41 protein-coding genes (2 of these 41 only partly in view) are annotated in these 57671 nt (G+C 63.4%); 30 read left to right on the top strand and 11 right to left on the bottom strand.

The annotated features are described in order from the left end of the window. From LBW87_RS10465 to LBW87_RS10390, 16 genes are all read left to right on the top strand, one after another. Positions 1-180, top strand: partial view of an energy transducer TonB gene (locus tag LBW87_RS10465; protein ID WP_225201381.1) — the final stretch only. It extends 546 nt beyond the left edge of the window; only the last 180 of its 726 coding nucleotides appear in the window; its start codon lies off the left edge, out of view; the stop codon is at positions 178-180. Beyond that, positions 181-690 (top strand): RNA polymerase sigma factor, encoded by a 510-nt coding sequence (locus tag LBW87_RS10460; RefSeq protein ID WP_225201380.1) that lies wholly within the window; start codon positions 181-183, stop codon positions 688-690. It abuts the gene before it with no gap. Positions 691-803: 113 nt separating this feature from the next. Continuing rightward, positions 804-1796, top strand: a complete 993-nt coding sequence (locus LBW87_RS10455; protein ID WP_225201379.1) for a FecR family protein — start codon at positions 804-806, stop codon at positions 1794-1796. Positions 1797-2033: 237 nt separating this feature from the next. Continuing rightward, positions 2034-13442, top strand: a complete 11409-nt coding sequence (locus tag LBW87_RS10450) for a filamentous hemagglutinin family protein (RefSeq protein WP_225201378.1) — start codon at positions 2034-2036, stop codon at positions 13440-13442. Between the two features lie 159 nt (positions 13443-13601). Continuing rightward, positions 13602-14234 (top strand): RNA polymerase sigma factor, encoded by a 633-nt coding sequence (locus LBW87_RS10445; RefSeq protein ID WP_225201377.1) that lies wholly within the window; start codon positions 13602-13604, stop codon positions 14232-14234. 129 nt (positions 14235-14363) lie between these two features. Further along, positions 14364-14867, top strand: coding sequence for a dihydroneopterin triphosphate diphosphatase (nudB, locus tag LBW87_RS10440; protein WP_225201376.1), 504 nt, complete (start codon positions 14364-14366; stop codon positions 14865-14867). A gap of 50 nt (positions 14868-14917) precedes the next feature. Continuing rightward, positions 14918-15709, top strand: a complete 792-nt coding sequence (locus LBW87_RS10435) for an endonuclease/exonuclease/phosphatase family protein (RefSeq protein WP_225201375.1) — start codon at positions 14918-14920, stop codon at positions 15707-15709. Between the two features lie 61 nt (positions 15710-15770). Beyond that, complete coding sequence (clsB, locus tag LBW87_RS10430; RefSeq protein WP_225201374.1) at positions 15771-16934, top strand: cardiolipin synthase ClsB; 1164 nt, start codon at positions 15771-15773, stop codon at positions 16932-16934. Between the two features lie 120 nt (positions 16935-17054). Continuing rightward, the gene (locus tag LBW87_RS10425) at positions 17055-18230 is read left to right on the top strand and encodes an acetyl-CoA C-acetyltransferase (protein WP_225201373.1); all 1176 of its coding nucleotides are present in this window, start codon (positions 17055-17057) and stop codon (positions 18228-18230) included. A 67-nt stretch (positions 18231-18297) separates the two neighbouring features. Continuing rightward, on the top strand, positions 18298-18675 hold the full coding sequence (locus LBW87_RS10420; RefSeq protein ID WP_225201372.1) for an RNA-binding S4 domain-containing protein: 378 nt from the start codon (positions 18298-18300) through the stop codon (positions 18673-18675). Between the two features lie 68 nt (positions 18676-18743). Further along, the gene (locus LBW87_RS10415; protein ID WP_225201371.1) at positions 18744-19175 is read left to right on the top strand and encodes a hypothetical protein; all 432 of its coding nucleotides are present in this window, start codon (positions 18744-18746) and stop codon (positions 19173-19175) included. 192 nt (positions 19176-19367) lie between these two features. After that, positions 19368-20066 (top strand): TetR/AcrR family transcriptional regulator, encoded by a 699-nt coding sequence (locus LBW87_RS10410; RefSeq protein ID WP_225201370.1) that lies wholly within the window; start codon positions 19368-19370, stop codon positions 20064-20066. A gap of 23 nt (positions 20067-20089) precedes the next feature. Continuing rightward, positions 20090-21880, top strand: a complete 1791-nt coding sequence (locus LBW87_RS10405; RefSeq protein WP_225201369.1) for an acyl-CoA dehydrogenase C-terminal domain-containing protein — start codon at positions 20090-20092, stop codon at positions 21878-21880. A gap of 107 nt (positions 21881-21987) precedes the next feature. Then, positions 21988-24375, top strand: coding sequence for a 3-hydroxyacyl-CoA dehydrogenase/enoyl-CoA hydratase family protein (locus LBW87_RS10400; protein ID WP_225201368.1), 2388 nt, complete (start codon positions 21988-21990; stop codon positions 24373-24375). 170 nt (positions 24376-24545) lie between these two features. Next, a complete protein-coding gene (locus LBW87_RS10395; protein ID WP_225201367.1) occupies positions 24546-25742 on the top strand; it encodes an acetyl-CoA C-acyltransferase in 1197 nt (398 codons plus the stop codon). 90 nt (positions 25743-25832) lie between these two features. Continuing rightward, complete coding sequence (locus LBW87_RS10390) at positions 25833-26597, top strand: enoyl-CoA hydratase (RefSeq protein ID WP_225201366.1); 765 nt, start codon at positions 25833-25835, stop codon at positions 26595-26597. A 35-nt stretch (positions 26598-26632) separates the two neighbouring features. On the opposite strand, the gene LBW87_RS10385 is transcribed toward LBW87_RS10390, so the two are convergent. The 5 genes from LBW87_RS10385 to LBW87_RS10365 form a co-directional block, all read right to left on the bottom strand. After that, positions 26633-26974, bottom strand: coding sequence for a hypothetical protein (locus LBW87_RS10385; protein WP_225201365.1), 342 nt, complete (start codon positions 26972-26974; stop codon positions 26633-26635). Between the two features lie 6 nt (positions 26975-26980). Beyond that, positions 26981-28135, bottom strand: coding sequence for a JmjC domain-containing protein (locus LBW87_RS10380; protein WP_225201364.1), 1155 nt, complete (start codon positions 28133-28135; stop codon positions 26981-26983). 18 nt (positions 28136-28153) lie between these two features. Further along, on the bottom strand, positions 28154-28378 hold the full coding sequence (locus tag LBW87_RS10375) for a hypothetical protein (protein ID WP_225201363.1): 225 nt from the start codon (positions 28376-28378) through the stop codon (positions 28154-28156). Between the two features lie 323 nt (positions 28379-28701). After that, complete coding sequence (locus LBW87_RS10370; RefSeq protein ID WP_225201362.1) at positions 28702-29703, bottom strand: hypothetical protein; 1002 nt, start codon at positions 29701-29703, stop codon at positions 28702-28704. A gap of 192 nt (positions 29704-29895) precedes the next feature. Next, positions 29896-30663: an alpha/beta fold hydrolase gene (locus LBW87_RS10365; protein WP_413927638.1), complete on the bottom strand. Its 768-nt coding sequence runs from the start codon at positions 30661-30663 to the stop codon at positions 29896-29898. 164 nt (positions 30664-30827) lie between these two features. On the opposite strand from LBW87_RS10365, the gene LBW87_RS10360 reads away from it, so the two are divergent. Next, positions 30828-32270 (top strand): HD domain-containing phosphohydrolase, encoded by a 1443-nt coding sequence (locus LBW87_RS10360; RefSeq protein WP_225201360.1) that lies wholly within the window; start codon positions 30828-30830, stop codon positions 32268-32270. Between the two features lie 81 nt (positions 32271-32351). On the opposite strand, the gene LBW87_RS10355 is transcribed toward LBW87_RS10360, so the two are convergent. Then, positions 32352-33392, bottom strand: a complete 1041-nt coding sequence (locus LBW87_RS10355; protein WP_225201359.1) for a GGDEF domain-containing protein — start codon at positions 33390-33392, stop codon at positions 32352-32354. A gap of 611 nt (positions 33393-34003) precedes the next feature. Between LBW87_RS10355 and LBW87_RS10350 the strand changes: the two genes are divergently transcribed. Next, positions 34004-34396, top strand: a complete 393-nt coding sequence (locus LBW87_RS10350) for a hypothetical protein (RefSeq protein ID WP_225201358.1) — start codon at positions 34004-34006, stop codon at positions 34394-34396. 46 nt (positions 34397-34442) lie between these two features. Here the strand turns inward: LBW87_RS10350 and LBW87_RS10345 are convergent, their stop codons facing one another. From LBW87_RS10345 to LBW87_RS10335, 3 genes are all read right to left on the bottom strand, one after another. Further along, the gene (locus LBW87_RS10345; RefSeq protein ID WP_225201357.1) at positions 34443-34811 is read right to left on the bottom strand and encodes a 5-carboxymethyl-2-hydroxymuconate Delta-isomerase; all 369 of its coding nucleotides are present in this window, start codon (positions 34809-34811) and stop codon (positions 34443-34445) included. Between the two features lie 37 nt (positions 34812-34848). Continuing rightward, positions 34849-35841, bottom strand: coding sequence for a threo-3-hydroxy-L-aspartate ammonia-lyase (locus LBW87_RS10340; RefSeq protein WP_225201356.1), 993 nt, complete (start codon positions 35839-35841; stop codon positions 34849-34851). 95 nt (positions 35842-35936) lie between these two features. Next, positions 35937-36833: a LysR family transcriptional regulator gene (locus tag LBW87_RS10335; RefSeq protein ID WP_225201355.1), complete on the bottom strand. Its 897-nt coding sequence runs from the start codon at positions 36831-36833 to the stop codon at positions 35937-35939. A 150-nt stretch (positions 36834-36983) separates the two neighbouring features. Between LBW87_RS10335 and LBW87_RS10330 the strand changes: the two genes are divergently transcribed. From LBW87_RS10330 to LBW87_RS10310, 5 genes are all read left to right on the top strand, one after another. Continuing rightward, positions 36984-37730, top strand: a complete 747-nt coding sequence (locus LBW87_RS10330; RefSeq protein ID WP_225201354.1) for an SDR family oxidoreductase — start codon at positions 36984-36986, stop codon at positions 37728-37730. Between the two features lie 206 nt (positions 37731-37936). Then, complete coding sequence (locus LBW87_RS10325; protein ID WP_225201353.1) at positions 37937-39190, top strand: Hsp70 family protein; 1254 nt, start codon at positions 37937-37939, stop codon at positions 39188-39190. A gap of 82 nt (positions 39191-39272) precedes the next feature. Further along, a complete protein-coding gene (locus LBW87_RS10320; protein WP_225201352.1) occupies positions 39273-40118 on the top strand; it encodes a MurR/RpiR family transcriptional regulator in 846 nt (281 codons plus the stop codon). Between the two features lie 256 nt (positions 40119-40374). Further along, entirely contained in the window at positions 40375-41793 is a 1419-nt protein-coding gene (locus LBW87_RS10315) for an MFS transporter (RefSeq protein WP_225201351.1), read from the top strand. Between the two features lie 75 nt (positions 41794-41868). Continuing rightward, complete coding sequence (locus LBW87_RS10310; protein WP_225201350.1) at positions 41869-42522, top strand: aspartate/glutamate racemase family protein; 654 nt, start codon at positions 41869-41871, stop codon at positions 42520-42522. 16 nt (positions 42523-42538) lie between these two features. On the opposite strand, the gene LBW87_RS10305 is transcribed toward LBW87_RS10310, so the two are convergent. Continuing rightward, on the bottom strand, positions 42539-43381 hold the full coding sequence (locus LBW87_RS10305; RefSeq protein WP_225201349.1) for an aldo/keto reductase: 843 nt from the start codon (positions 43379-43381) through the stop codon (positions 42539-42541). Between the two features lie 136 nt (positions 43382-43517). Between LBW87_RS10305 and LBW87_RS10300 the strand changes: the two genes are divergently transcribed. The 4 genes from LBW87_RS10300 (at position 43518) to LBW87_RS10285 (ending at position 52529) form a co-directional block, all read left to right on the top strand. Continuing rightward, on the top strand, positions 43518-45791 hold the full coding sequence (locus LBW87_RS10300) for a CHASE2 domain-containing protein (RefSeq protein ID WP_225201424.1): 2274 nt from the start codon (positions 43518-43520) through the stop codon (positions 45789-45791). Between the two features lie 459 nt (positions 45792-46250). Further along, on the top strand, positions 46251-47885 hold the full coding sequence (locus tag LBW87_RS10295; protein ID WP_225201423.1) for a ShlB/FhaC/HecB family hemolysin secretion/activation protein: 1635 nt from the start codon (positions 46251-46253) through the stop codon (positions 47883-47885). A 1-nt stretch (position 47886) separates the two neighbouring features. After that, a complete protein-coding gene (locus tag LBW87_RS10290) occupies positions 47887-51714 on the top strand; it encodes a beta strand repeat-containing protein (protein WP_225201348.1) in 3828 nt (1275 codons plus the stop codon). A gap of 8 nt (positions 51715-51722) precedes the next feature. Beyond that, positions 51723-52529: a FecR domain-containing protein gene (locus LBW87_RS10285; protein WP_225201347.1), complete on the top strand. Its 807-nt coding sequence runs from the start codon at positions 51723-51725 to the stop codon at positions 52527-52529. Between the two features lie 28 nt (positions 52530-52557). Here the strand turns inward: LBW87_RS10285 and LBW87_RS10280 are convergent, their stop codons facing one another. Beyond that, positions 52558-53331 carry an MBL fold metallo-hydrolase gene (locus tag LBW87_RS10280; protein WP_225201346.1) on the bottom strand — a complete coding sequence of 258 codons (774 nt, stop codon included), beginning with the start codon at positions 53329-53331 and terminating at the stop codon, positions 52558-52560. A gap of 428 nt (positions 53332-53759) precedes the next feature. On the opposite strand from LBW87_RS10280, the gene LBW87_RS10275 reads away from it, so the two are divergent. The 3 genes from LBW87_RS10275 to LBW87_RS10265 form a co-directional block, all read left to right on the top strand. Then, on the top strand, positions 53760-55385 hold the full coding sequence (locus LBW87_RS10275; protein WP_225201422.1) for an HD family phosphohydrolase: 1626 nt from the start codon (positions 53760-53762) through the stop codon (positions 55383-55385). Between the two features lie 110 nt (positions 55386-55495). After that, positions 55496-57079, top strand: a complete 1584-nt coding sequence (locus tag LBW87_RS10270; protein WP_225201345.1) for a hypothetical protein — start codon at positions 55496-55498, stop codon at positions 57077-57079. Positions 57080-57151: 72 nt separating this feature from the next. Continuing rightward, positions 57152-57671, top strand: partial view of a SulP family inorganic anion transporter gene (locus LBW87_RS10265; protein ID WP_225201344.1) — the 5' portion only. Its footprint extends 965 nt past the window's final position; only the first 520 of its 1485 coding nucleotides appear in the window; the start codon lies at positions 57152-57154; its stop codon lies beyond the right edge, outside the window.

Below are 57671 nucleotides of genomic sequence, written 5' to 3'. Positions count from 1 at the left end.
CACAAGGTGCGCCTGCTCGGCTCCACTGGCGACCCCCGGCGCGACATCTCCGTGATGAAAACCCTGCGCACAGTACAGGTGGGTCCGCCGCCTGCGGACATGTTGCGCCAGCCGCTGACCATGTTGATCGCGCCCGGTGCCCAGTCCGGCCTTGCGCGTTGCCACGCAGGAGCCAGCTAGATGCCGGACGACGTCCAACCTGCATTGCTTACTCATCTGGCCAAGCGCTACGCCCATCTCAAGCGCAGCCTGGTGCGCGTGCTCGGCAACGACGACCTGGCAGGCGATGCGTTGCATGACACCTATCTGCGGCTGCAGCGCCAGGAAGAGCGCGAAGCGATCCTCAGTCCGACCGCTTATCTGCTGCGCATGGCGGTCAATATTGCGGTGGACATGCAACGCAGGCAAGGTCGCACCCTGTCGTCGGACGAGGTCGACCTGTTGGTCGAGCTGGCCGACCCGGCACCGGGCCCGGCCCAGGTCGCAGAAGACCGCTCTGAACTGGATGCCCTGCGCCGCGCCATGGAGCGACTGCCGCAGCGTCGCCGGCAGATCATGTTGCTGGTACGCTGGGAGGGTTTGCCGCAGGCCGAAGTGGCCGAGCGCCTGGGGGTATCGGTGCGCACGGTCGAGAATGAGCTCAAGCGCGGGCACGATTTCTGCGCGCGCAGTTTGAAAAGACAAAAATAGTTGAGGGATTTGGTGCTGCCATTCGTCTTATCTTGTGAAGAATCGATTTCAACATTACTTGCGGGCAGTGGCTGGTACCTGTCTGGCGGCACCATGGCCGATTGTCTGACGCCATGAGAACGCCGGCCGATCCACGCCCCATCTCGGATGAAGCGCTTCAGGAAGAAGCCCGCGCATGGGTGCGCCTGCTCGACACCGGCGAAGTCAAGCCGTGGGACGCCCAGGGCTTCCAGCGCTGGCTGCTCACCAGCCCCGAGCACAAGGCTGCATTCAGTGAAGCCAGGCGACTGTGGCGTGTCATGAAGCCGGCGGCGGGCGAGTTGCTGCGCACCGATCCGCGGATAGCGGCGGCCCACTCGCGCACGCTGCACGGCGCGCCATTGTCGCGACGGGCTTTCCTGGGCGTGGCGGCGACAGCCGCTGCCGTGGCAGCTGTTGCGGTGGTGTATCCACCGCTGGGGCTGTGGCCGTCAGCGGCAGAAATACAGGCCGATTACCGTACCGCCCCAGGGCAACAGCAACAGATCGCGCAGGCCGGTCGCGCCCAGGTCACGCTCAATACGCGCACCAGCGTGCGAGAGCAAAGGGCTGACGGCGAAGTCGTCGGCCTCGAATTGATCGCTGGCCAGACGGCAATCGACCTGGCCGGGTCGGGGCCGCTGTTCAGCGTGGTCGCCGGTGCCGGGCGCAGCGTGGCCGAGCGCGGCCGCTTTGACGTGAAGTATGTCAATGGCCGGGTCTGCGTGACATGTCTCGAAGGTAGCGTACGGGTGGTACATCGTGCCGGCGAGCGCCAGTTGCAAGCCCGGCAGCAGGCTGTCTACGATGCCGATTCGCTCAGCGGCGTGGCCACCGTCGACGCGCTCGATGTCGCAGCCTGGCGAAAGGGCGAGCTGGTGTTCAGAAATGCCAGGCTTGCCGATGTCATCGACGAGATCAACCGCTACCGCGCCGGCCGTGTGGTGCTGGCCAGGGACGCCGTGCGCGACCGGCCGGTGAGCGGCCGTTTCCAGATCGCGCAGCTCGATACTGCGTTGTGGCAGCTTGAACATGCCTACCAGCTGGAAGCCAGGGCGTTGCCGGGAGGCGTGCTGATCCTGAGTTGAAGCGATGGCGGCGCGTACCCGTGCCGGAGTTGATGAGCGCGCGCTGCAAGCGTCGGCATCGACCCCAAAAAAATAGTTGAGGGATTCAAGAGTCCCGGTTCGTCTTATCTCATCGAGTTTTCTTCATCGCTGTGGCAACACGCCGGCGAAAGGAAAATCCATGAGCGTGGCTGTCCGGCGCGAGGCGGATAGCCGATCTGAATTGGCATTGACTCAACTATTGGGCTGGGACTTCACATGGGCATACGCGGACACGCAGCAGCCAGGCTGCACAAGAGCGCGCAAGAAAACCGGGCAGTGCAGCAGGGGCGTTTTCGCATGGCGCCCATTGCGCGGGCGATCACCTTCCTGATTGCTGCCGAAGGAGTCTCTGGCGTCGCCTACGCACAGCGGGCCTTCAGTCCCGCATGGTTCTCGGCCAAGGGGGCGGTACAGGCAACGGCGGCGGCGACCGGCAGATTGCCCAACGGGACTCTGGTATCGACACTGGGCAACACCGATGCGCAGCAACGCGCCAGTGAGCAGGCCCAGCGCTCCATCAATAACCTCAACTTTGCAGCGCGCACCATTGCCGCACAGGCCGCCGCGCAGGCAGCGGCACGCCAGGCGGCGCTGGCCGGTGGCTCCGGCGTGCCCGACGGCCTGGCCGAAGGCGGTATGAAGGTCGATACCAACAGCCTTACCGCAGGGTGGATCGGCGCGCAGAAGCCGACACAAGGCACGGTCGATGGCCGGACCCAGGTGGCCATCGAGCAGACTGCCGAAAAGGCCATCCTGAACTGGGAGAGCTTCAACGTCGGCAAGAACACGACGGTGCAATTCAACCAGAGAGGCGGCGCCCAGGCTGACGGCAGCAATGGCTGGATTGCGCTGAACCGCATCAACGATCCGAGCGGCCGGCCCAGCCAGATCGCCGGGCAGATCAAGGCCGACGGATCGGTCTACCTGATCAACAAGAACGGCATCATCTTCAACGGCAGCAGCCAGGTGAATACACGCTCGCTGGTCGCTTCCAGCCTGGCGCTGTCAGACAAGCAGTTCAACCTCGGCATCAACAACGCACAAAAGATCAGCAACCAGGGCAACGACTTCCCGATTCCGCAGTTCGGCTTGTTTACCTCGGAAAAGCCCAATATCTACGGCGCTTCCGGTTTCCAGGCCGGCGTCGGCGGTGCGCCTGACCGCATGGGTGGCGTGGACCGTTTTGACCCCGGCGCGGCGCCCGGTGAGGTGACGGTCGAAGGTGGCGCACGGTTGATGGCCGAGAGCGGTGGCAAGGTCATGCTGTTCGCTCCCAAGGTACGCAATGCGGGGCATATCTCGGCGCCCGATGGCCAGGTCATCCTCGCCGCCGGTGAAAACGTCTACCTGAAGTCACCCGCAAACCAGGACGCCAACGCGGTCCGCGGGCTCGATGTGGCCGTCTCGGCCGTGCCGGGATGGGCCTTCACTGGTGGGCAGGTGATCGGCGCGCTCGGCCTGTCACCGGTGTATGCCGACATCCAGTTTGTGACAAGCCTGCGTGACGTGGTCATGCCTGAAATGGCGGCACGCGCCAAGGCGGTGGGCTATGAAGTCGTCAACACCGGCACCGTGCAGTCCGACCGCGGCAACGTCACGCTGCAGGCGCAGAACATCCGGCAGTCCGGGGTACTGGGCGCGACCACCGCGCTGAACAACCGCAACGGGTCGATCCTGGTGCGCGCCTGGGGGCAGGGCACCCACATGTACGCCGATGGGGTCGACGACCTGGTCAGCTGGACCGCCGGCACGCTGACGCTGGGCACGGGCAGTCTGGTGCAGGTGCTGCCCGACGCCGGTGACCGCAGCGAGATCGAGGCCTCGGCACTGGCCACGCGCTATCAGCCCGGCCAGGTGAGTCTCTACGGGCAGTTGATCGAGGTGCAGGGCAAGGCCGGCGTGCTGGTGCCGGCCGGGACCATCAATGTCGAGTCGTCGGTCAATCCCGTGTTCAAGCAGTTCCCCTGGTACAAGCCCGGGAGCCTGGGCGATGCCAGCCGCATCTATCTCGACAGCGAAGCTTTCCTGAGCGTGGCCGGCCTGCAGGATATGCAGGTCGACATGGCCCGCAACTTCATCGAGGCTGACCTGCGCATCAACGAGCTGCGCGATTCGCCGCTGCTGCTCGACTCCTGGTTGCGGGGCAAGAAGGTCATTGTCGACCGTCGCGCCAGCGGCACGTTCGTCGGTGGCCCGATGGCCGGTGTGCAATGGGTGACCGGCGCCGATGGCAAGACCACCATTCCCGGCGCCTGGGTCGGCACGCCACTGGCCGACGTGTCCGGCTGGGTTGGCGTGGGCAAGACCGACCTGAGCGAACTGTCTGCCACCGCCGGCAGCATCAACCTGCGTGCGGGCGGCGCGGTGATCACCCGTGCCGGATCGGTACTTGATGTCTCCGGTGGCTCGGTGCGGTATAGCGACGGCACCAACACCGCGACCAAGCTCATGGGCGCCGATGGTCGCATCTACACCATGGACCAGGCCACGCCCTACATGACCTACACCGGCATCGCTGGGGAATTCAGCAACGTGCATGCGCGCTGGGGCGTGACAGAAACCTGGCGCTCGCCGCTGATTGGCGCGAACCAGAAGGAAGCTGGCTACACCGAAGGGCGCAAGGCCGGCGACCTGAAGATCTATGCGGGCGACGCATTGGTGCTCGAAGGCGACATGCTCGGCGGCACGGTGGCCGGCAACCGTCCGCAGCAAAAGTCGGTGAGCAACAACGGGGGGCGCGTCGAGCTGGGTGAAAACACGCCTGACGGCCGGCCGTGGTCGCCCGGCACGATCATCGTCAGCCACGACCCCAAGCGGCTGGGCGCCGATTTCACGGCGACCACGAAGCTTGCCGAAGAGTTTTACATGCCGGTGCTGCCGGGCCAATCCGTTTCGCGCAAGCTGACCTACCTGTCGGACGACATGCTGAGCAATTCGGGCATGGGCACCATCGTTCTCAACAATATTCGCGGTGACTTCGAGCTTGCCGCCGGTGCCAACCTGCAACTGGCGCCGGGCGCATCGCTGTTCGTCGCCGGCACCGAAGGCTCGACCAACGACATCCGCATCAATGGCCAGATTCGCATTGCAGGCGGGGCCATCAGCTTGTCGTCGTCCAACGGCGCACTCAAGGTCAGCCGCGATGGCGGTCTCGACGTCAGCGGCCAGTGGATCAATGCCTGGCGCGATGGGGTCACCAGCGGCGGCTGGGCGATCAACGGCGGCGCCATTACGGTGAACGTGGCGAAGATATCGGCCCATCCGGATGCCGTGTTCGATGTGTCGGGCGGGGGGCGCGTGGACATCGGCAAAGACGCCCGGCCATCGCTGCGCGTGGGTGACGCCGGCTCGGTCACGCTGGTGGGCGTCACTCCCGAGCTGGACCTGGCAGCGCTGAACTTGCGGGCCTGGTCTGCAGGCGCTGCCGGTAGCCTGGCGCTCGATGTGTTCTCGTCGGTACAGATCGGCGGCAGCGCAGCGCCAGACCCGGTCACCGGCAAGCCTGTCGTCACGCTGCTGCCGCCGACGCTGTATGGTGAACGTGGCTTTGGTCGGGTCTCGGTCTCGGTGCGTGGCAACGGCGACATCGTCGTGCCGGCAGGCATCGAGGTGTCGCAGCAGGCATCGAGCCTGGTGCTTGACGAGCTTGACTGGCGCTCCCTGGCCAGCGGTGTGAGCCTGGCTTCTACCGCTCCCTTGGGCATGCTGTCTCCCGAGCAACGGGCCACGCGCAAACCGGCCCAGCTTTCGCTCGGCACGGCCAACGGCATGATTTCGGTTGGTGCCGGCGCCGTGGTGCATACCGACACCGGTGGCACCTTGTTGATCAACGCCGGTGGTAATCTTGGCGCAGTCGATATTGCAGGGCGGCTCGATGCAGCGGCCGGACGCATTGCGCTGTCCGGGGGCAAGGTCACCTTGCAGGCCGGCGGCGAACTGCTCTCGCGTGGCGTGCCACTGATCTACACCGACGAGCGCGGCCGCCAGGCCGGCAAAGTGCTCGATGGTGGCACGGTCGACATCCAGGCGGGTGAAGTGCTGCTGGCCAAGGGCGGGCTGATCGATGTATCCGGTGCCACGGGTGAAATCGATGGCGTGCCCGATTCGGTGCTGTTTGGTCGGCGCGCGTCGCCGACGTTGCCCAAGATCACGCTCGACAGTAACGGTGGGCTGATCCAGATCAAGGGGAAGGGGCTGGTCGAGAGCACCATGGTAGGCCATGCAGGAGGTCCGGGTGGCGTCGGTGGGCGCATTGCGCTGAACATGTTCGCGCCTTCCGCCCAGGGTGGCACGGTATTGGATCAAATCAAGCAGATGTTGAGCGATCCGGATTGCTATGGCCTGCCCGGCGACGGTGTCTGCGGCGATTGGAGCCAGGGGTTGGATTATGACTGGGCGCCGGGGCTTCGGGACTTCGGCTATGTGGTCAACGGCCCGATGATCATTTCGTCGTCGTTGATTGCAGCCCTGATCGATACAAAGGAGCTGGTGATATCGGACCGGTTGGCCGCGCCGGGTCCGCCCGCGCCGCTCGACCCGGCGCAATTCGGACTCTCGCAGGAAGCGATGGACCTGTTCCGCGACGCGCTATTCGGTGGCAACGATTTGCTGCGTGATGGCATGCAAAAGCCTGGTCAGGCCTATACGCTCACGGTACGTCCGGCGTCGTTTGCCAAGGGCGGCTTTGCCGACCTGTCGCTGCTCAATTCGTCACTGGGTCCGATTCGCCTCGACAGCGCGCGTATTGCCATGGAGCGCTCCATTTCGCTGCAGGGCAAGATCGTCGGGCATGCCGACAGTTCGTCGTCGCTGAGCGCACCGCACATCAACCTGATCGCCATGCAGGGTACGGCACCGGCGTCGCTGGCAGCCGAGGTCTCCGACGCCCGGGGCGAATTGACGCTGGCCGGCCAGTTGATCGACATTTCTTCCGGCAGTGAACCGGGCGTGTCGCCCGAAGGCAGTGTGCGTATTACCGGCTTCGGCCGCACGGTGCTTGAAGCCGGCGAAATCCGCATGGGCGGTGCGCTACCCGAGCAATTGGCTGAAGGGCGCCTGCAGATCAACCTGGACGTTGATGGACAACTGGTGCTCAAGGCCGGCCAGATCTACCCGGCAACAGCGATGATCGGCGTGATTCGCGCTACCGATTCGATCAGCGTCGAGCGTCTTGGCGATGCCATCGGCGGCAATCCACTGTCGGCCGGCGGTACGCTGCGCCTGGCCGCCCCCGTGATTGCGCAAAACGGCGTATTGCGTGCGCCGTTCGGCCAGATCGAGCTTGATGCGAGTGAACGTCTTTCGCTCGGCGCCGGCAGCCTCACTTCGGTGTCGGGCGTGGGCGTGATCGTGCCGTATGGCACCTTGGTTAATAACGAGCACTGGCACGATCCGACCAAGCCTGCGGATATCAACAATCCGTCGTCGGGTTCGCTGTCCGCACCGCCTGCAAAACGCATCAGCCTGAAGTCTCCCGATGTTGGACTGGCCAAGGAGGCGATCGTCAACATCGAGGGTGGCGGTGACCTGTATAGCTGGGAGTTCGTGGCGGGTCCGGGCGGTTCGCACGATGTGCTCAATCTACCTGGCATGTTCGCCATCCTGCCAGGGCAGGCCGGCGCCGCACCCGCCAGCGCCGGCGAGGCCGGACGACGCGTCTGGCTGGCCGGTGGTCCGGGCCTGGCCGCCGGCTGGTACAACTTGCTGCCGGCACGCTACGCGCTGCTGCCAGGCGCCTTCGCCGTGCAGGCGACCGGCCAGGCCTGGGGTGGTCCGCTGGTGCGGGCCGCGGTCGGCCCGGATGGCATCCTCTTCATGCAGGGCAAGGGCGGGAGCGTCTTCACCGGTACCCAGGATGCCCAAGCCTCTACCTGGCGTGTGATGTCCGGTGGCACCTTGCGTCGGTACAGCGAATACAACGAAGCCTTCGCCAACGACTTCTTCTCGTCCGACGCCTTCAAGCTCACCCAGTATCGCCTGAGCGGCACCAACGTGGTCACGCCGCGCTTGCCGCGCGACGGTGGCTCCGTGGTCTTCGAGGCCGGCCAGCGGCTGACGCTGGACGGTACGCTGCGATCCGCCCCCGACCTGGGTGGGCGTGGCGGGCTGGTCGACATCGCCGGCAAGAAGATCGCGATCGTGGGGGCCGGGCAGGACGCAGCAAGCCTGCAGGCCGACGGCTACCTCATCATCGATGCGACCAGCCTGTCGAACTTCGGCGCCGGCAGTCTCCTGATTGGCGGCAAGCGCTCCGGCAACGCACTCGGGCTGGAGCTGGATGTGAGCGCCACCGACATCGTGGTGCGCAACGCGGACGGCTCGGAGCTGGTCGGACCTGAAATCATCCTGGCCGCTAGCGACCGGGTGGCCATCGAGACCGGCAGCCGGGTCAGCGCCCGGGGAGCAGGCGGACGCAGCGCCGGCAATCTGGTGATGAAGCCCAAGGTAGCGGCAATCTACACCGATCCCGACGGCACCCTGGACGACAACAATGACGGTGTGATCGACGCCAAGGATGCCGTTGACGATGTACTGACCACACCGTCGCGCGACTGGGGCGCGCTGGTGCGGGTGAGTACCAGCGACACGGTCAGGGTGATCCGGCAGAATGTGGACACCTTGCAGGGCGGCCTGGTCAACATCGGCGCGGGTGCTATCGTCAATGGCGACAAGGCGTTGCTGATCGACGCCACACGGACGACGGAGCTGGCCAGTTCCGCCCAGGTGATCGGCGCCGACCTGTCGGTGGCATCGGGACGCATCGGGTTCGGCGGCGGCACCGCGGGCATGGTGCTCGATGCCGGCGCGCTGTCGCAACTGGCCAATACCAGCCACTTGACCTTGCGCAGTTACTCCGATTTCGATTTCTACCGCTCGCTCGACCTGGGGGCGGCGGGCCTGGCCTCGCTCACTTTCGATGGCGGCGCATTCGTCGGTCGCGGTGCGGGCGACGTGATCATCAGGGGTGAACGTATCGCCCTGGCCAACAGCGGTGCGAATGCCCAGGCGTCGGGCGCGGTCGGTGGCGGTGGGTTCACGCTGGACGCCGCGACCCTGGTGCTGGGCGTGGGTCAGAAGCGTTTCGATGGTTTCAGTGCCGTCACGCTGGCGGGCCGTGAACAGATCGTCGGCGAAGGCGCCGGGGAGGTGCTGTCCGGTGCTGCGCTGACGCTGCAGACGCCCTTGCTGACCGGCCGTGGTGGTGCCGTGCAAAGTGTGGTGTCGCAAGGTGCGCTGCGTGTGGTCGCCCCGGCCGGCGCGGCTGCGGCCGTCGGCGATCTGCAGGATAGCCTGGGCACACGACTCAATCTTGGTGGCGCCGATATCTTCGTCGGCAGCCGTATCGTGGCGCTCGGTGGCAGCGTCGACATGGCCGCCACCGGTGGCAATCTGGTGGTGGCAGACGGTGCAGGTATTGACGTGAGCGGCTTCGCCAAGCGCTTCTTCGACGTCGCCGAATACGCCGATGCAGGTCGTATCAACCTGTCGGCCGTGGGCGGCGACGTCAGGCTGGACGCGGGCAGCAGCCTGAACCTGGCGGCGCATCCGGGCGGCGGTAACGCAGGCATGCTGGCGCTGGCCTCCAGCGGCGGCACCGTGGTGCTGGACGGCACCATTGCCGCGCAAGCCGGCGGTGACGGCGCCATGCGCGGCAAGGCCGGCAGTTTCTCGCTCGACATCGGCATGCTGTCCGACTTCGCCGGCTTCAGCCAGCGACTCAACGACGCCGGCTTCAACCGCTCCCGGCAGTTCCGCATCCGCCAGGGTGACGTCGTGCTGGCCGGACTGACCACGGTGGAAGACTTCGGCCTCACGGCCGACCGTGGCAGCATCGACATCGCCGGCACGGTGGACGCGCGCTCGCCTTACGGGGGCCTCATCCGCATCACCGGCGGCAACGGTGTGGCCATGCGCGCCGGTGCGCAGTTGCTCGCTGGCGCCACCAGTGAACTCGGTACCGGGCGGGTCACCCTCGAAGCCGTCGGCGGACAGTTGAACCTGTCGGGCGGACGTATCGACGTGACAGGCAATGAGGGTGGCCGCGTACGGTTGCGCTCCCGCCAGAACGCCACGCACGACGACATTGAAGTCACCGCATTGAACGCGGTCGTCAGTGGCGCACGTTCAGCCGTGCTCGAAGGCGTCAGCAGTTATGACGTGCGGGATTACGACGGTGCTACGGTCGATTCGGTGAAGGCCGATGCGGTAGCCCACGCCGGCCGGTTCAGCAACGCCGCCGGTGCTATCGCCAACCGCCTTGGCACCACCCTGGCGGTGATGCCCGGCATCGAGATCAGGAGCGAGGGCGACCTGAGCCTTAACAGCGACTGGAACCTGTTCACTGATTTTGCCGGTGCTCGCGAAGGCACGCTGAGCCTGCGCGCCGGTGGCAACCTGGCCATCAACAGCCACTTGAGCGATGGTTTCGATGTCGCAGGCCGTAGCGGTGTACTGCAACAGGGCGCCTCCTGGAACCTGCGGCTGGTCGCCGGCGGCGACCTCAATTCGGCCTACACGCTGGCGATGAAGCCGCTGGCAACGCTGGCCGCAGGCAAGGGTTCGATCGTCATCGGTACGGCCAATACGGCACCGCCTGACGGCAACCTGCCTGCGCCCGACAATGGTGTGGGCAAGCTAGTGCGTACCGGCGCCGGCGATATCGAGGTACGCGCCGGACGTGACCTCACGCTGGCGCACAAGGAATCGGTGATCTATACCGCCGGTCGCCGGGATGCCACCGTCTGGACCGATTTCACCACCGCCAAGCCGAACGCCAGCTATGGCGTGGAAGGCGGCAATCTCGACATCGCGGTGCAGGGCAGCATCGCGGCCCAGCCTTCGGGGCAGCACTTCAGCGAGTGGCTCAACCGCCAGGGCACGCTGAACGCCCAACGCTATTTCGGTGAATACCAGAACGGCGAATCGGGTATCCGGCCTGATGGTACCTACGGCTACCTGACGCACCCGGCCGAACAGTCGAGCTGGTGGATCGACTACGGCAGGTTCCAGCAGGGCGTGGGCGCCTTGGGCGGCGGCAACGTGAGTGTCAGTGCCGGCGGCGACCTGCGTAACCTGCTGGTCGCATTGCCGACCAACATGCGCGTGCGCGGCGGGCGCTCGGCCAGCGAGGCGATGCAAGTCGAGACCCGCAACGGCGGCGCCTTGCAGGTCGAGGCGGGTGGCGCGATCCTGGGCGGGCAATATTACGTGGCGCGCGGCGCCGGCGAGATCCGCGCCGGTGAGACCGGCGTCGGCTACAGCGTCAACGTCGACCGCGACGACAGTGCCGGCCACTTCGTCAGGTCGAGCTATACGGTGGCGCCATTGCTGGCGCTGGGCGACGCTACGCTGAGCCTGCGCACGGCCGGCAACCTGGTGCTGCAAAGCGTGATCGATCCGTTGTTGGTGGGAAATGGCGAAGGCTTGCGCAGTGATGGGCAATTGCTCAACTACGGCGCCTACATGAGCGGCTATACCGACCGCAGTGCGTTGAAACTGGTCTCCACCGGCGGCGACATCACCTTCGTCAACCGCACACAGTTCATCTTCCGCGATCTGAAGCTGAACTTCTTCGATAACGACACGCTGGTCGGTTTCGGTGGTAATCGCTATCCGGCAAGGCTGTCGGCGGTGGCGCTCAATGGCGGCCTGTCCATCGATGGCCCGCTGTACGTGCTGCCCGGCACCACCAACGACGTGTCGCTGGTGGCCAATGGCGATATCCGCTTTGCGGCGACCCTGAGCATGGCTTACGCCACGCCGGCGATGATGCCTTCGCCGACGATGCCGGCCGGCGCCGGTTCACCGTTCAGCCAGATCAACATGGAGGCCATGCTCGAGAACCGGATCAACTGGTCGGGCGCCTCCGAAATCAAGGACCCGTATCTGCGCAGCGTCAGTAATCCCGATGTGCTGCCGCTGGTGAACGATCATGAACCCAGTCGCATCTATGCTGCGCGCGGGTCGATCTATGGACTCGACGTGAAGGCCAACGAGCAGACCTGGGTGCGTGCAGGCACCGACATCCGTGGCGTGCGCATGGCGGGCCGCAACGTGCATGCGTACGATACCACGCTGCTGGAGGCAGGCAACGATATCCTGGCGACAGAGCAGGTAACCCGGCTGGACCGCGATAACGTGACAGCTGCAGGGCTGACGGGCAACATCGAGATGCAGGGGGCGGGCACGCTGGTGCTGGCCGCCGGACGGGACGTGTACGCCGACAACCTGCAGGTCATGACGCTGGGCAACCAGCGCTATGACCAGAACAATCGTCCGATGGCCGATACCCAGGTCAAGGGGCTGCCGACCAACGGCGCGGCCATCACCGTCATGGCCGGGTTGAACGGTGCGGTGGGCTACGACGCCTTTGCCAGCGCCTACCTCGATCCGGCCCGGGTTGCCGTCATGCCGGAATACCTCAAGACGCGTGGGGCGGATGGCACGTTGCTGCCTCTGTACCTGGTTGACCAGATAGAGACGCGCGCCGGCGCACAGGAAAAGACCGTACGCCGCGGCCTGGTGTCGTATATGCAAGGCATGACCGGCGAGACGCTTACGCCACTGGATGCATGGGCGCGGTTCCAGGCCCTGCCGGCATTGGCGCGCCAGCAGTTCCTGCGCCAGGTCTATCTGCTTGAATTGCGCGAAGCAGGGCGCGACCAGAACGAACCCGGCACGGGTGGCCTGCCACGCAACGGCGGCTACAACCGGGGTTACGCCGCCATTGCCACGCTGTTCCCGGGCAACGGCTGGAAGGGCGACGTCGCTGCCAACAGCCTGATGCTGCGCACCATGGTCGGCGGCGACATCAACGTGCTGACTCCTGGCGGCGGTCTGCAGGTCGCGGCATTGGGCGCCACCGTGCCGGTCGGCTATGGCCTGGTCACGCTGGCTTCGGGTCACATCAACGTGTTTGCCAGGAATGACGTCACGGTCAACCAGTCGCGCATACTTTCCTTCGTACCGGCGGCGACTAGGCAAGGCAGCGACCAGATCATCTGGTCTACGGTTGGCAATATCGATGCCGGGCGCGGGGCGAAGACGGTGCGTGTGCCTTCTGCGCCCGAAGTGGTCACCGACCTTGATGGCGTGACCGTGATCCGCGAAAAATCGGACATGAGCGGCAGCGGCATCGGCACCGTGGGTGACGGCGACGTCGATCTGGTCGCACCGGGTGGCACGGTCAATGCCGGCGACGCAGGCTTGCGGGTGGCCGGCAACCTGAGCATTGCCGCGTTGCAGGTGCTCAACGCCGACAATATCCAGGTCAAGGGTGAAAGCAAGGGGCTCCCGGTCATCGCGGCAGTCAACATCGGCGCCCTGAGCGACGCCAGTGCGGCGGCGGCCCAGGCCACCGTTGCAGCCCAGGACGTGGTGCAGCGTGAACGCGCCGCGGCGCGCCAGGCCATGCCGTCGGTCTTCACGGTGCGGGTTCTGGGATTCGGCAATGAATCGATGGAACGCAGCGACGCCGCGCCGGCATCTTCCGGCGGCAGCCCTGCCGCCAGTCGTTACGACGCAAGCAACCCGGTGCAATTCGTCGGCCTGGGTGGCAGATTCAATCCGGCAGAACTGGGTCGGTTGACGGCGGACGAACGGCGTCGGTTGGAGCAGCACCGCTAGCCAGGTAGCACGTGGCGGGACTGCCCGCCCCGGGCCTGTTTTACGGCTCGGGACGGGGTGTGCCCGATCCGGCATCCGTACATGGACTTGCACCTTGTTGGCACCCGTCGCAGGTCCGGCGGCGTGCGGCGACGTGAGTCAAACCCTGGGCAGATCGACATGGACTTGAACATCCCGCATGACCAGGAGACATCGTCTTGGGACGAAGCAGCCGCGACGTTTGCGCACGGCGCGCAGCGGTGCACCGAATTGCAGGACTTCCTGATCGGGAACTACGAGCACCTGAAACGCCGGCTGGCGCGCCGCCTCGGCTGCGCCGACATGGTCAGCGAATGCTTGCACGACACCTGGCTGCGCCTGGAGTCACACATATTGCCGGCATCAGTCCAGAACCCTGAAGCCTACCTCTATCGCATGGCCTGCAATGCGGCCGTGGACCGCTTGCGCTGCGACCGCCCGTGGCAAACGGTGGCCGAGCCTGAATCCGAGTTGGAGCGTCTTGTCGACCAGGCTCCGGGGCCCGAGAAGATTGCAACCGCGCGCTCGGAGCTGGCCGCCTTCGAACGCGCCTTGCTACGCCTGCCCCGTCGCCACCGAGGCGTGCTGGTGGCGCTGCGCATCGACGAGATGAGTCGCCAGGAGGTAGCGGCGCGCTACGGCATTTCATTGCGCACGGTCGACGCCGCGCTGCGCCAGGCGCTGGACTACTGCGCCGAGCACATCGGCCAGCATGCGTTTGCGGGTGCCAGCCACCATCGGAGCCGTTCGTCGCTGCCGAAGCCGAGGCAATAGTCGCGATCCCGATATATGCGCCACCGGCAGCATGCTGCCGGTGGCCGCTCGCTTGCCGCCGACAGCCGATACAATGTGTCTTTTCCGGCACGTAGCTACAAGTGCCGGTCATCGCACTCCGGATGGCAGATGATGCAACCCAAACCTTACAAGATCCCCGAATCGGTATTAGTCGTTATCCATACCGCGCAATACGAGGTGCTGCTGATCGAGCGCACGGACAAGGCCGGTTTCTGGCAATCGGTGACCGGTTCCCGCGACACCCTGCAGGAAGACTTGTCAGAGACTGCCCGACGCGAAGTGCAGGAAGAAACCGGCATAACAGTTGCCGGCGGCAGCGTAGAATCAGGACACGCTGACGGATCGACCGTGCCCGGCGCCAATTTGTGCGACTGGCAACTTTCCAATGTCTACGAAATCTATCCTGTCTGGCGGCATCGTTATGCGCCCGGGGTGACACGCAATACCGAACATGTCTTCGGGCTGCTGGTGCCGCGTGAGATACCGGTCACGCTGGCGCCGCGCGAACACACGCGTTACCAATGGTTGCCCTATCGTGAAGCAGCGGATCGCTGTTTTTCGCCTTCCAACGCCGAAGCCATCCTGCAATTGCCGAGCTTCATGCGGAGTTAGTGGCGCGGCCAGGTGGCGAGCCGGACAAGAACACAAGAAAGGTTGCTCACATGAAGCTGCGCGTTGCGACTTACAACATCCACAAGGGCGTCACCTCGTTCGGCGGTCGGCCCCGCATCCTGGCGCTGAAGCAGGCGTTGGCCCAGCTCGATGCCGACATCCTGTTCCTGCAGGAGGTGCAGGGCCGGCACGACCTGAATGCCTTGCGTCACACCTCCAACTGGCCGCAGCAGGGCCAGCACGAATACCTGGCCGGCGAGACCCATCATTCGGCCTACGGCATGAACGCCGTCTACGATCACGGGCATCACGGCAATGCGCTGATTTCGCGCTTCGCCATTTCGTCGTTCCGCAACCAGGACGTGTCGGACCACTCGTACGAGTCGCGCGGCATCCTGCACTGCGTGGTGCCGGTCGATGGCGTCGAGGTGCATTGCTACGTGGTGCACCTGGGCCTGTTCGCCGGTGGCCGGCGACGCCAGACGGCAGCGCTGATCGAGGCCGTGCGGTCGTCGTCGCCGCCCGATGCGCCGCTGATCATCGCCGGTGATTTCAATGACTGGACCAACCAGCTGAGCAAGATGCTTTACCAGCGCATCGGCGTGCAGGAAGTGTTCGACCAGCCTGTCACCAAGGGGCTGATGAACGGGCTGCGTCGCCTGGGTGGGCTGTCGACGCCGATCCGTCCCGCGCGCACCTTCCCGGCTATGCTGCCGTGGTTGCGACTGGACCGGATCTACCTGCGCGGCTTCAAGGTGCACAAGGCCGAGGTGCTCAGCGAAGGTCCCTGGGCACGGCTGTCCGATCACGCACCGATCATCAGTGAGCTGCACCTGACGTAGACTGTGTATTTTCCGGTCTCGACGCATCCCGACTGTTTTCAAGTCCAATCAAAAGTCCTGCATGCGCCACCCCAATTTCACCGATGGCAATGAGGTCGCGCTGCTGCACAGCGGCGCCGCCTACTATCCTGCGCTGATCGCCGCCATCGAGGCCGCGCGCGTCGAGATCTATCTCGAAACCTATATCTTCGCCATCGACGACACCGGCGTGCTGGTGCGCGACGCCCTGCAACGGGCCGCCGCGCGCGGGGTGGTGGTGTATGTCATCACCGACTGGACCGGCACCGGGCGCGCCCATAGTGCGCAGTTGAAGCAATCCTTTGCCGCCGCCGGCGTGCAGCATCGCTCCTTCAATCCCTGGTTCCGGCGCGGCGTGGCCCGCAGTCACCGCAAGCTGTGCGTGGTGGATCGCCAGGTCGCCTTTGTGGGGGGCCTCAATATCAATGACGATTTCATCTCCGACAGCGGGCAGGCGATTCCGTTGCCGGCCCCGCGCTGGGACTTTGCCGTGCGCATCACCGGCGGCCTGGTGCTCGATATCTATCGCGAGATGGAAGCGCAGTGGTTGCGGGTGGGGCACATGAAGCTCAAGGCGCGCTGGGAAAACTTCAAGCGGCTGCGCCACGTGCTGTCGATTCCGGTGCATCACGGCGCCCAGGCGGCGCTGGTGGTGCGCGATAACTTTCGCAACCGGCGCACCATCCAGCGCGCCTATCTGCAGGCGCTGGGACGGGCGCGCGAAAGCGCCTTCCTGGCCAATCCGTATTTTGCACCCGGGCGCAAGATGCGACGCGCGCTGGAAGAGGCTGCGCAGCGTGGCGTGCGGGTGACCCTGCTGCTGGGGGTAGGGCAGTTTGCGATGCAGGACGCGGTAGCCCATTCGTTCTATCCCAAGCTCCTGCGCGCCGGTGTGCGCATCATCGAATACACCAAGACCCAGTTGCACGCCAAGGTGGCGGTGGTGGACGACCATTGGTCTACGGTCGGCTCGAGCAATTTCGATGGGCTCTCGCTGTTCGTCAACCAGGAGGCCAACGTGGTGATCCAGGATGCCGCCTTTGCCCAGTACCTGCGCCAGGAGATCGAAGCCGGCACCGCCCATGCGCATGTCGTGCACCTGTCCGATTTCGCCCATGTGCCCTGGTACAAGCGGGCCGGTTATGGCGCCGCCTTCCTGCTGTACCGCGCGGTGATCCACGTCATCACATTAGGGCGCGACGCCTGAGGCCAATACCGAAAATCCACCATATCGCCATTCATCATGAAATGGACTAAGATGGCCGTCCGGGTTTCCGATGGATGGCCGTGCAGTGGTCTTCCTGACAATCAATAAAAGGAGCGAATTATGGATGATGTCGTCATTGTGGCAGCACAGCGGACTGCCATTGGCAAGTTCGGCGGTTCTCTGGCAAAGATTGCCGCGGCCGACCTCGGCGCGCAGGTCATCAAGGCCTTGCTGGCCAAGACCGGCATCAAGCCCGAGACCATCAGTGAAGTCATCCTGGGTCAGGTGCTGACGGCAGGCGTGGGTCAGAATCCGGCGCGCCAGGCAGTGATTCGCTCCGGCCTGCCCGACATGGTGCCGGCCTTTGTGGTCGGCAAGGTCTGCGGCAGCGGCCTGAAAGCGGTGCAACTGGCGGCGCAGGCGATTCGCTGTGGCGACGCCCAGATCGTCATCGCCGGTGGCCAGGAAAACATGAGCGCCTCGCCGCATGTGCTCAATAATTCGCGCGACGGTTTTCGCATGGGCGACGCCAAGCTGACCGACACCATGATCGTCGACGGCTTGTGGGATGTCTATAACCAGTACCACATGGGTATCACCGCCGAAAACGTCGCCAAGAAATTCGATATCTCGCGCGAAGAGCAGGACGCCTTCGCCGCCGCTTCCCAGAACAAGGCCGAGGCCGCGCAAAAGGCCGGCCGCTTCAAGGATGAGATCGTCCCCATCGAGATCAAGGGCAAGAAGGAAACCGTGGTGTTCGACACCGACGAATTCGTCAAGCATGGCGTGACTGCCGAATCGCTCGGCACGCTGCGTCCGGCCTTCGACAAGGCCGGCACGGTCACCGCCGGCAACGCCTCGGGCATCAACGATGGCGCCGCCGCGGTGGTGGTCACATCGGCCAGGCTGGCGGCCGAACTGGGCCTGCCGGTGCTGGCCCGGATCAAGTCGTATTCGTCGGCTGGCCTGGACCCCAGCATCATGGGCATGGGCCCGGTGCCGGCATCGCAACTGACCTTGAAGAAGGCCGGCTGGACACCGCAAGACCTGGACCTGATGGAAATCAACGAAGCCTTCGCGGCCCAGGCGATTGCCGTCAACAAGCAGATGGGCTGGGACACCAGCAAGATCAACGTCAACGGCGGCGCCATCGCGCTGGGTCACCCGATCGGCGCCTCCGGCGCGCGCGTGCTGGTGTCGCTGATCCACGAGATGGTGCGTCGCGACGCCAAGCGCGGCCTGGCCAGCCTTTGTATCGGTGGCGGCATGGGCGTGGCATTGGCGCTGGAGCGTTGAGTTTGTGGCCAATCGTCCCGGCCTGGGCCGGGGCGACGGCTGGCATCACACGCTGAATGAATTGCTTATGACTGATACCACCCGCATCGACAAATGGTGCTGGGCTGCGCGTTTCTTCAAGACGCGCTCGCTGGCCACCGAGGCCATCGAGCGCGGTCGCGTCAAGCTCAACGGTGAACGCACCAAGCCCGCCCATAGCGTCAAGCCGGGCGACCTGCTGGCGATCGACAACGGCGCCACCGAATGGCAGGTGCAGGTCGTCGGTATTGCCGACAAGCGCGGCTCGGCCGCCATCGCCGCCACGCTTTATAACGAAACCGAAGACAGCGTCCAGCGCCGTGCAGCCAGCGCCGAGCAGCATCGCCTGTTTCGCGAACCTTCTTCCCAGCTCAAGGGGCGTCCGACCAAACGCGACCGGCGCCTGCTGGATCGCTCCTCGGAATGAATTGCTGAGCCACGCAGCGTTGTAAGATAGCGGCAGATCTCCGGCCAGTCTTATAACAGAAGGTGCGAATGTCTCAGGCAGCCCTGTTCCAGCAACCGATCCGCAAGGAGTGCCCGCCCGGCGCATGCAAGTGCGAGCGCGAGCAGTTGCTGGACGACCTGCATGCACCCGCCGCACGGGTGCTGATGCTGACCCGCGACGAAGAAAAACGCCTGATCGAGCGCATCGGTCGCATCGACACCTTCGACGATCTGCAGCGGGTGGGCATGCTGATGCAGCGCAACCTGGGCATCGTGCTGCAGATCGTGCCGGTGGCACGCGAAGTGCGTACCGTACGCGGACTGCAGATTCGCCTGCTGGATCAACCCGGCCTGTGCCACAAGACCCGCCAGACCGTCCCTGCCGCCATCCGCAAGCGGCTCGAGGAAATCCCCACAATCGTCTATGCTCTGCTGGACGCCCACGACCTGCTGGGCAGCGCCGCGCCCGGCGCCGAATGATCTCTTGCCATCAGGAAAATGAAGCATCCGCTGCTTCGCCGAATTTCGTTTGACATTTGGATGGCGATGAATAATAGTACGATCGTTCGAATATATTCAATGCGCTGAAAAAAACGCATGAAAAGGTCCCGGCGCCCGGCGCACGGAACTGCCGGCAGCCCGAGGACGGGCGCTGATATCAAAGAGATAACAATGAACGAGACCAGCAAGTCCAGTGCCGCCATCGCGCGGCCCAAGTTTTTGCGCAAGGGCGAGCAGACCCGGGCGGCGATCCTCGATGTCGCGTTGGAACTGGCCAGCCGTGACGGCCTCGAGGGGCTCACCATCGGCTTGCTGGCCGAGAAGATGAAGATGAGCAAGTCCGGCGTGTTTGCCCATTTCGGCTCACGCGAAGACCTGCAGATCGAGGTGGTGCGCCTGTACCACACCCGTTTCGAGCAAGACGTGTTCTACCCATCCATCAAGGAACACCGTGGCCTGCCCCGGTTGCAGAGCATGTTTGCGCGCTGGGTCAAGCAGGTGACGGTGGAAATCGCACTGGGCTGCATCTACATCAGCGGCGCGGTCGAGTATGACGATCGTCCGGGCGCCATACGCGACCACCTGGTAGCGATGGTGCAAGCCTGGCGCGACGCCCTTGAGCGCAGCATCAAGCAGGCCGTCGAACAGGGCCATCTGCGGGCCGACCTCGATGTCGGCCTGATGGTCTACGAGATCTACGGCCTGATCCTGGCGTTGCACCACGATGCCCGCTTCCTCAATATCCCGGGCAGCGTCGATCGCGCCCAGGCCAGTTTCGGGCGCCTTATCGAGAGTTATCGCCCGACCGGCAGCAGCGACACCGCCAGCACCCCCAAGAATTCCAAATCGGTTGCCAAGAAAGCAGCCTGAACCCAAGACCATCGGAGACAGCCATGCCCCAATACCAAGCCCCCATTCGCGATATGCAGTTCGTGCTGCACGAGCTGCTCAACGTCGAAGAGGTCTTGAAAGACCTGCCGCCGCATGCGGATACCAACCGTGAACTGATCGACCAGGTGCTGGAAGAGGGCGGCAAGTTCACCGCGCAGGTGCTGTTTCCGCTGAATCATTCGGGCGACCGCGAAGGCTGCCATTTCGATCGCGAGACCAAGAGCGTCACCACGCCTAAGGGTTTCAAGGAAGCCTACCAGCAGTACGTCGAGGCCGGCTGGCCGGCGCTGGCGTGCGACACCGAATACGGCGGCCAGGGTTTGCCGCTGGTGCTCAACAACTCGTTCTACGAGATGCTCAATTCGTCCAACCAGGCCTGGACCATGTATCCCGGCCTGTCGCATGGCGCCTATGAATGCCTGCACGCGCATGGCTCCGACGAGCAGAAGCAGCTGTACCTGCCCAAGTTGATCTCGGGCGAATGGACCGGCACCATGTGCCTGACCGAATCGCATTGCGGCACCGACCTGGGCCTGTTGCGCAGCAAGGCCGAGCCGCAGGCCGACGGCAGCTACAAGATCACCGGCAACAAGATCTTCATCTCGGCCGGCGAAAACGATATGTCGGCCAACATCGTGCATCTGGTGCTGGCACGCCTGCCGGACGCACCGCAGGGCTCCAAGGGCATCTCGCTGTTCATCGTGCCCAAGTTCCTGCCCAACGCCGATGGCTCGCTGGGCGGTCGCAACCCGATCACCTGTGGCGCCATCGAGGAAAAGATGGGCATCCACGGCAACGCCACTTGCCAGATGAACCTGGACGGCGCCACCGGCTGGCTGATCGGCCAGCCGCACAAGGGTTTGCAGGCGATGTTCGTGTTCATGAACGCGGCGCGCCTGGGCGTTGGCATGCAGGGCCTGGGCCTGACCGAAGTGGCCTACCAGAACGCCGTGACCTATGCCAAGGATCGGGTGCAGATGCGCAGCCTGTCCGGCATCAAGGCGCCCGAGAAGGCAGCCGACCCGATCATCGTGCATCCCGACGTGCGCCGCATGCTGCTGACCGCCCGTGCCTATGCCGAAGGTGGCCGCGCGTTCTGTTCGTATGTCGCGCTTGAACTTGATCGCGAACTGACCCATACCGACGAGCAGGTGCGCCGTGATTCCGGCGACATCGTCGCCCTGCTCACGCCGGTGGTGAAGGCCTTCCTGACCGACAACGCCTGGAGCGCTACCTCCGAGTGCCTGCAGGTCTACGGCGGCCATGGCTATATCTCGGAGTGGGGCATGGAGCAGTACGTGCGCGACGCCCGCATCAACATGATCTATGAAGGCACCAACACCATCCAGTCGCTCGACTTGCTGGGACGCAAGGTGCTGATGGACAACGGCGCCAAGCTCAAGAAGTTCGGTGCGCTGATCCAGGCCTTCGTCGAAGAGCACGGCACGGATGAGGCCATGTCCGAATTCATCACGCCGCTGGCCGACATCGGTGACAAGGTCAGCAAGCTGACCATGGAAATCGGCATGAAATCGTTCGCCAACCAGGATGAAGCCGGCGCCGCTGCCGTGCCTTACCTGCGCGTGGTGGGCCACCTGGTCTTTGCCTGGCTGTTTGCCCGCTCGGCCAGGATCGCCCTTGCCAAGCAGGACTCGGGCGATAGTTTCTATACCGCCAAGCTGGCCACGGCGCGCTTCTACTTCGCGCGCCTGTTGCCGGAAACCGCGATGCTGATCCGTCAGGCGCGTTCCGGCTCGGCCAGCCTCATGGCGCTGGACGCCGACCTGTTCTAAGGTATAACTGACGCTGCCGTCGTCCCGGCCCAGGCCGGGACCCAGCGACTTCAGGTTTCAATCCGAATTCGTTTCGCTTCATCGAAGCACCAGCAAAGGAGACTTGCGTGTCCAATTTCATCGTCAAAAAAGTGGCCGTACTCGGCGCCGGCGTCATGGGGGCGCAGATCGCCGCCCATTGCATCAACGCCCGGGTGCCAGTGGTGCTGTTCGACCTGCCTGCCAAGGAAGGTCCCAAGAACGGCATCGTCCAGCGCGCCATCGACAACCTCAAGAAACTCAGTCCCGCCCCGCTGGGCAACAAGGACGACGCCGCACTGATCCAGGTGGCCAACTACGAGGACGACCTGGCCCAGCTGGCCGGTTGCGACCTGATCATCGAAGCCATCGCCGAGCGCATGGACTGGAAGCATGACCTCTACAAGAAGGTCGCGCCCCACATCGGCCCCGACACCATCTTCGCCTCCAATACCTCGGGCCTGTCGATCACGGCCCTGTCGGACGGCTTCGATGCGGCGCTCAAGGCGCGCTTCTGTGGCGTGCACTTCTTCAACCCGCCGCGCTACATGCACCTGGTCGAGCTGATCCCGACCGCCACCACCGCGCCCGAGATCCTCGACAAGCTCGAAGTGTTCCTCACCACCACGCTGGGCAAGGGCGTCGTGCGCGCCTTCGACACCCCCAATTTCGTGGCCAACCGGGTCGGTATCTTCGGCATCCTGGCCACCGTGATCGAAGCCGATAAATATGGCCTGTCGGTCGACGTGGTCGATGACCTGACCGGCGCCAAGCTGGGCCGCGCCAAGTCCGGCACCTTCCGTACCGCCGACGTGGTCGGGCTGGACACCATGGGCCACGTGATCCGGACCATGCAGGACAACCTCAAGGATGACCCCTTCTTTGCCACCTATGCCACGCCGCCGCTGCTGGCCAAGCTGATCGAGCAGGGTGCGCTGGGCCAGAAGACCGGCGCCGGTTTCTACAAGAAGGTGGGCAAGGATATCCTGCGCATCGACCCGGCCAAGGGTGACTACGTCGCCGGTGGCGGCAAGGCCGACGACATCATTGCCCGCATCCTGAAAGAGAAGGATCCGGTCAAGCGCATGAAAGCGCTGCATGATTCCACCAATCCGCAGGGCCAGTTCCTGTGGGCGATCTTCCGCGACATGTTCCACTACATCGCGGTGCATCTGGAAACGGTGGCCGACAATGCGCGCGACCTCGATTTCGCCATGCGCTGGGGCTTCGGCTGGAGCGTCGGCCCATTCGAAACCTGGCAAGCCTCGGGCTGGCAGCAGATCGCCCAGTGGGTCAAGGAAGACATCGAGGCCGGTCGTGCCTTGTCCAGCGCCGCGCTGCCGGCATGGGTGTTCGACGGTCGCGAAGGGGTGCACGGCGCCCGCGGTTCCTATTCGCCGTCGAAGAAGTCGGAGGTGGCCCGTTCTGCGCTGCCGATCTACCAGCGTCAGGTTTTCCGCGCGCCGCTGGCGGGCGAGGGCGTGGCCGATGGCAAGGTCGCCGGCACGACCTTCTTCGAAGACGAGTCGGTACGTGTCTGGCACCAGGACGACGAGGTATTGATCCTGTCCTTCAAGACCAAGATGCACGTGATCGGCCAGGGCGTGATCGATGGCATGAACCGCGCCATCACCGAAGCCGAAGCGAACTTCAAGGGCCTGGTGATCTGGCATCCGGACGCCGCCGAAGGCGGTGCCTTCTCGGCCGGCGCCGACCTGCAGTCGATGCTGCCGCTGTTCATGTCGGGCGGCGTCAAGGCGATCGAACCGGTGGTGCATCAATTGCAGCAGGCGCACCAGCGCCTGAAGTATGCCGGCGTGCCGGTGGTGGCCGCGGTGGCCGGCCTGGCGCTGGGCGGCGGTTGCGAATTGCTGCTGCACACCGCCAAGCGGGTGGTGTCGATCGAATCCTATATCGGCCTGGTGGAAGTGGGCGTGGGCCTGATCCCGGCCGGTGGCGGCTTGAAGGAAGCCGCAGTGCGTGCCGCCCGTGAGGCCAAGGGCAACGACATCCTGCCGTTCCTGAAGGACTACATGCTGGCCGCGGCCACCGCCAATGTGTCGAAATCGGCGCTGGAAGCACGCAAGCTCGGCTATCTGCGCGAGGACGACGTGATCGTCTTCAACCCCTACGAATTGCTGCACGTGGCCAAGGTCGAGGCGCGCGCGCTGTTCGACGCCGGTTACCGCGCGCCGCTGCCGCCGCAGATCCCGGTGATCGGGCGCAATGGCCTGGCCACCATCCTGGCGCAACTGGTCAACATGCGCGATGGCGGCTTCATCTCGGCGCACGACTTCAAGCTGGGCCGGATGATCGCCGAGACGGTGGCCGGTGGCGAAGTGGAAGAAGGCAGTATCGTCAACGAACAGTGGTTGCTCGACATCGAGCGCAAGTTCTTCATGGAGCTGCTCAATCACCCCAAGACCCAGGAGCGGATCATGGGCATGATGCAGACTGGCAAGCCAGTACGCAATTGATGCAAGGCCGATAAAGCTACTGCGCAGGCCAATCTCTGCTGCGACGCTCGCCGTACTTCCGTACGGCTGCGCTTCTCCCGCAGACCTTGGCCCGCTCGCAACGCTTTCTCGACCTTGGGACCGTAGTCAAGTCGCTGATAAAGCATTCGCCCCATACAGGAGCAACAACAATGAGCAAACAACTGCAAGACGCGTACATCGTCGCCGCTACCCGCACCCCGATCGGCAAGGCCCCGCGCGGCATGTTCAAGAACACCCGTCCGGATGACCTGCTGGTGCGCGCCATCCAGGCTGCCGTGGCGCAAGTGCCCGGACTGGATCCCAAGCTGATCGAGGACGCCATCATCGGCTGTTCCTTCCCCGAAGGCGCAGCCGGCCTGAACATGGCGCGTAACGCCGTGCTGCTGGCAGGCCTGCCCAACACCATCGGCGGCGTCACCATCAACCGCTTCTGCGCCTCCGGCATCACCGCCGTGGCGATGGCGGCCGACCGCATCCGCGTGGGCGAAGCCGACATCATGATCGCCGGCGGCGCCGAGTCGATGTCGATGGTGCCGATGATGGGTTTCCACCCCTCGGTGAACATCGACGCCTTCAAGGACGAGAACATCGGCATGGCCTACGGCATGGGCCTGACCGCCGAGAAGGTCGCGCAGCAATGGAAGGTGTCGCGCGAGGCGCAGGACGAGTTCGCCCTGGCATCGCACCAGAAGGCGATTGCCGCCCAGCAGGCCGGTGAATTTGCCGACGAGATGACGCCGTTCGAGATCATCGAGCGCTTCCCCAACCTGGGCAGCGGTGAGATCGACATCAAGACCCGCACCGTCAGCCTGGACGAAGGTCCGCGTGCCGATTCCAATATCGCCGCGCTGGCCAAGTTGAAGCCGGTGTTTGCGGCCAAGGGCAGCGTCACCGCCGGCAACAGTTCGCAGACTTCCGACGGCGCCGGCGCGCTGATCATCGTTTCCGAAAAGATCCTGAAGCAGTTCAACCTGACTCCGCTGGCCCGCTTTGTCTCGTTCGCGGTGCGCGGCGTGCCGCCGGAGATCATGGGCATCGGCCCCAAGGAAGCGATTCCGGCCGCCCTGAAGGCCGCTGGCCTGACCCAGGACCAGATCGACTGGATCGAGCTCAACGAGGCATTTGCCGCCCAGGCGCTGGCGGTGATCGGCGATCTCGGACTGGACCCGGCCAAGGTCAACCCGATGGGCGGCGCCATTGCGCTGGGCCACCCGCTGGGCGCGACCGGCGCGATCCGCGCGGCCACCACCATCCATGCGCTGCGTCGCAAGAACCTGAAGTACGGCATGGTGACCATGTGCGTCGGCACCGGCATGGGCGCGGCGGGCATCTTCGAGCGCATGTAAGTTTTTAATGCGCCAGACGACAGCCGCACCGCTTGCGCCGTGCGGCTGTTTTTCAACTTATCCACAACGTGCGCCCAAGCCGAGAGACTTATGGACATCGAACTGAGCAAGCAGGACGGCATTCTCACCATCGCCTTTGACCGCGAGGACAAGAAGAACGCCATTACCGCCGCCATGTACCAGCAACTGGCCGACGCCCTGAAGGATGCCGAGACCGACGTCGCGGTGCGCGCCATCCTGTTCACTGGCAAGCCCAAGGTTTTTACCGCCGGCAATGATCTGGAAGACTTCCTGAAGCATCCGCCCAGCGGCAAGGACGCGCCGGTATTCCAGTTCCTGGCGCAGATCAGCCATGCCAGCAAGCCCATCGTGGCTGCCGTCGCGGGCGCCGCAGTGGGCATCGGCACCACCATGCTGTTGCATTGCGACCTGGTCTATGCGGCCGACAATGCGCGCTTCTCGATGCCGTTCACGCAGCTGGGCTTGTGCCCGGAGGCGGCGTCATCGCTGTTGCTGCCGCATATCGCCGGCTATCAGCGTGCCGCCGAAAAGCTGCTGCTGGGCGAGCCGTTCGATGCCACCGAGGCGCGCGAGATGGGGTTTGTAAACCGGGTGTTGACGGTAGAGGAGCTGTTGCCGTTCGCCCGCCAGCAGGCGGCCAAGCTGGCGGCGTTGCCGGCGGCATCGATCAGGGTGACCAAGCAATTGATGAAGAAGAACCGGGTGACTGCCACCGAGCAGCAGATCAGCATCGAAGTCGAGCACTTCGCCCGCATGCTGGTGGCGCCTGAAGCCAAGGAGGCATTCACGGCGTTCCTGGAGAAGCGCAAGCCGGATTTTTCGCAGTTCGGGTAGGCTTGGGCGGTTGTCGCAGCATGTACCGTTCTATTTTAGGTATGAGCGGATCTTAGCAACCGCCTGATTGCGGGCTTCAATATCAATACGTAGAAACAGGAAATGAGCGCAGAACTCGCTATGCTGCAGATGAGAGTGAAAGCCCCGACAGCTAGGGGACGGTAGTTTTCAGCGAGTAAATCTGCCCTGATAAATACAATCCCAAAAAGAAGAAATGGGAAAAGAAGCGCGACTGTTAGACACCAGCCGCTATATTTCCTAATTTCTTTCCTGGAGTCTTGTCGCGCTGCTTCCAGGATTGCATCAGCTTCTTCAACAGGCATTCCCTTCAATTCCGGCACAAGCCAATACAGCATGATCCTGAAATAGATGCGCATGTTCTCTCACGGAGTAACGAGTTCAAGAATGTCCTGATGACATAACTCGTGGACTAGTCGATGTAATTTATCGCAATCCATATCCGCGAAATTAGCTGCTAATTGATTTACCGTTATTCCCGGAAAATTTGAGATGTGAGAAAGCAGGATCCGGCTTTTCTCGCTGAGACTTACCTTTATTCCATTGGCGAAAAATTGCTCAGAATCGTAGGGCGGTTGACTTACGGATGCCAGTCTAATTTTTGAGTCCATCGGAAGAACGTCGTTGTCGGCATTTCCAAAGATATTTATCGCTATCGGAGAATCAATACGAACGTATGCCGCGCAAAATTCTAAAAAACGGTTGTAGTTGATCTCGTTATCGATGAACTCAGCTATATAAAGCCCAATGGCTTCAATATTTTTTTTGTCGGTTTCCCATCCATTCAATGATTTTCTTGTTTGAGGAAATGCAGACATCTGATTGAGAGCCCAATTCAGATAATCAATTGCGTAAGGGGGAAATGTTCCAATTGCGAGATGACAGGTTCCGCCACCTAGTGGTTTCGGTTGATGCCACCAGCCACGGGGAATATAAAGAACGTCACCAGGCTCGAGCGTGGTCTCCAGGAAGGGCTCAGTTGGGCAGGGGTGAGTTGCTTCGAAATCGCGGCTCTGGTGAATGTGAAGCGGAGAGTCAAAAGTAGGTTTGAATAACGTCCACTGTTTCTTTCCTATCAATTGAACGGCAAATACATCGCGAGTATCCCAATGAGCGCGGAAAGATTCCTTGGTGCCAAATGTGGCGTAAATACTGCTAACGGTTCTTCGACCAGTATAAGAAGCAACGCAATTTGAAAATTGTCGAATTTTTTCTTCGTTAGCGATTTTGTTGGCGATGACCGTTGCGCCTTTTAGCAATAAGTCATAGACAACAGGTTTGATTAAGCGATGGCGGTGCGTTCCGACATCCAGATAGCTCTCTACGTATTGATCCTTGGGGCATACCCCATCCAGAAGTAACTTGAAGTCGTCGGACGATACATCACAACGGTCAATGATCCCGTTGATCTCGCGCCAAGAAATATCACTGACGTCGCCAGCCGCCTTCATCAGACAGGGTTCTATTTCCTGGAAGTGGGAAATAAAACCTTCTTTCGTATGAGGGAAATTAATCGTCATCGGAATATCTCCCCAGTATTAGTGATAATTCGTTCCAGAAATCGAGCCGAACGTTCCGCCGCTGAGGGTATATCCAATACTGATGGTGACGCCTAATACAAATCCGACAGCGGCCCCGGGTAATCCTCCAACCGCTGCGCCAGCAACGGTACCGGCCCATCCAGCTGCCGCTGCCATTCCAATATCTCCGGCAGTGGTTGCTCCAGCAATCAACTCCAGCTCACTGATTGTGACTTCTCGCATGGTTCTTCTCCTCATGGGTTTTCAACAACGAAACGATCAAAGGGAGGACGCAGCGGAAATAGGTTTCCGAGCCCTCCTAATACGCTAGAAAAAGTTAATTGAGCGGTACTGATGCTAGAGGAGGGGCCATTTCGGCAATATCGAATTAGATGGGTGTTTAATTCGGGTCGCTACAAATAATTCGTGCCGAAATTTTCGGTAGGGAAATGGAGGCGGAGTCGGGCAATCCGACGAGACAGCGTAACCCCGGCATTGCACCGGACGGTCTTGTATCTGAGAGAACTGGGTGATGTCGACCCTCTGTTATCGGGTCGATAATAAGATCACGAATTATTTTCCGCCCGCCCTTGCCTGGGCTCGTTCATGGCCTTCAACGCCTTCGCGGTGTCAGCCGGAAGCCCGTCCACCTCTGTTGCCTTCGCCCGTTTAGTATCTACCGCCGGTTTATCCGCAGCATCGATTGCCACTTGTGGTGCAGCAGGCGCCACCTCGATATTGGAGAGGCTTGCATCCTGAGCGCCGCTGAATGCGGGCGCTGCATTCCTGGAATCCTCGCCCGAGCCGTCCAGTGCCGGCAAACCGTGCTCCTCCCGCGCCTTGGCCCACTTGTTGAGCAAATAAAGGAGCGACATCGGTTCCATCTTCAGCGTTTGGCGAGTGTCCTGGCCTGACGTCGCAATCTTGATCTGCAATTCCGCCTCGTAAGACGCCGGATAAAGCGACTGTTCGATGAGTGGCAAGCTCCTGTGATGTTCAAGCATCGCTTTGCCCACGCCATTTCCAAACAGATTGCCGTTGCTGTTATAACTATCCATCGCCTTCCCAACGACCTGTTCGCGCCAGATTTCCTCCTGCCTGTACGCCTCACTCCACGCTGCCTTTCGTTCATTGACTGTAAAAGGACCCGCATTGTCAAAGGTAATGAGAACCAACTTGTCTCGAGACATGCCCAGGAAAGGATTTGTGCTTTTGTTATTGAGGAAGTCAGTTGCCTGTTTTGCACGTGCCAATAACTCAGGATTATCCGTCTCGGGGATGGCGGCGTCGTAGCGCTCTTTATTCCATTGATCGCTTTGGGCGCTGAATTTGTTCAGGACAGCCTTTGCGGTATCCGTAAGTTCGCTTCTTGTTAGTTTGGCACCGCGAGCGGTTGCCCTGATTGCAGCATCGCTTATCTGCTGTGCCAAAGTAGAAAAGGTAGCGACCGTTTCGTCCAGCTGGGTCGACGTTTGGGCATAGGAAGCCTTCATGGCGAATGCGGTAGCCGACACATCGGAAGTGGCTACGGTAGAGGGGGCTGCTGTGTATTTTGTAATTTCTGTCACGGTTTCGCTCCTTACAGCTGTAAAGAGCATTTACGGATTAATTTCTCAATTATTGAGAACCCGAAGAATTGGATAGCTTTTCGTCAGTGACACTGGCCAGCGCCGGCTGCCGTTCGAGCAAGCCAGCGATGCCAATACAAAAATCCGCCGCCCACGGATGCAGGACGGCGGATTTCATGCGCAGTGCGCGGCTTACTTGCTGGCGGCCACTGCGTCCAGGATCACCTTGGCCACGTCGGCCGGGCGCGATTGCTGTGGCACATGGCTGGTCGGCAATTCGGTGGTCTTGGCACCGATCTGCTTGGCAAAGGCGCGTTCCAGGTCGGGCTGGATCATGCGGTCGTTCTTGCTGACGATGTACCAGCTTGGGCGGTTCTTCCAGGCGGCGGTGCTGACCTTCTCGCCGAAGGCCTTGACGGCGATCGGGCCCTGGGTCGCGGCCATCACGGCGGCTTGTTTGGCCGGCACGTCCTGGGCGAAATCGGCGGCTACGGCGGCGGCCGGCAGGCTGGCGAAGCCGGCCTTGTCCACCGCCAGCTTGGCGATGCCCGGGGGCACCGGCAGGTCCTTGCCCAGGTCGCCGGTGGCTTGGCCGACGTCCGGTGCGAAGGCGGCCACGTAGACCAGGCCGGCGACCTTGTCGTTGTCACCCGCTTCGGTGATCACGGTGCCGCCCCAGGAGTGACCCACCAGCACCACCTTGCCGGGCTGGTTATCGATGGCGCGCTTGGCAGCGGCGACATCGTCGGCCAGCGAGGTCAGCGGGTTCTGCACGGCGGTGACCTTGATCCCCTTGGCTTGCAGCAGCGGGATCACCTTGGCCCAGTCGGAGCCGTCGGCGAAGGCGCCGTGCACGATTACCACCGAGGGCTGCTCGGCGGGGCCGGCGGCCATGGCGCTGGCGCCGGAAAAGGCGGCGGCAGCCGCGATCAGGGTGAGGCCGGTCTTCAGGTTGAACATTGCTTTCATGACATGCTCCTTGGCAGGGGTGGTGGTTCGGATGGAAGTGCTGAATCGGTGAGGCAAGTGTAGAAAAGCCTCGCCCGCACCGGTATCGGTCAATTGACCGACCCGGCTGTTTCCATCGCCTTGCCCACATCAACCATTGCCGCTAGAGTGCCGGCATGCCATCCGACAACTTCCTTTCCACCACCGTCCCCGCCCACGCTGCCGTGCGGCTGCTGGCGATGGCCGGCGACCTCAGCATGGGGCAGCCAACCGACCAGTCTGCGCGTTCGGCGTGCCTGGCGGGCCGGCTGGCGCTGCTCGACGGTGCCGGCGATGACGCTGCCATGCATGCGCGTCTGGTGGCGCTGCTGCGCTGGTCGGGCTGCACCGCCAACGCCGCCGGCTTCGCTGCCCTGCTGGGCGACGATGTCGCCGGGCGCGACGCCATGCTGCGGCACGCGTTGCCGCCAGGTCATCCACTCACTTTCACCAACGTCGAGCCGCTGGCGCGCATTCATTGCGAAGTGGCCGGCGACGTGGCCGGTATGCTGGGATTGCCAGCCGAGGTCGAGGCCGGCCTGCGCCACGTGTGGGAGCATTACGATGGCGGCGGTGCGCCGCAGCAGCTGCGCACGCCGGCCATTCCGACGGTGGTCTACTACACCAGCCTGGCCGGCGACCTGGAGATCCTGGCGCGCACGCACGATGCGCAAACGGCGGTGCGCATGATCCGCGACTGGGGTGGCGCCAAGTATCCGGCCGCGCTCGCCGCGCTGGCGGCTGAACACGCCGAACCCTTGCTGGCGGCGCTCGAAGGGCCCGATGAAGACAGCCCCTTGCCGGCGCACCCGGTGGCGCTGTCCATCGTCGCCGACCTGGTCGAACTGAAGCTGCCCTGGCTGGCCGGCTATTCGCGCCGGGTGGCTGAACTGGCCGGGCGCGCTGCAGCGCTGGCCGGGTTGCCGCCGGAGCAGCAGCAAAGGCTGGCCCGCGCCGCACTGATACACGGCGTGGGGCGCACCTCGGTGGCCAACACGATATGGGAGCGCGCCGGCAAGCCCGGCCGCGCCGACTGGGAAAAGATCCGCCTGGCACCTTACTGGACCGCGCGCGCCGGCGCGCTGGTGCCTGAGCTGCGCGAGGAGGCCGCACTGGCCTCGCATATGTATGAACGGCTGGATGGCAGCGGTTATTTCCGCAGCATCGAGCGCGAGGCGCTGGGCCTGCCGCAGCGCCTGCTGGCCGCGGCCGGCGCCTACGCCGCGCTGTGCGCGCCGCGCCCCTGGCGCACGGCACAGCCGCCACAGCAGGTGGCGCAGCTATTGGAAGAGGAGGGGCGGGCCGGCCGCTTCGACGAGGCTGCGGTCGGCTTCGTGATCGCTGCCGCCGGCGGCGAGGGCGAGGGTGGCATCGCGCCCGTGCGCAAGGGCCTGCTGTCGGAGCGCGAGGCCGAGGTCTTGCGCCGCATCAGCCTGGGCGAAAGCAACAAGGAAGCCGCGCGCGTGATGCAGATCAGCCCGTCCACCGTGCGCACGCATGTAGAGAGCATCTTCCGCAAGCTGGGATGCTCCACGCGCGCGGCAGCGACCCTGAAAGGCCTGACGCTCGGCCTTATTTAATCAGCGCAGTTCATCCAGCAGCTGGCGAAATTCGATCATTAAATGAAAAACGCCAGCCGATTCGGGCTGGCGTCTGGTTTATCACGAATTATTCTTCGCTCGTCCATGCTTGCGCTCGTACATGGCCTTGTCGGCCGCGCCCAGCAGCGCATGGAAGTCGCACATCTCGGACGGCGTCACCGTGGCCGCACCCAGGCTGATCTCGATCTCGGTATGCGGCCACTTCACGCGTGCCACCGCCTGCTTGATGCGGTCGGCGACCTGCATCGCACCGATCTCGTCGGTGTCGGGCAGGATCAGCGAAAACTCGTCGCCGCCGTATCGGGCCAGGAAGTCGCTGGCGCGCAGCGGTGAGCGCAGCACCCGCGCCAGTTGCGTCAGCAAGGCATCGCCGGCGGGATGACCAAAGGTGTCGTTGTACTGCTTGAAGTAATCCACATCCACCATCAGCATCGACAGCGGGCGCGCATTGCGCAGGTGACGCGTCCATTCTTCACGCAGGCGCAGGTCGAAGCTGCGGCGGTTGCCGATCGCCGTGAGCGAGTCGGTCAGCGTCTGCTGCTCCAGCTTTTGCATGGTGCGGCGGCTTTCGAGTTGCGCCTCGAGCTGACGTCCCAGCTTTTGCAGGCCGTCGCGCTCGGCCGCGCTCAGGTTGCGCGCAGTACGATCCATCACGCACAAGGTGCCCAGCGCATCGCCGTTCTCGGCCACCAATGGCACCGCCGCATAGAAGCGCACATGCGGCATGCTGGTGGCCAGTTCACTTTCGCCAAAATGCAGGTCGGATTGCAGGTCGCTGATCTCGGTCAGGTTGCGACCGCGACGCACGGCCGCTTCGCACAACGAAAAGTCGACCGCGCTGCGCGATACGCCATTCTGACCGGCAAAGCGCCACCATTGATTGCGCACATCGCCACGGCCGTTGACCACCGACACGAAGGGATGCTGCAGGCCGATGTCGCCGTGCAACTGGGTCATCATGCCGAAGGGGGCGTTGCATACATTGCAAGCCAGCGACAGGAAGTCGGCCAGCATCGGTTCGAGCCAGGCGTCGGCTTCTCCGCCGAAGTTGGCCAGCGGCAGCCGCGTGTCGACGCTGGCGCGCTCACGGGCAGGTTGCATGGAGCGCTTGAAGGCATCCGGTCGGACAGGTGTCTGCAGGTTTCTCATGGTCATGGCGCACTATTGTTGGTTGGGTTTGCCGTCAGGTCCCGTGGCGGACATGTTGACGACTTGTTGCTATTAATTAACTATTTGGCATCTTCGTTTTTTGTTATTCGCATTTTCACGAAGAGGCGCTATTGCCCTGTGACATCAAAGTAGCAGATAAAAATGGCTTGTAAACAGTTTTGGAACATCCGCTTACAAATTAGGCTGTTTGGTAGCAGAAACGATGATATTTCGCTCACAAAAGCCCTAAATAGCGTGATAACGATGACAATTGACGACTTGCTATCGGTCTCTGAATGGCTTCTCAATGGTCGCAATAATAACCGTTACTCATGTCCTGGGGCATCGGACAGTCACGCGGATTCGTGTAGGGAAAGTCTGATATTGCGCTGCACTATTCGCATTTGTCGCCGGTAGGCGACATGGACGAAATGACAATAAATGAGAGAAAAAAGATGCTTGCCAACGCTGGACGACAAAAATAAACTCTGCCGTTCCATTCAACCGATGCGCCTGCATCAGTCGATGCATCAAGGCGCCTGACCACGTTTTTGAAAGCAGAGATGTCGACCCAGCCCAAAGCAGGCGCAGTCCTGTTCGCGAAAGATGTCGCCCGCCTTGCCGCGTTCTATGCGCAAGTGCTGGCGGTGGTTCCCAAGCATGCCGAAGCCGAGAAGGTGGTGATCGAGACCGACAGTTTCCTGTTGGTCATCCACGCCATTCCCGCCGCCGTCGCCGCCAAGGTCGAGATTGCCTCGCCGCCGGTGCTGCGCGAGCAGGTTCCGGTCAAGCTGTTCTTGCCGGTGCGCTCATTGGCCCAGGCGCGGATCATTGCGCAGGGCAGCGGTGGCGCCATCAAGGCGGTCGAGTTCGAGTGGAGTGCGGCCGACTTCACCGCGTGTGATGGCAATGATCCGGAAGGCAATGTGGTGCAATTCCGGCAAGCATTGCAATGAAGAACCGGCGCCACCCGTGCGGATGGCGCCGAATAACGCGATCAGGTCAGGCCGATGGCGGCAGCACCAGCTTGCCGTAGATGTCGCGCTGCATGTCGATCACTTCGGCGGTGATTTGCACCTGAGTGCCGGCCGGCCAGGTCTGGCCTTGCTGTACGGTCGCCACCAGCAGGTCGGCGACCTGCTTTTTCACTTCGGGCGCCCGTCCTGAGAGAATCGTCAGGCGAATGTGCAGGAACCCACGCTTGGCCTGCGGCTGGGTGCCGACCAGGTAATCGTCGAGCTTGATGGCGCGCGCCTTGATGGCGTTTTCGTCGAAGTGGCCGCTGGCGACCAGCGCTTCGTTGATGTTCTGCAGCGTCTGGCGGGTGTCGATGTCCAGGTTGTCGGTGTATTCGAAAAACAGGTGCGGCATGATGATCCTCGTGTGGTTCGGGGGAATAAAAGCGTGCTCAGCTTGCCAGATATCCGGCCAGCTTGCCCAGGTCGACGTTGCCGCCGCTGATGATTACGCCCACGCGCTTGCCCTGTAATTGCTCGCGGACCTTGCGGGCGGCCGCAAACGCCAGGCAGCCGGTCGGCTCGACCACCATCTTCATGCGCTCGGCAAAGAAGCGCATGCATTGCACCAGCTCGGCATCGCTCACTGTATAGATATCGTCCACATCGCGGCGGATCACCTCGAACGTATAGTCGCCCAGGAAAGCCGTCTGGGCGCCATCGGCAATCGTCTTCGGGGTCTCGATGGTGACGATGCGCCCGGCCCGCAGTGACTGCTGGCCATCATTGCCCGCCTCCGGTTCGACCCCATAGATGCGACATTGCGGCGCCAGCGCGCGCGCCGCCAGCGCCGCGCCCGACAACAGCCCGCCGCCGCCGAGGCAGACGAACAGGGCATCGAGGGGGCCGGTTTCCTGCAGCAGTTCCAGCGTCGCTGTGCCCTGGCCGGCGATCACGTGCGGGTGGTCGTAGGGTGGGATGATGGTCATGCCGCGCTGGTCGGCCAACTGCTGGCAGATCTGCGCGCGGTCTTCCTTATAGCGGTCGTAGGTGACGATCTCGGCGCCATAGCCACGGGTCGCGGCCAGTTTGGCCGCCGGCGCGTCGGCCGGCATGACGATGGTGGCGGGAATGCCCAGCAACTGCGCAGCCAGCGCCGTGCCTTGCGCGTGGTTGCCCGACGAAAAAGTGACCACGCCGGCACGCCGCTGGTCGGCATCGAATTGCGACAGCGAATTCATCGCGCCACGAAACTTGAAGGCGCCCATGCGCTGGAAGTTCTCGGCCTTGAAGAACAGGCTGGCGCCCAGCTCGGCATCGGCCGTGCGCGACCGCAGCACCGGCGTGCGATGCGCCCACGGCTTGATGCGCTCGGCTGCCAGCAGCACGTCGGCGAAGGTGGGCAGTTCGGTGGCGCTGGAGCGGGCAATGGCGGAGTCGGTCATGGCTTGGGTCCTCGGCAAATGAAATGGTGGTGTGCTGGAAGATACGACGTCGGCTCCATCGTGTATAGAAACAGAGGCGCCGAATGCGGGCCGGATCAGGGCGTCGACAGCGCCTCTGCCAGCGCGTCGAACACCAGTCGCAGCCGGGCCGGCATCGGGCCACGCTGCGGGCGATACAGATACATGTCCCAGGGGTCCGGTTCCAGCTCCGGCAGCAAGGGTACCAGTCGGCCGCTGGCGATGTCATCGGTCACCAGGAAGCTGACGATCTGGCCGATCGCCTGGCCGCTGCGCACGAATTGATATTCGGCCTCTGAGTCGTCGCAGACGAAGCGCGCCGCCGCCGGGTTCATCTGCCGTTCGCCGGCAAACATCCACGGCCACAGGCGGCCGGTGTCCTGGTCCACGATGGCGGTATAGGGCATCGCCTGCAAGGATTCGAGGTCGCTCGGGGTGCCATAGCGGCGCAGGTAGCGCGGCGTGGCCACCACCTGCAACCGGGTCTTGGCCAGCTTGCGCACCACGAAACGGTTGTCGCGCAAGAAGCCGACACGGATGCCGATGTCGATCTTTTCGCCGATCACATCGATGCGCTGGTCATTGAGGCGCACATCGAAACGCAGGCCCGGATACTGCGCGCCCAGGCTCTCGATCACCGGCAGCAAGCGCCGTCGCCCCAGCGCCGATGGCGCCGCCAGACGGACCAGGCCGGTCATCTCGCCGTCGGCGGCGGCCGCGCGCGGTTGCTCGAACAGGGCGTCGAGTTGCAGCATGCTGCTGCGGGCGCGCTCGGCCAGCGCTTCGCCGAAGGCGGTGATGCGGATCTGCCGGGTATTGCGATGAAACAGCATCTCGCCCTGCAGCCGTTCCAGTTCCTTGACCGCCCGCGTGACGGCCTGGGGCGAGATCCCCAGCCGCACCGCTGCCTCCTTGAAGCTGCCCGTTTCGGCCGCGGTGCAGAAGATGCGGATCATTTCGAGACGATTGAGCATGGGTGTCCTGGCTGGGATGATGATTCCACTTTTTGGAATTCTGAAATCTTATCATTTCCATTGTTTGGCATAGAGTCGGCCACCATACTTTGCCTTGTCGCGACGCATCCGACGCGAAATCGCACCTCACACCAACGCAAAGGAACCATCATGAACGCAAATATCAAGGACAAGGTCGTCATCATCACCGGCGCCAGCAGCGGCCTGGGCGAAGCCACCGCACGCCATCTGGGCGAGCGCGGCGCCAGACTGGTACTGGCGGCACGCCGGGTCGACCGACTCGAGGCGCTGGTGGCCGAGATCACCGCCGCTGGCGGCCAGGCCATCGCGGTGGCCACCGATGTCTCGCGCCAGGCCGATGTCGAGGCGCTGGTCGAGCGCGCTGTCGCTCACTTCGGCCGGGTCGATGTGCTGGTCAACAATGCCGGCACCATGCCCCTGTCGCCGCTGGCCAAGCTCAAGGTCGACGAATGGGACCGTACCATCGACATCAACATCAAGGGCGTGCTGTACGGCATCGCCGCCGTGTTGCCCCGCTTTGCGGCGCAGGGCTCGGGCCACGTGATCAATGTATCGTCGGTCGCCGGCATCAAGGTGTTTGCCCCGATCGGCACCGTCTATAGCGCCACCAAGTTCGCGGTGCGCGCCATCAGCGAAGGCCTGCGCATGGAAGCGCCGGAGGGCGTGCGCACCACCATCATCTCGCCGGGCGCGGTCGCCTCCGAACTGAAGCTGCACAGCAGCGACGATGAAACCGCCGCCGCCGTGCAGGCCTTCTACGCAGCCAACGAAATTCCAGCCGATTCGGTGGCGCGCGCCATCGCCTACGCCATCGAACAGCCGGCCAATGTCGATATCAACGAAGTGGTGCTGCGCCCGGTCGCGCAGGAGTTCTAAGCGCCATCCACCTTGGCGCGAGCAAGGGACGCCGCAACGCACGAGAGTGCTTGCGGCGTTTTTGCATGGATGCCGGCGATCGCCGTCTTTGCACCCTGACAACACCCCGCAAGGCATGTTGTTTGCTTCAAACACGGTCGTGGTTGCGTGCAGACAAGACCCGGCGATTTCTATATGATTGCCGACCGAAAATGAAGGAGTGATCGATGGCGAATGCTTGCGGTGTGGATTTCGGCACCTCTAACTCCACGATGGGCTGGGCCCGTGCGGCAGGAGACGTGCGCCTGCTGACCCTGGAAGAAGACAAGGCGACGCTGCCATCGGTGGTGTTCTTCAACGCCGACGAAAACCAATTCAGCTATGGTCGCGCCGCGCTCGGCGAATACCTGGCCGGCTATGAGGGCCGCCTGATGCGTTCGCTCAAGAGCCTGCTCGGCTCGGGCGCCATCGATGGCCAGACCGAAGTGGGCGGCCGCGCGTTACCTTATCGCGGCTTGCTGGCGCAGTTCATCGGCGAACTCAAGCAACGTGGCGAACGGGCCGCCGGGCAGTCGTTCTCGAAGGTGGTGATGGGGCGGCCGGTGCACTTCGTCGATGATGACGCCGCAGCCGACCAGTTGGCACAAGACACGCTGGAAGAGATTGCCCGCAGTGTCGGTTTCAGCGAAATCGCCTTCCAGTTCGAACCGATTGCCGCCGCCTTCGACTACGAGTCGCGCATCGCGCGCGAAGAACTGGTGCTGATCGTCGACATCGGCGGCGGTACTTCCGACTTCTCGCTGGTGCGCCTGTCGCCCGAGCGCGCCAGAAAGAGCGAGCGGCGCGACGATATCCTGGCCAATGGCGGGGTGCACATCGGCGGCACCGATTTCGACAAGTATTTCAGCCTGTCCTGCGTGATGCCGCTGCTGGGCCTGGGCGGTCGCCTGGGTGGCAACGCCGAAGTGCCGTCGAGTTATTACTTCAACCTGGCCACCTGGCACACCATCAACCAGCTCTACACCCGCAAGGTCTGGCAGCAGTTGCAGGATGTGGCGCGCGAAGTGGCCGATCGCGAGCGCTTTGCCCGCCTGCTTGACGTGGTCGAGCAGCGCTGCGGCCACTGGCTGGCCCTGCAGGTCGAGAGCGGCAAGATTGCCCTGTCGTCGCAGGACAGCGCCACGCTGGATCTGGAACGCCTGCGCCCACCCGAACAACTGCAACTCAAGCGCGAAGACTTCGACGTGGCCGTCGACCACCTGGTGCAGTCGGTCGAGCAGACCGTCACGGGTCTGTTGCAGCAGGCGGGCTTGCGCCCGGCCGATATCGACAGCGTGTTCTTCACCGGCGGCTCGTCGGGCGTGAAATTGTTGCGCCAGCGCATCGGCGCGCTGGTGCCGGATGCCCGTCATGTCGAAGGCGACCTGTTCGGCAGTATCGGCAGCGGCCTGGCCATCGACGCGGCACGCAAGTTCAGCTGATCGGGGCCGGCGCCGACGCGGCGCCAAGGGCGCTGCTACAATGCGCCGACCTTGACCATCGGGCCGTCGTCGCCCGTCTTCCATGAAATCCTCCTCCGAATCGTTCGTCAGGCGCGTGCGCAGCCGGCTTGACGAATTGTCGACCACCGAACGCCAGCTGGCAGATTTCCTGCTGGAGTTCCCTGGCGAACTGGCCAGCTATGCCGGTAACGAACTGGCGCAACTGGCCGGCGTTTCGCCGTCCACGGTGAGTCGCTTCATCCGCCGCCTCGGCTATGAAAACTATGAAGAGGCAAGGCGCCAGGTGCGCCAGGAGCAGGAAATCGGCTCGCCGCTGCTGCAAGGCGGCTCCGCCACGGCCAGGCACCTGAAGTCGGTCGCGGCGCACTTCCAGCATTCACAGGCCAACCTGGCCGACACCTTCGATCGCCTGTCCGACGCCATGATGGGCGAGATCAGTCGCGCCATCGCAGCCGCGCCGCAGGTGCTGGTCTTCGGCAGCCGCAGCAGCTATGCCTTTGCGATGTACCTGCGCTGGCAGATCATCCAGGTGTTGCCACGGGTGGTCGCCATTCCCGGTCCCGGCGAGACCGTGGCCGAATACACCGCCGGCCTGGGCGAGCGCGACTGCGTGATCGTCTTCGGCACCCGCCGCCAGACCGCACAGATGGAACGCGTGCTGGAGGCCGCCCACCGCGCCGGCGCGCGCATCGTCTATATCAGCGACCAGGCCTCGCCTGACTTTGCCGGCGCCACCTGGTCGCTGCAGTGCCAATGCCGTGGCCCCGGCCCGCTCGACAACCACGTGGCCGTCATGGCGCTGTGCGACCTGCTGTCCACCATGGTGATCGAAGCCGCCGGCAGCGCCGGACGCAAGCGTATGGCGGCCGTCGAGCAAGGCCACGAGGAACTGGCGGACTTCGATTGAAGTTTTGAAATTATAATTTCAAAATTATTTTTATATGAATCACCATTTTCATGCGGGCTTGCTCCCCAATGGTGCAGCTGCATCGGCGCTTCACCACCGTCTGGCGTGAACAGGCGGTTTCTGCCTGCCAGATGCAGCCAGCACGGTGGCACGACAATTGCTAAACAACTCGTGAACTTGAAATATTAATTTCACATACACTATTTAAGTGAAATTAGTGTTCCATCCGTCGTTTCCCACGCACGAGGAGCTGAGCATGGCTGCTGGACCATCACTATCTTCCGCGGATACCCCACGCATTGCCGAGCTCGACGGTGCGCTGGACAAGATCGGCGTTACCCGTTCGCATCACACCATCATCTTCCTGGTGTTGATCGGTTGCCTGTTCGATAGCTTCGAGCAGAATGCCATCGGCCTGGTCGGCCCCATGCTCAAGCAGCAGTGGGGGCTGGACGCCACCGCCATCGGCCTGCTCAATACGGTCACCTTCGCCAGCGCAGCCATCGGCCGCATCGTCTCGGGCCTGGTGGCCGACCGCTATGGCCGCCGCGTGATGCTGAGCCTGGATTTATTGTTGTTCACGCTCGGGGCAGGCATCTGCGCACTGGCGCCCGACATGACGGTGATGGCCATCGGCCGCGCCATCGTCGGCTTCGGCCTGGGCGGCGAGATCGCCATCGCCGTGACCATGCTGTCGGAATTCTGCTCCAGCAAGTTCCGCGGCACCGCCGTCGGGCTGGTCAATGTCGGGGCCGGCGGGCTGGGCAACTTCCTGGCGCCGGCGTTCGGCCTGCTGGTCTTCACGCTGTTCCCGGGTGAAGACAGCTGGCGCTGGCTGTTCTTCTGCCTGATGCTGCCGGCCCTGCTGGGCGCCTTCTACCGTCGCTACATTCCCGAGACGCCGCGCTTCCTGTTGTCGCAGCACCGCATCGCCGAGGCCAATACGGTGCTGTCGCGCCTGGCCAGCGGCAAGCTGTCGGGGCCCGCGCCGCAGGGCACCGAGTGGATCGCCGACGATGGCAGTCGCGCCCAGGCCCGGCGCATCAAGGTGCGCCCGCAAGAGATTTTCCAGGGCGCGCTGGCGCGTCGCACCGTGCCGCTGTGCATCGCCATCTGGATGACCTACGGCGCGCAGATCTCGGTGCTGACGCTGATGCCGACTATCCTGGTCAGCCTGGGCTACAGCATGTCCAAGAGCTTGCTGTTCACCATGGTGATGCAGAGCGGCAGCCTGCTGGGCGCGATCGCCGCGTCGGCCTTCGGATTTCACATGCCGCGCAAGCGGGTGCTGACGGTGGGAGCGGTGTGCGCCTGCGGCGCGGCGCTGGCGATCGGTTTCCTGGCCAAGAACATTGCCATGATCCTGGTGGCGGGCGCAGTGTTCCAGTTCTTCGTGCTGCTGTTGAATACCACCATCTGGATCTTCGCGCCGGAACTGTATCCGACCCGCGTGCGCGCCTTCGGCACCGCGTTCATCCTGGCCACCGGCACCGCTGCCGGCGCCTTCATGCCGCTGGCGGCCGGGCGCCTGTTCGACGCCTTCGGACTGGCCGGCGTGTTCGGCATGATTGCGGTGATGTACCTGATCTTCACCATCAGTATCCGCAGCGTGCCCGAAACCTACGGCAAGTCACCCGATGCGCCGCTGGACGATGCCGCCGTCGCCCGTGCCTGACGCATTGTCGACTCATTGCCCGATTTATTGCCCGATTTATTGCCCGATTCATTGCCCGGAGAGGAGCCGCAAGGCATGCGTCATATCCTGCTGATCAACCCCAATTCGTCTGCGGCCACCACCGACATGATGGTGAGTATCGCCGCGGCCGAATTGCCGGCGGGTTTTGTCATCGATGGCGTCAGCGCCGGCAGCGGTCCGTCGATGATCGTCAACGATGTCGAACTGGCCGCCGCCGCGCCCGAGGTGGTGCGCAACTGGCGCGCTGCCGGCACGCATTACGCCGGCGTGATCATCAGCGCCTTCGGTGACCCCGGCATCGAAGGCGTGCGCGCCGCCAGCCAGGTGCCGGTGGCCGGCATCTGCGAGGCGTCGATGCTGGAGGCCGCAAGCGGCGGGCGACGCTTCGGTGTGGCGACCGTAACGCCCGAGCTGGCCACGGCCATCGCCGCCAGGGCCAGCGCATTGGGCCTGGATGAGCAGTACAGCGGTATCCGCCTGACGGCGGGCGACCCGCGCCTGCTGGCGGCCGACCCCGAGGCACTCGAAGAGGCGCTGGCCGTTGCGGTGCAGGAATGCATCGCGTTAGATGGTGCGCAGGCAGTGGTGATCGGTGGCGGGCCGCTGGGCCAGGCGGCCATCGCCCTGGCCCAGCGTTTTACGGTGCCGGTGATCGCGCCGATACCGGCAGCGGTGCGTGACCTGTTGCGCCAGCTGGGCGCCGGCTGAGCCACATCGGCGTCGCTTACAGCATCGCCAGCGCTTGTTTGCGCCGGGGCGGCGCGAACGCCGCATCGAGCGCCTTGAGGTCGGCTTCGGACAGATCGATGTCAAGGCAGGCGCGGTTTTCCTGCACATGTTTTTCGCTGGACGCCTTCGGGATCGCGATCACGCCCGGCTGCTTCAGCACCCACGCCAGGGCGATCTGGGCGGCAGTGGCGTGCTGCCGTTGCGCGATCTCGGCCAGCACCGGATGGCCCAGGATGCGGCCCTGCTCGATCGGCGAATAAGCCATCACCGGCATGGCCAGCTCGCGCGCCTGCGGCAGCAGGTCGAATTCGATGCCGCGCCGTGACAGGTTGTACAACACCTGGTTGACCAGGCATTCCCGGCCCTGCTCCAGGGCCAGCAATTCGTCGATATCGTCCACATCCAGGTTGCTCACGCCCCAGCCGCCGATCTTGCCCTGCGCCACCAGCGTCTGCATCGCCGCAACAGTGGCCGACAGCGGGTGCGACCCGCGCCAGTGCAGCAGGTAGAGATCGATATGGTCGGTGCCCATGCGCTTGAGGCTGGCTTCGCAGGCGGCGATGGTGCCGCGTTGCGAGGCATTGTGCGGCAGCACCTTGCTGACCAGGGTGACCTCGTCGCGGCGGCCGGCGATAGCCTGGCCCACTATTTTCTCGGCGCCGCCGTCGGCATACATCTCGGCGGTGTCGATGAGCGTTAGCCCCAGCTCGATGCCGGCCTGCAGCGCCTTGATCTCGGCGGCGGCGCTGGCGGCAGACGCGCCCATGTTCCAGGTGCCCTGGCCCAGCACCGGTACCCGTGCGCCATTGCGCAATACCATGGTGGGAATCTGTTTCATCGCTTCTCCTGTGGTCGCTGATCTTGGTGGCCATTAGAACCCGATTTGCGCCGATGTTCATTAATGCTACATGGCAAGATTGTGGCGGCCTCGATCTGCTGGCATGATCGCAGCCAACAAGATTCCGGGGGAAGTGATGTTGCGTCGATTGCGTCAGGCGGGGGCCAAGTATTGGGCACGCTGGTTGCTGGCACTGGTGTTGACGGCAATCGCCGCAGCCCAGGTGACGGCGTATTTGCCGGGCGAGTGGGTGGGGCGGCTCGACCTGTTCTTCTATGACCTGCGCATGCGGGTGGTCAAGCCGGTGTTGGATCCGCGCATCGTCATCGTCGACATCGACGAAAAGAGCATCGCCGAGATCGGCCGCTGGCCCTGGAGCCGCGACGTGGTGGCTGAACTGGTGCGACAGATGACGCAAACCTACCAGTCGCCGTCGGTCGGCTTCGACGTGGTGTTTGCCGAGCCCGATACCAGTTCCGGGTATGGCCGGCTGGAGCAACTGGCCCGTGGCGAACTCAAGGATGTGCCGCAGTTCAGTCGCCAGTTGCAGGGCCTGAAGTCCGAGATGGATTACGACGCCCGGCTGGCCGCCGCTCTGCAGGGGCAACCGGTGGTGATGGGCTACAACCTGTCCAACGAAGCCGGCGCCATCGCCAAGGGCCAATTGCCGGCACCCGCCTTTACCGTCGACGACCTCGGTGGACGGCGTCTGGATGTGACCCGCTGGCGCGCCTACGGCGCCAACTTGCCGCAACTGCAGCAGGCCGCGCGCTCGGGGGGCTTCTTCAACCCGCTGCCGGACGACGACGGCCTCATTCGCGCGGTGCCGCTGGTGGCGCAGGTGGGCGACAATTTCTATGAATCGCTGGCGCTGGCGACGGCACGCGTGGCCTTGAAGGGGGCGCAGATCAAGCCGGTGTTCCTGCAGAACGATGCGGTGCTGTCGGAGCAGCAATTGCGCGACTATGGCGCACTCGATTCGATTGCCGTGGACGTCAAGCCGGAGCCGCTCTTCATTCCCGTCGAGCGGCACCTGACCACGCTGGTGACCTATCGCGGCCACGGCGGCCCGGCCGGCGGCGCATTTCGTTATGTGCCGGCCGTGGATGTGTTGAAGGGGCGCGTGCCGCATCAAGACCTGGATGGCCGCATCATGCTGGTCGGCACCACCGTGCCCGGCCTGAACGACTTGCGGGCGACACCGGTCAGCCCGGTCTATCCGGGGGTCGAGGTGCACGCCAACCTGATCGCTTCGATCATCGACGGCGACTTCAAGCAGCGTCCTGAATTTGCGGTGGGCTACGACCTGATCCAGGTGTTGCTGATCGGCCTGGTGCTGGGCTTGCTGCTGCCGATGCTGGGACCGTTGTGGTCGGTGGTGCTGACCCTGCTGGTGGGCGGCGGCCTGGGCGCGTTCAATTTCTGGCTGTATGACGCCGGTGGGCTGGTGTTGCCGCTGGCGACCGCATGGCTGCTGGTGGCGGCCATGTTCATCAGCAATCTGGGCTGGGGATACCTGTTCGAATACCGTAACCGGCGCGCCATCGTCAACCTGTTCGGCGAATATGTTGCGCCCGAACTGGTGGCCGAGATGGCGGCCAACCCGGCCAGCTACAACATGGAAGGCGAGATCCGCGAGCTGACCGTGATGTTCTCCGACGTACGCGGCTTCACCACGATTTCCGAAAGCCTGCAGCCCAATGAATTGCGCGAATACATCAATGCCTACCTGACCGCCATGTCGGAAGACATTCGCGGCAACCGCGGCACGCTCGACAAGTACATCGGCGACGCCGTCATGGCGTTCTGGGGGGCGCCGCTGAACCTGCCCGACCATGCCGCGCGGGCGGTGACGACGGCGCTCCAGATGCAGCGGACCACGATCGCCTTGAACGAAGAATTCGTGCGTCGCAACTGGCCGCCGCTGAAGATCGGCATCGGCCTCAACACCGGTTCGATGCGCGTGGGCGACATGGGCTCGAAGATTCGTCGGGCTTATACGGTGATGGGCGACGCGGTCAATCTGTCGTCGCGGCTGGAATCGATCACCAAGGTCTATGGGGTGGGCGTGCTGGTGGGGCAGGCCACGCGTGACGCCGCCCCGGGTTTTGTCTATCGCGAACTGGACCGGGTACGGGTCAAGGGCAAGAACGAGCCGGTGCCGATCTTCGAGCCGCTGGCGGCCGAAGGTGAGCTCGATCCTGCCGTGGCCGCTGACGTGGCGCAATGGCACACGGCGCTGGCCCTGCTGCGCGCGCAACAGTGGGATGAAGCCGAGCGCCTCATCGTGGCCCTGCAGGATAAATCGCCGCATGGCCTGTACACGCTTTACCTGGAGCGCATCGGCCACTTCCGCATGGCGCCGCCCCCTACCGATTGGGATGGCGTGACCACCTTCGACACCAAGTAGCGCACCGCCAGCTGCACATGTTCAGAACGGCATTGTCGATTTGAACATTGTTGTCTGGCGCGCCACGCATTAATTTCCATGTGGAAATTAATGCGTGGGAAAACTGCCTGCAGGCCAGCGCGGGCGGGGTTTTTGCGCGATTTGTGTCGACGCCCGCGAGGCGAATATCTATACTTTACAGGCGTCAAGGAAGGCAAAAACGCTGCAACAAAAGCGCGGCATTTCTTGATTCTCACGGCAGGGGAATTTCTTCGATCTTCAAATGATGGCATTGGCCGCGGCGTCTTCGGGCGCGCGCGGCCGTGGCCGATTGAGCATCAACGAAAGACGCTTGCTAAGCCACGGCAAAAATACGGGCGTCGTCAGGGCGGCGCATCCGAAAAGACAAGAAACAGGGAGGCGAGTGACCCGAACACGGGCGTTCGCACAGGGATGAAACAGAGCTTTCAACACACCGTCATGGGGATGGCGCTGGCGACGGCCGCGCTGGGCGCGTTCGCACAGGCGCCGGCCGCGGCCAGCCAGGAACCGGTCGCCATGGCCGATGAGCGATTCGAGATCAAGCGCTTCGAGGTCCAGGGCAACACCCTGCTCAAGCCCGCCGAAGTCGATCATGCAGTCAGTCCCTTCACTGGCGCCGGTCGCGTCTATGGCGACGTGCAGAAGGCGCTCGAAGCGCTCGAAGGCGCTTATCGCGCCGCCGGTTACAGCGCCGTCCAGGTGTTCGTGCCCGAGCAGGAACTGAGCGCTGGCGTGGTGCGCATCGACGTGGTCGAGTCCGTGATCGGTCGCGTCACCGTGGCTGACAACAAGCATTTCAGCGAAGCCAACATCCGCGCCAGCATTCCGGCCCTGCAAGAGGGGACGACCCCCAATCTGCGGCGCATCTCGGAGTCGGTGCAACTGGCCAACGACAACCCGGCCAAGCAGGTCAACGTCAACCTGGCCGCCGCCGAGGCCGATGGCAAGATCGACGCCACCGTCAACGTCACCGACTACCACCCGCTGCGGGTGATGCTCACCGTCGACAACAGCGGCACCGCCGACACCGGCCACTTCCGCACCGGCGTGGCGCTGCAGCACTCGAACCTGTTCGACCGCGACCATGTGGGCACGGTGGCCTACACCACCTCGCCCGACAGCCCCTCCGGTTCCAAGGTCGACCTCTATTCGCTCGGTTACCGGGTGCCGGTCTACGGCATGGGCGACAGCATCGATTTCATCTACGGCAAGTCCAACGTCACGTCGGGCCAGTCGCCCACGCTGGGTTCGGTGCTGTCGATCACGGGTAAGGGTAACGTCTACGCGATGCGCTGGAATCACTTTTTTGCGCGCCAGGGCGAGCTGACCAGCAAGCTGGTGTTTGGCGCCGACTACAAGAAGGTCGATTCGACCTGCTCGCTGCTGGGCATCAACGCCGGCATCGAAAGCTGCGCGCCTTATTCCACGCTGCCACTGTCGGTGACCTACAGCGCCCAGAAGCAGAGCATCGGCCAGGTTCTCGACTACAACCTCGGTATCGCCCGCAACATTGCTACCGGCACGGCGCGCACCGGTGCCACCACCGGTATCACCGACCGTTACTCGGCGTTTGCCAGCGGCCGCCGTGCGGCCGACCATTTCGTCATCGTGCGGGGTGGCGCGTCGCTGTTCAAGGGATTCGGCAATGACTGGCAAATGCGCCTGGCCAGCACCGTGCAGGTGTCGCCCAATGCGCTGGTGCCGGTCGAGCAGTTCGGCCTGGTCGGGGCGTCGGCGGTGCGCGGCTTCACCGAGCGCGCGGTGTCGGCCGACAGCGGCATATTCATCAACAGCGAAATCTATACCCCGGACCTGCTGGCCAAGAGCGAGGTCAAGGGCAGCCTGCGCCTGCTGGGCTTCATCGATGCCGGGCGCGGCTTCAACAACAACACCGAAGGCAGCGCGATCAGTTCCACGCTCAGCGTGGCCAGCATCGGCTTCGGCGCGCGCTATGCGCTGGGCCGCGACTTCAACCTGCGCCTCGATGTGGCGCGGGTCCAATTGAACGGTGGCGCCGCGCTGGAAAAGCGCGGCGACCTGAATGCCCACCTGAGCGCTGTCCTGGGGTTCTGACATGACACAGACAACAAGAAATTCCGCCAAGCCCGCCATCGAACTGATGCCACCCTCGATCCTGATGCGCGTGGGGCGCCGTCGCCTGACGCTCACCTGGCGTCCGCGCCTGCGCTTGCCCAGCTTGTTGTCGGGCCTGTTGCAGCGTTCATGGAAGCGGGTGCTGGCGCCGACGCTGAAGGTGTCGATTGCGGCCGCCGCCGTCTGCGGCGCCTGGCAGATGCCGGCCCTGGCGGCCGCGCCGGCGGCGGGCACGCTGCCTACCGGCTGGAGCGTGGTCAATGGCAGCATCACCTTTACCCAGAACGGCAACACGCTCAACATCAACCAGCTCTCGCCGCAGGCGATTGCCAACTTCGTCTCGTTCTCGATCGGCTCGGACGCCACCGTCAACGTCAACCAGCCCAGTTCGCTGGCAGCGCTGCTGGCGCGGGTGACCGGCGGCGACATCTCGCAGATCTACGGCAAGCTGACCGCGCCCGGCACGGTGGTGCTGTACAACCCGAACGGCCTGGTGATCGGGCCGGGCGGCATGGTCGACGTCGGCCGCTTCGTCGGCACCACGCTCAACATCAGCGACAGCGACTTCCTGGCGGGCAAGTTCAATTTCGTCAAGCAGGGCACCGCTGGCGCGGTCGATAACCAGGGCACCATCCAGTCGGCCACTGGCGGCAGCGTCTACCTGGTCGGCAGCAGCGTGAGCAACAGCGGCGTCATCAAGAGCGCAGGCGGCGAAGTGATCCTGGGCGCCGGCGACACCGTGACCCTGGCCGACACTGCCACCCCTGGGGTGACGGTCAAGGTCACCGGCGGCGCCGGCAGCGTAACCAACCTGGGCACCATTACCGCCGACGCCGGTCGCATCGGCGTGGCGGCGGGCCTGATCAACAACAGCGGCGTCATCAGCGCATCGAGCGTGGTCAAGGAAGGTGGTCGCATCTTCCTGCGCGCCTCGCAGAAACTGACCACGGCGGCTACATCCAGTATCACGGCCGACGGCACGGTGGGCGGTAACGTCACGCTGTATTCGGATGGCGCAGCCTATATCGACGGTAATGTCTCGGCCACCGGCGCGGCCGGGCATGGCGGTTTCGTCGAGACCTCGGGCCTGAAGCAGCTGGACGTGGTGAAGGCGCCTACCGTGGGTTCGGGCGGCACCTGGTACATCGATCCGTATAACCTCGAAGTGGTGTCGACCAACAACATCGCCGACGACATCGCCAACGCCGGCAATGTCATCACGTCCATTGGCGAGACCTCGCGCATCAGCAATGGCACCATCAACCAGATGCTCAATGCCAACCAGAGCGTGGTGCTGGCCACTGGTGGCGATACCGGCACCGGCGGCAATATCACGGTCAATGCGGACATCACCAATAACTTCGGCTATGGCACGACACTGACCTTGAAGGCCGATGCCAACATCAACATCAATGCCAACATCACCAGCAACGTCACGCTGCCGATGGGGCTGGTGCTGACCACCAACTATCGCGACAGGAATGCCGGCAAGTTCGAGGTGAAGGTCGGTCCGTTTGCCACCATACGCACAGGCGGCGACGTGCTCATCAGCAATGGTGCGACAGGCAACGCCAACGGCACGCTCAACCTGACCAACAATGCCACTCTGGATGTCGGCAGTGGCAGCCTGAAGGTTGGCTCTATCGACATGTCTACCGATGCCAACCTGACGTTGGGCAGCGGCGCTTCACTGGTTGCTACCAGCCTCAGCACCTTGAGCGGGGCCAGCGTGACGGCCATCAACGCGAGCTTGGTTCAGATCGGGACCCTGAGCAATATAGGCAACGTAACGCTGAGCGGCGTGAGCAATGCAACCGTGGGTAATGTTGACAACCAGGGCCGCCTCACATTGCGTGATACCAATTTCACGGTCAGTACCGCTTTCGAGAACAACTACAACGGTACGCTGACTACTGGCGGCGTGACCAACATCACTCTCAACGGCAATTTGACCAATCACGACGGCGCCAATATCGGATTCGGCGGCGCCGACCAGAGCAGCGGCACTACCAACGTTACCGGCAGCGGTACATTGGTGGCCGATGGCGGCTATGTGGTGGTGGCTGCCACGTCGGGCTATGCCAGCGAGGGCGGGGGTGCTGGCGCCAACAATAGTGGTTATGCGCATACGCTCAACATGACCAATAGCGGTGGCCTGAAATTAGTCGATAGCGGTATCCTGGTTCTCAATAGCGATCAGGCCACGACCAGATTGAACAAGCTGGTGGTGCAGGCGGGATCCATCGAAAGCCGTGGTGGCGTGGTCGTCAATGATGGCAGCCTGAGTGTGTCAGGCAGTACCCTGATCGATTCCGGCAAGCTTGAGATCAGCGGCGGCAATACGACGTTCAGTGGTACCACTAACATCACCGGATCTGGCTCCGTTCGCCTGACCGGCGGCAATCTCACTGCCAACGGCACGGCCGTGATCGACGGCAGCGTGAACATGCAGAATGCATCAAACCTGACGCTCAACGCCAATACCAGCGGCAGCGGATCGATCAGGCTGACGGGTAGTGACGAAGGTGGGGGCGGAGAAGGTTTCAATAGCTTAGCCGTGACGACGCCGAGCGGCCCGACCCTGGTGCTGGGTAATGTCAGCTCCACCATGGATATCGACATCAGCAACGCCACCATGCAACTCAATGGCAGCGTGCGCCTGAATGGCCTGTCGCTGTCGGGTGCGGCAACCGTCAACGGCGCGGCCGGTTCGCGCCTGAACGTGTCGGAGTCGTTCTCGCAGAGCGGCGGCACCATGACCCTGGCCGATGCCGCCTTGAGCAGCAACAGTTGCGGCACCTTGTATGTGGGTAACATCACGGCCAACAACCTGGTGATCGACTCGCAGAGCGGCAGTATCAGCCAGAACAGCGGCACCTCGCTGCACGTCAAGACGCAATTGATCGCAAAGGCCGTCACTGGCATCAACCTGGCGGGCGTGGAAGGTAACCAGATCGCGGCATTCGCGGCCAATAACAGCGGCACCGGCGACATCAAGCTGGTCAATAGCCTCAACAGCAGCGACACCAGTGCCGTGATTCTCAATGGCGTCAGCACTGCCACCGGCAATATCACTATCGATAACACGGGCGCCCTGCAGACCGCAGCGATTGGCAGCAATGCCGATTTCCTGGGCGCTTTGCCGACCGCCAATACCAATACGGCAGCTACCAAGCTGGCCATGCTGGGCATCAATACCACCGGTCAGATCAAGACCGTCAACGGTAATGTATCCGTGGCCACGCATAGCCCGCTGACCATCGGTTCGGGCGGCGTGAGCGCGGGCGGCAACATCGGCCTGACCGCCGGCGCGGCCAACGATCCGACCAGTAACCTGATTACCAATGGGGTGCTGTCGGGTGCCAACATCAACCTGACCGCCGGCAATAACCTGACCGTCAATGCCAATGTGGTGGCGACTGGCGCCTATACGCCATCGGCGCCAACCGGTTCGGTGTCCTATGGTGCCGGCGTGTCGTACACGCAACTCGGTAACGCGGCGGTGATTCCGAATCCGGCACCAGCTACGACCACGAATTCTGGCAGCAACACCAATGTGACGACGCAAGCCCAGAGCCAGCAAGTCCAGAGCCAGCAGGCCCAGAGCCAGCAAGCACAGAGCCAGCAAGCACAGAGCCAGCAAGCACAGAACCTGCAGAGCACGGTCAACATCACGCAACTCGGCAGCGGTTCGAAAAGCATTAGCGATGTCCAGCAAAGCGGCGGCAGTTCGCAAAGCAGCGGCAGCGGTAGTTTCGGCGAAGCGGGTGACGGCAAGAGCCCAAAGAAACTGCCGATGTGCACCTGAGGCCAGCCATGCTCAACACCATCATCACCAATCGCATCACCGGGCAGGCAATGAATTCATTTAGAGAAAACCGCAGCAGCCTTTTTGCCCGCCAGTTCCTGTTGTGGACGCTGGCCCTGGCGCTGCTGGGCACCAGCCTGGCAGCGCAGGCGCAACAGGTGGTCGGCCAGGTCACCCACCTGTCGGGCGTGCTCACCGTGCGTCACGCCGATGGCACACGCAAGGTGCTGGGCCTGAAGTCGGCCATCCTGCAGGGCGATACCCTCATCACCGAGCGCGAAACCTATACCCGCGTGAAGTTTGTCGACAATGCCGAGATCGTGTTGCGTCCGGGTAGCGAAGTGTCGGTGGACAAGTATGTCTATGACGAAAAGAAGCCCGAGAATGACTCGGTCGCCATCGGCCTGGTCAAGGGCGGCTTGCGGGCAGTGACCGGGCTGGTCGGCAAGCGTAATCACGAAGCCGTGAACTTCAATACGCCAACCGCCACCATCGGCATTCGCGGCACCAATTTCGGCGCGATCTTCTGCCAGGCCGACTGCGGCGGTATTCCAACCCCGACCGGCGCACCGCCGGCACCGGGGCTGTACATCGACGTCGCCACCGGCGCCGTGCTGGTCGCCAACGGCGGTGGCCAGCAACTGTTCAACGCCGGGCAGTTCGGTTTCGTGCCGGGCCCGAACCAGCCACCTGTCATCGTGCCGCCCGCCAGTGGCTTGCAGTTCGTGATGCCGCCCACCATCAGCCAGAACAGCAATAACGGCAACAAGGCCGTGGGTGCGACCAAGGGCGCGCCGGAGTGCGTGGTTCAGTAAGGTAGACGACGCCCCGCAAGGCGGGGCGTCAGAATTGCAAGACGGTGCCGGGCGCGAGCATGCGCGGCTGATGACTGCCGCGGCCGTCGGCGATCTCTTGCGTGATCTGCGCCACCTGGCTGGGTTTGGCATGCGTGACCAGCACTTCGGGATGGCTGCGCAGTTTTTCCAGTTCGGCATGCAGCAGGCCGGGGCACAGGTGCTTCGACAGCAACGCCAGCTCGCGCTCGCAATCGGCGAAGGCGGCTTCGATGATCAGGTAGCGCAGGTCGGCGATGGAATTGACGGCTTCCCACAGCGGGTCGCACACGGTAGTATCGCCGCTGAAGGCGAGCGAGGCGCCGCTATCCAGGTTGTGCAGGTGGTAACCGACGGCAGGCACCGTGTGCAACGCCGGCAGCGGCGTGATGTTGCGGTCGCCGACGGTGACCGGCTGGCCCAGTTCGACCGTGGCGAAACGCAGAAACGGTGCATCCGGCGTAGGGATCTGGCTGAAGTCGGGCCAGATGTGCCAGTTGAAGATGTGACGGCGGATGATCTCCAGCGTGGCGGCCGTGGCGTGCATGGTGATCGGGGTGCTGCGCATGTCGCCCACGCTGTCGACCATCAGTGGCAGGCAGGCAATATGGTCCAGGTGCGCGTGGGTGATGAAGACGTGGTCGATCCTGGCCAGGCGCTCCAGTGGCAGGTCGCCGACGCCGGTGCCGGCGTCGATCAGGATGTCGTCGTCGACCAGCAGCGAGGTAGTACGCATGCCGTTTCCGCCGATACCACCGCTGCAACCGAGAATTTCTACACGCATGTCAAAGCCATCGTTAGTGTTTTAAGCCGCGCAAGCTACTTGCACTAGCTGTCGTTGCAGGCCGGAAACCCCCTCCCAGACTGGATTTGCGAAAAATATGGCAAATCTTGCAACAATGTTCGATGTTAAGTTATTCAGGCTTCTAAATCAACGAAAAGAACCCCCCGTAAAGCGCTTGTGTTGCTGCCTGTGCTGTCCCTGTACAAAGCATGTCATCAAGTTGTAAGGACTAGCCGCAGAATTGCAGGCGATTTGGCCTCAAGCTCGCGGTAAGCCCGGCATCGGCGCGGCCTTACAATCCGCAAGATGCCGTCAGAGCATCTTCGAAAACGTCAGAAAGCGCCGCGAGGGCGCACTGAACGGGTCCATAACCGATTGGCAACATGAACGCACCCGACTTTTCATCCACTACTGTGCCGGCCGACGCCATGGACAAGCAGCGTGACATTTCTTACAGGCTGGACCAGCTCACCGAGCTGAGCCGGGCGCTCGGCAACAGCCGCGATATCCCGCGCCTGCTCGAGCGCATCCTGCTGACGGCCAAGGACATCACCCGGGCCGACGGCGGCACGCTGTATCGTATTGACGATAGCGACAACAGCCTGATGTTCTACATCTCGCTCAACGACACCCTGGGCATGCACCAGGGCGGCACCAGCGCCCAGCCGATCTCGATCCCCAACATCGCATTGACCCTGCCCGACGGTCAGCCCAATCTGTCGGCGGTGGCGGCCTATGCGGCCAATACCCGCAAGTCGGTCAACGTCCCGGACGTCTACCAGGCTACCGACTTCAACTTCAACGGCATGCGCCTGTTCGACGAAAAGTACGGTTACCACTCCAAGTCTTTCCTGACCGTGCCGATGCAGGACCACGAGGGCGAACTGGTTGGCGTGTTGCAACTGGTCAATGCCATCGATCCCGTTACCGGCGAGCCGGTGCCGTTTTCGGAGACCGACCAGCATTTCATCGAGGCGCTGGCCTCGCAGGCGGCCATCGCCATGGCCAACCAGCAACTGATCCAGCGCCTGGAAAGCCTGTTCGAAGGCCTGATCAAGTTGATCAACGTCGGCATCGGCGAAAAATCGCCGCACACCGGTCGCCATTGCGAACATGTGCCGGAACTGGCCATGATGATCGCCGAGGCGGTGCACGACACCACCGATGGCCCGCTGGCCGATTTCCGGATGACCGACGCCGACCGCCGCGAGCTGTGGGTGGCGGGCCTGCTGCACGATTGCGGCAAGATCGGCACGCCGACCCACATCGTCGAAAAAGCGACCAAGATGGAAACCATCTTCGATCGCATCCACCTGGTCGATACCCGCTTCGAAGTCATCAAGCGCGATGCCGAGATTCGCGTGCTGCACGAAAAACTGGCGCTGGGCGCGGCGTTGACCCCGGCCCATAGCGCCGAACTCGACGCCCGCCTGCAGGCCGAATTCGCCCAGCTCGACGATGAACGCGCCTTCTTGCGGCATAGCAATTTCGGTACCGAAGGCATGCGCGCGGAAGACCAGCAACGCGTGCTCGATATCGCCGCGCGCCACTGGCGCGGTCCGGACGGACAGTTGCGTCCCCTGCTGGACGAGGAAGAGGCCGGCAACCTGCGCATCCGCGCCGGCACCCTCAACGATGCCGAGCGCCAGATCATCAACAACCACATCGTGGTGACGATCAAGATGCTGGAGTCCTTGCCCTGGCCCAAGCAATTGCGCAATGTCACCGAATATGCCGGCGGCCACCACGAGCGGGTCGATGGCAAGGGGTATCCACGCGGACTCACCCGCGACCAGATGTCGGTGCCGGCGCGCATCATGGCGGTGGCCGATATCTTCGAGGCGGTCACGGCAGCCGACCGCCCCTACAAGCGCGGCAATACGCTCAACGAGGCGATCGATATTCTTTCCGGTTTCCGCGCGCGTAACCATATCGATCCCGATATCTTCGACGTCTTCATCCGTAACAAGGTCTACCAGCGCTATGCGGAGCAGTTCATGCATGCCAGCCAGATCGATGAGGTCGACCTGTCGAAGATTTCCGGCGCCGCCTGACGCACTTGGGCGGAACCGTTCGCATTTGGGTTATGCTGCCGGATGAGCGGCGCAGACCAGGTGTGTGATTCGACTGCGCCCCCTGCATCCCTGCGTATCGAGGAATCGTATTGTCCCAGGCAGTAACCGCTCCCGCTGCATCTGCGCTTGCCGGTAAAAAGCGCTCCAACTTCATCGGCCGCCATTGGCGCGGCGACTATTCGCTTGGCCGTTCCTACTGGCTGCACACGGTGTTGCTGTCGTCGTTGCTGCCGGCGTTCGCCATCTCGGTGCTGGCGCGGCTGACCAATGACATGCCGGCCCGGGTCGGTGTCGGCGGGGTGCTGGTCATTGCCGCCTTCAGTTATGTCGCCTGGACCTGGGGCGTGCGCGGATGCTGGATGTCGGCCAGTCGCCACGTAGAACGCGGCGGACGCCGCTGGGCCGAGGTGGTGGTCAAGTTCCTGATCATCTGCGGCGCCATCAGCGTGATATCGAGCAGCTGGAATGCGCGCCATTCGCTGCGCCAGCAGTTCGATATCGCGCGCGGCAAGCAGCTGGGGCCACCCGTCAGTTATCAGCTGCGGGTCGACGGCAGATCGGTGCTGCTGCAGGGCGGCATGAACGACGGCGCCGCCGAGGGCCTTGAGGCGCTGCTGCAGCGCTCGCCCGAGGTCCGTACGGTGGTGCTGTATTCGGCCGGTGGCTGGGTGCGTGAAGGCAAGCTGGTCGGTGAAGTGATCAAGCGCCACGGCCTCGACACCTATGTCGAGCAGGAGTGTTCGTCTTCCTGCACCCTGGCGTTTCTGGCCGGGCGCGAACGTGCCATCGATCCGCGCGCCCATATCGGCTTTCACACCCTCTACACCGTGGGTGGCGATGACCGCATCAACAAGGGCTTCGACCGCAAGCTGACCTTCGACACCTACCAGAAGTTCGGACTGCCGCGCGACTTCATCGAACACATCGCCAATACTGCGCCAAGTGGCAGCTGGTACCCGGAACTGGGCCAATTGCTGCAGGCCGGGGTGGTGACGCGCCTGAGCAGCGGCGGCGAGACCGCGCGCCTGGCCACCATCGCCACCACGCGCGGCATCCTCGAACACGAATTCACCCGCACCGCGCTATTCGATATCATGGCGCGCTATCACCCGCAGGACTTCGCCCGCATGATCGACCTGGCCTGGGCCCGGGTCCAGGCGCACGCGTCGGATGCCGAGATCACCGCCGTCGGGCGCGAGCAGGTCGGCGTGCTCAGCCGCAAGTTGCTGCCGATCGCATCCGACGAATCGCTGCGCGAGTTCCAGCAACTGTTGCTGGACCAGGCAGTGGCGCTGCGCGGCATCAGCGCGGCGGCTTGCACCGAATTGATTTACCCGCGTTCGCGCAGCGATGCCGCAGCCGGTCGCGAAGTGCCCCAGGCGGCATTGTCGGGCGACTTCGCCACTCGTGAGTTGAGCATGACGCAACACCTGATGCGCGACGCCCAGGCCGCCAATGCGGTGCGCTTTTCATTGGCCGAGCGCACCCGCGTGATCCGCCGCGCGCTGGCGCCGCTGACCCAGGACCAGCTCAAATTGTTGTCGTCGCCGCAGCGCCGCCAGGCTGACCCGCCCGCTACTTGCGACGCCTCGATTGCCTACCTGCGCGCGGTCAATGACTTGCCGGACGACGAGCGACGCACCGCATTGCGGGTGATCTATTCGCGAGACTGAGCGCGGCCGTAGGCGGTGTAGAATCGCGGCTTTCCCCGGCGCATCCTGGCGCCACCACGCAGTCTGCCTTCCATGACCCAACTTGATTCTTCCCCTGCCGTGGCTGTTTCACGGGCAGTGACCCTGCGGCGCGAAACGCTGGCCGGCCTGACCACCTCCTTTGCCCTGGTGCCCGAATGCATCGCCTTTGCGCTGGTGGCGCAGCTCAATCCACTGATGGGGCTGTACGGCGCTTTCTTCATCTGCACCATCACCGCGCTGTTCGGCGGGCGTCCCGGCATGGTGTCGGGCGCGGCCGGCTCGATGGCGGTGGTGATCGTGGCCTTGGTGGTACAGCATGGCGCGCAGTATTTTCTGCTCACGGTGCTGCTGTCGGGCCTGGTGATGCTGCTGTTCGGTGCGTTGCGGCTGGGCAAGCTGGTGCGCATGGTGCCGCATCCGGTGATGCTGGGTTTCGTCAATGGACTGGCGATCGTCATCGCATTGGCGCAGCTGGAACATTTCCGGCACGACAGCGGGTCCGGCCCGCAGTGGCTGCACGGCACGCAACTGGCGACCATGATCGGCCTGACGCTGGCCACCATGCTGGTGA

It is taken from the genome of Herbaspirillum sp. alder98, assembly GCF_020179755.1.
Lineage (GTDB): Bacteria > Pseudomonadota > Gammaproteobacteria > Burkholderiales > Burkholderiaceae_D > Herbaspirillum.
The sequence above is the reverse complement of the archived record's forward strand: the minus strand, read 5'-3'. Positions and strand labels throughout refer to the sequence as shown.

Coding starts and splice junctions, on each gene's coding strand:
- LBW87_RS10390 (WP_225201366.1), top strand. CDS start 25,833: ATGGACATCGAACTGAGCAAGCAGGACGGCATTCTCACCATCGCCTTT.
- LBW87_RS10395 (WP_225201367.1), top strand. CDS start 24,546: ATGAGCAAACAACTGCAAGACGCGTACATCGTCGCCGCTACCCGCACC.
- LBW87_RS10325 (WP_225201353.1), top strand. CDS start 37,937: ATGGCGAATGCTTGCGGTGTGGATTTCGGCACCTCTAACTCCACGATG.
- nudB (WP_225201376.1), top strand. CDS start 14,364: ATGATGCAACCCAAACCTTACAAGATCCCCGAATCGGTATTAGTCGTT.
- LBW87_RS10330 (WP_225201354.1), top strand. CDS start 36,984: ATGAACGCAAATATCAAGGACAAGGTCGTCATCATCACCGGCGCCAGC.
- LBW87_RS10405 (WP_225201369.1), top strand. CDS start 20,090: ATGCCCCAATACCAAGCCCCCATTCGCGATATGCAGTTCGTGCTGCAC.
- LBW87_RS10315 (WP_225201351.1), top strand. CDS start 40,375: ATGGCTGCTGGACCATCACTATCTTCCGCGGATACCCCACGCATTGCC.
- LBW87_RS10310 (WP_225201350.1), top strand. CDS start 41,869: ATGCGTCATATCCTGCTGATCAACCCCAATTCGTCTGCGGCCACCACC.
- LBW87_RS10340 (WP_225201356.1), bottom strand. CDS start 35,841: ATGACCGACTCCGCCATTGCCCGCTCCAGCGCCACCGAACTGCCCACC.
- LBW87_RS10335 (WP_225201355.1), bottom strand. CDS start 36,833: ATGCTCAATCGTCTCGAAATGATCCGCATCTTCTGCACCGCGGCCGAA.
- LBW87_RS10435 (WP_225201375.1), top strand. CDS start 14,918: ATGAAGCTGCGCGTTGCGACTTACAACATCCACAAGGGCGTCACCTCG.
- clsB (WP_225201374.1), top strand. CDS start 15,771: ATGCGCCACCCCAATTTCACCGATGGCAATGAGGTCGCGCTGCTGCAC.
- LBW87_RS10320 (WP_225201352.1), top strand. CDS start 39,273: ATGAAATCCTCCTCCGAATCGTTCGTCAGGCGCGTGCGCAGCCGGCTT.
- LBW87_RS10350 (WP_225201358.1), top strand. CDS start 34,004: ATGTCGACCCAGCCCAAAGCAGGCGCAGTCCTGTTCGCGAAAGATGTC.
- LBW87_RS10455 (WP_225201379.1), top strand. CDS start 804: ATGAGAACGCCGGCCGATCCACGCCCCATCTCGGATGAAGCGCTTCAG.
- LBW87_RS10460 (WP_225201380.1), top strand. CDS start 181: ATGCCGGACGACGTCCAACCTGCATTGCTTACTCATCTGGCCAAGCGC.
- LBW87_RS10420 (WP_225201372.1), top strand. CDS start 18,298: ATGACTGATACCACCCGCATCGACAAATGGTGCTGGGCTGCGCGTTTC.
- LBW87_RS10425 (WP_225201373.1), top strand. CDS start 17,055: ATGGATGATGTCGTCATTGTGGCAGCACAGCGGACTGCCATTGGCAAG.
- LBW87_RS10410 (WP_225201370.1), top strand. CDS start 19,368: ATGAACGAGACCAGCAAGTCCAGTGCCGCCATCGCGCGGCCCAAGTTT.
- LBW87_RS10295 (WP_225201423.1), top strand. CDS start 46,251: ATGGGGATGGCGCTGGCGACGGCCGCGCTGGGCGCGTTCGCACAGGCG.
- LBW87_RS10275 (WP_225201422.1), top strand. CDS start 53,760: ATGGACAAGCAGCGTGACATTTCTTACAGGCTGGACCAGCTCACCGAG.
- LBW87_RS10360 (WP_225201360.1), top strand. CDS start 30,828: ATGCCATCCGACAACTTCCTTTCCACCACCGTCCCCGCCCACGCTGCC.
- LBW87_RS10380 (WP_225201364.1), bottom strand. CDS start 28,135: ATGACGATTAATTTCCCTCATACGAAAGAAGGTTTTATTTCCCACTTC.
- LBW87_RS10415 (WP_225201371.1), top strand. CDS start 18,744: ATGTCTCAGGCAGCCCTGTTCCAGCAACCGATCCGCAAGGAGTGCCCG.
- LBW87_RS10290 (WP_225201348.1), top strand. CDS start 47,887: ATGACACAGACAACAAGAAATTCCGCCAAGCCCGCCATCGAACTGATG.
- LBW87_RS10285 (WP_225201347.1), top strand. CDS start 51,723: ATGCTCAACACCATCATCACCAATCGCATCACCGGGCAGGCAATGAAT.
- LBW87_RS10450 (WP_225201378.1), top strand. CDS start 2,034: ATGGGCATACGCGGACACGCAGCAGCCAGGCTGCACAAGAGCGCGCAA.
- LBW87_RS10345 (WP_225201357.1), bottom strand. CDS start 34,811: ATGCCGCACCTGTTTTTCGAATACACCGACAACCTGGACATCGACACC.
- LBW87_RS10300 (WP_225201424.1), top strand. CDS start 43,518: ATGTTGCGTCGATTGCGTCAGGCGGGGGCCAAGTATTGGGCACGCTGG.
- LBW87_RS10365 (WP_413927638.1), bottom strand. CDS start 30,663: ATGTTCAACCTGAAGACCGGCCTCACCCTGATCGCGGCTGCCGCCGCC.
- LBW87_RS10445 (WP_225201377.1), top strand. CDS start 13,602: ATGGACTTGAACATCCCGCATGACCAGGAGACATCGTCTTGGGACGAA.
- LBW87_RS10305 (WP_225201349.1), bottom strand. CDS start 43,381: ATGAAACAGATTCCCACCATGGTATTGCGCAATGGCGCACGGGTACCG.
- LBW87_RS10385 (WP_225201365.1), bottom strand. CDS start 26,974: ATGCGCATCTATTTCAGGATCATGCTGTATTGGCTTGTGCCGGAATTG.
- LBW87_RS10355 (WP_225201359.1), bottom strand. CDS start 33,392: ATGCAACCTGCCCGTGAGCGCGCCAGCGTCGACACGCGGCTGCCGCTG.
- LBW87_RS10375 (WP_225201363.1), bottom strand. CDS start 28,378: ATGCGAGAAGTCACAATCAGTGAGCTGGAGTTGATTGCTGGAGCAACC.
- LBW87_RS10280 (WP_225201346.1), bottom strand. CDS start 53,331: ATGCGTGTAGAAATTCTCGGTTGCAGCGGTGGTATCGGCGGAAACGGC.